The organism is Paenibacillus sp. F4, from assembly GCF_002894905.1.
Classification (GTDB): domain Bacteria; phylum Bacillota; class Bacilli; order Paenibacillales; family Paenibacillaceae; genus Paenibacillus; species Paenibacillus polymyxa_B.
In genome coordinates this window covers 115,603-170,443 of sequence record NZ_POVS01000007.1, presented here as the reverse complement: position 1 = coordinate 170,443, position 54,841 = coordinate 115,603, and the positions used below count along the sequence as shown (strand labels likewise).

42 protein-coding genes and 2 pseudogenes (1 of these 44 cut by a window edge) are annotated in these 54,841 nt (G+C 42.7%); 17 read left to right on the top strand and 27 right to left on the bottom strand.

From position 1 onward, the window contains the following. From C1T21_RS05810 to C1T21_RS05790, 5 genes and pseudogenes are all read right to left on the bottom strand, one after another. Positions 1-8,693 (bottom strand): annotated as a pseudogene (locus C1T21_RS05810) (non-ribosomal peptide synthetase); the annotation flags it as partial. Between the two features lie 611 nt (positions 8,694-9,304). Beyond that, positions 9,305-10,025, bottom strand: a pseudogene (locus C1T21_RS05805) (LLM class flavin-dependent oxidoreductase). 56 nt (positions 10,026-10,081) lie between these two features. Continuing rightward, a complete protein-coding gene (locus C1T21_RS05800) occupies positions 10,082-10,630 on the bottom strand; it encodes a GNAT family N-acetyltransferase (protein WP_103047573.1) in 549 nt (182 codons plus the stop codon). A 288-nt stretch (positions 10,631-10,918) separates the two neighbouring features. Then, entirely contained in the window at positions 10,919-11,422 is a 504-nt protein-coding gene (locus tag C1T21_RS05795) for a ferritin (RefSeq protein WP_013310291.1), read from the bottom strand. A gap of 123 nt (positions 11,423-11,545) precedes the next feature. Beyond that, entirely contained in the window at positions 11,546-14,494 is a 2,949-nt protein-coding gene (locus C1T21_RS05790) for a glycoside hydrolase family 48 protein (RefSeq protein WP_374703716.1), read from the bottom strand. A 317-nt stretch (positions 14,495-14,811) separates the two neighbouring features. Here C1T21_RS05790 and C1T21_RS05785 point away from each other — a divergent pair, with 317 nt between their 5' ends. Then, a complete protein-coding gene (locus tag C1T21_RS05785) occupies positions 14,812-15,180 on the top strand; it encodes a DUF423 domain-containing protein (protein WP_103047571.1) in 369 nt (122 codons plus the stop codon). A gap of 91 nt (positions 15,181-15,271) precedes the next feature. On the opposite strand, the gene C1T21_RS05780 is transcribed toward C1T21_RS05785, so the two are convergent. Then, positions 15,272-16,126 (bottom strand): sugar phosphate isomerase/epimerase family protein, encoded by an 855-nt coding sequence (locus C1T21_RS05780; protein WP_103047570.1) that lies wholly within the window; start codon positions 16,124-16,126, stop codon positions 15,272-15,274. A gap of 18 nt (positions 16,127-16,144) precedes the next feature. Beyond that, a complete protein-coding gene (locus tag C1T21_RS05775; RefSeq protein WP_103047569.1) occupies positions 16,145-16,879 on the bottom strand; it encodes a thioesterase II family protein in 735 nt (244 codons plus the stop codon). A gap of 224 nt (positions 16,880-17,103) precedes the next feature. Between C1T21_RS05775 and C1T21_RS05765 the strand changes: the two genes are divergently transcribed. The 3 genes from C1T21_RS05765 to C1T21_RS05755 all read left to right on the top strand — a co-directional run bounded on the left by C1T21_RS05765 (position 17,104) and on the right by C1T21_RS05755 (position 21,447). Beyond that, positions 17,104-19,539 carry a glycoside hydrolase family 94 protein gene (locus C1T21_RS05765; protein ID WP_103047568.1) on the top strand — a complete coding sequence of 812 codons (2,436 nt, stop codon included), beginning with the start codon at positions 17,104-17,106 and terminating at the stop codon, positions 19,537-19,539. A 95-nt stretch (positions 19,540-19,634) separates the two neighbouring features. Then, positions 19,635-20,759, top strand: a complete 1,125-nt coding sequence (locus C1T21_RS05760; RefSeq protein WP_103047567.1) for a GGDEF domain-containing protein — start codon at positions 19,635-19,637, stop codon at positions 20,757-20,759. A gap of 169 nt (positions 20,760-20,928) precedes the next feature. After that, complete coding sequence (locus C1T21_RS05755; RefSeq protein ID WP_013310283.1) at positions 20,929-21,447, top strand: NAD(P)H-dependent oxidoreductase; 519 nt, start codon at positions 20,929-20,931, stop codon at positions 21,445-21,447. Positions 21,448-21,535: 88 nt separating this feature from the next. On the opposite strand, the gene ectB is transcribed toward C1T21_RS05755, so the two are convergent. Next, entirely contained in the window at positions 21,536-22,798 is a 1,263-nt protein-coding gene (gene ectB / locus C1T21_RS05750) for a diaminobutyrate--2-oxoglutarate transaminase (protein ID WP_103047566.1), read from the bottom strand. A 591-nt stretch (positions 22,799-23,389) separates the two neighbouring features. Between ectB and C1T21_RS05745 the strand changes: the two genes are divergently transcribed. Continuing rightward, a complete protein-coding gene (locus tag C1T21_RS05745) occupies positions 23,390-24,076 on the top strand; it encodes a response regulator transcription factor (RefSeq protein ID WP_103047565.1) in 687 nt (228 codons plus the stop codon). Between the two features lie 5 nt (positions 24,077-24,081). Here the strand turns inward: C1T21_RS05745 and C1T21_RS05740 are convergent, their stop codons facing one another. From C1T21_RS05740 to C1T21_RS05720, 5 genes are all read right to left on the bottom strand, one after another. Further along, positions 24,082-26,643, bottom strand: coding sequence for a response regulator (locus C1T21_RS05740; protein WP_103047564.1), 2,562 nt, complete (start codon positions 26,641-26,643; stop codon positions 24,082-24,084). A gap of 145 nt (positions 26,644-26,788) precedes the next feature. Beyond that, positions 26,789-28,789 carry a methyl-accepting chemotaxis protein gene (locus tag C1T21_RS05735; RefSeq protein WP_103047563.1) on the bottom strand — a complete coding sequence of 667 codons (2,001 nt, stop codon included), beginning with the start codon at positions 28,787-28,789 and terminating at the stop codon, positions 26,789-26,791. Between the two features lie 399 nt (positions 28,790-29,188). Further along, positions 29,189-31,255: a thioredoxin domain-containing protein gene (locus C1T21_RS05730; protein ID WP_103047562.1), complete on the bottom strand. Its 2,067-nt coding sequence runs from the start codon at positions 31,253-31,255 to the stop codon at positions 29,189-29,191. 210 nt (positions 31,256-31,465) lie between these two features. Further along, positions 31,466-32,470 carry an alpha/beta hydrolase fold domain-containing protein gene (locus tag C1T21_RS05725; protein WP_103047561.1) on the bottom strand — a complete coding sequence of 335 codons (1,005 nt, stop codon included), beginning with the start codon at positions 32,468-32,470 and terminating at the stop codon, positions 31,466-31,468. A 434-nt stretch (positions 32,471-32,904) separates the two neighbouring features. Next, on the bottom strand, positions 32,905-33,177 hold the full coding sequence (locus C1T21_RS05720) for a CD3324 family protein (RefSeq protein WP_076161227.1): 273 nt from the start codon (positions 33,175-33,177) through the stop codon (positions 32,905-32,907). A 400-nt stretch (positions 33,178-33,577) separates the two neighbouring features. Here C1T21_RS05720 and C1T21_RS05715 point away from each other — a divergent pair, with 400 nt between their 5' ends. Together C1T21_RS05715 and map are read left to right on the top strand one after the other, a co-directional pair. Further along, on the top strand, positions 33,578-34,273 hold the full coding sequence (locus C1T21_RS05715; RefSeq protein WP_103047560.1) for a TetR/AcrR family transcriptional regulator: 696 nt from the start codon (positions 33,578-33,580) through the stop codon (positions 34,271-34,273). A gap of 26 nt (positions 34,274-34,299) precedes the next feature. After that, positions 34,300-35,046, top strand: a complete 747-nt coding sequence (gene map / locus C1T21_RS05710; protein ID WP_023988527.1) for a type I methionyl aminopeptidase — start codon at positions 34,300-34,302, stop codon at positions 35,044-35,046. Positions 35,047-35,262: 216 nt separating this feature from the next. Here the strand turns inward: map and C1T21_RS05705 are convergent, their stop codons facing one another. Beyond that, the gene (locus tag C1T21_RS05705; RefSeq protein ID WP_103047559.1) at positions 35,263-35,544 is read right to left on the bottom strand and encodes a hypothetical protein; all 282 of its coding nucleotides are present in this window, start codon (positions 35,542-35,544) and stop codon (positions 35,263-35,265) included. Between the two features lie 250 nt (positions 35,545-35,794). Between C1T21_RS05705 and C1T21_RS05700 the strand changes: the two genes are divergently transcribed. Beyond that, positions 35,795-36,325 (top strand): DUF4303 domain-containing protein, encoded by a 531-nt coding sequence (locus tag C1T21_RS05700; RefSeq protein ID WP_103047558.1) that lies wholly within the window; start codon positions 35,795-35,797, stop codon positions 36,323-36,325. A gap of 251 nt (positions 36,326-36,576) precedes the next feature. On the opposite strand, the gene C1T21_RS05695 is transcribed toward C1T21_RS05700, so the two are convergent. Continuing rightward, positions 36,577-37,302, bottom strand: coding sequence for an RNA polymerase sigma factor (locus tag C1T21_RS05695; protein ID WP_103047557.1), 726 nt, complete (start codon positions 37,300-37,302; stop codon positions 36,577-36,579). Between the two features lie 200 nt (positions 37,303-37,502). On the opposite strand from C1T21_RS05695, the gene clpP reads away from it, so the two are divergent. From clpP to C1T21_RS05680, 3 genes are read left to right on the top strand one after another with little or no spacing between them, the layout of a single operon-like run. Continuing rightward, a complete protein-coding gene (clpP, locus tag C1T21_RS05690; protein ID WP_013310269.1) occupies positions 37,503-38,087 on the top strand; it encodes an ATP-dependent Clp endopeptidase proteolytic subunit ClpP in 585 nt (194 codons plus the stop codon). Positions 38,088-38,146: 59 nt separating this feature from the next. Then, the gene (locus tag C1T21_RS05685; RefSeq protein ID WP_103047576.1) at positions 38,147-38,353 is read left to right on the top strand and encodes a hypothetical protein; all 207 of its coding nucleotides are present in this window, start codon (positions 38,147-38,149) and stop codon (positions 38,351-38,353) included. A gap of 48 nt (positions 38,354-38,401) precedes the next feature. Then, positions 38,402-39,067 (top strand): MBL fold metallo-hydrolase, encoded by a 666-nt coding sequence (locus tag C1T21_RS05680; RefSeq protein WP_103047556.1) that lies wholly within the window; start codon positions 38,402-38,404, stop codon positions 39,065-39,067. Between the two features lie 166 nt (positions 39,068-39,233). Here C1T21_RS05680 and C1T21_RS05675 read toward each other — a convergent pair whose 3' ends face one another. After that, on the bottom strand, positions 39,234-39,809 hold the full coding sequence (locus C1T21_RS05675; protein ID WP_103047555.1) for a TetR/AcrR family transcriptional regulator: 576 nt from the start codon (positions 39,807-39,809) through the stop codon (positions 39,234-39,236). Positions 39,810-39,955: 146 nt separating this feature from the next. On the opposite strand from C1T21_RS05675, the gene C1T21_RS05670 reads away from it, so the two are divergent. Then, positions 39,956-41,068 carry an alpha/beta fold hydrolase gene (locus C1T21_RS05670; RefSeq protein WP_103047554.1) on the top strand — a complete coding sequence of 371 codons (1,113 nt, stop codon included), beginning with the start codon at positions 39,956-39,958 and terminating at the stop codon, positions 41,066-41,068. 488 nt (positions 41,069-41,556) lie between these two features. Here C1T21_RS05670 and C1T21_RS05665 read toward each other — a convergent pair whose 3' ends face one another. Next, positions 41,557-44,724 (bottom strand): tetratricopeptide repeat protein, encoded by a 3,168-nt coding sequence (locus C1T21_RS05665; protein ID WP_103047553.1) that lies wholly within the window; start codon positions 44,722-44,724, stop codon positions 41,557-41,559. Between the two features lie 710 nt (positions 44,725-45,434). On the opposite strand from C1T21_RS05665, the gene C1T21_RS05660 reads away from it, so the two are divergent. Next, on the top strand, positions 45,435-45,653 hold the full coding sequence (locus C1T21_RS05660) for a helix-turn-helix domain-containing protein (protein ID WP_025718957.1): 219 nt from the start codon (positions 45,435-45,437) through the stop codon (positions 45,651-45,653). 88 nt (positions 45,654-45,741) lie between these two features. Here C1T21_RS05660 and C1T21_RS05655 read toward each other — a convergent pair whose 3' ends face one another. Further along, the gene (locus tag C1T21_RS05655; RefSeq protein WP_025718958.1) at positions 45,742-46,020 is read right to left on the bottom strand and encodes a DUF6809 family protein; all 279 of its coding nucleotides are present in this window, start codon (positions 46,018-46,020) and stop codon (positions 45,742-45,744) included. Between the two features lie 114 nt (positions 46,021-46,134). Between C1T21_RS05655 and C1T21_RS05650 the strand changes: the two genes are divergently transcribed. Further along, complete coding sequence (locus C1T21_RS05650; protein ID WP_025718959.1) at positions 46,135-46,353, top strand: helix-turn-helix domain-containing protein; 219 nt, start codon at positions 46,135-46,137, stop codon at positions 46,351-46,353. A gap of 183 nt (positions 46,354-46,536) precedes the next feature. Here C1T21_RS05650 and C1T21_RS05645 read toward each other — a convergent pair whose 3' ends face one another. The 3 genes from C1T21_RS05645 to C1T21_RS05635 form a co-directional block, all read right to left on the bottom strand. Continuing rightward, on the bottom strand, positions 46,537-47,658 hold the full coding sequence (locus tag C1T21_RS05645; protein WP_103047552.1) for an alpha/beta hydrolase: 1,122 nt from the start codon (positions 47,656-47,658) through the stop codon (positions 46,537-46,539). Between the two features lie 63 nt (positions 47,659-47,721). Continuing rightward, entirely contained in the window at positions 47,722-48,174 is a 453-nt protein-coding gene (locus C1T21_RS05640; RefSeq protein ID WP_025718962.1) for a MarR family winged helix-turn-helix transcriptional regulator, read from the bottom strand. Positions 48,175-48,503: 329 nt separating this feature from the next. Next, positions 48,504-49,196 (bottom strand): MerR family transcriptional regulator, encoded by a 693-nt coding sequence (locus tag C1T21_RS05635; protein WP_258012372.1) that lies wholly within the window; start codon positions 49,194-49,196, stop codon positions 48,504-48,506. A 169-nt stretch (positions 49,197-49,365) separates the two neighbouring features. Here C1T21_RS05635 and C1T21_RS27760 point away from each other — a divergent pair, with 169 nt between their 5' ends. Together C1T21_RS27760 and C1T21_RS27755 are read left to right on the top strand one after the other, a co-directional pair. Continuing rightward, positions 49,366-49,812 carry an SDR family oxidoreductase gene (locus C1T21_RS27760; protein ID WP_258012371.1) on the top strand — a complete coding sequence of 149 codons (447 nt, stop codon included), beginning with the start codon at positions 49,366-49,368 and terminating at the stop codon, positions 49,810-49,812. Beyond that, entirely contained in the window at positions 49,727-50,182 is a 456-nt protein-coding gene (locus C1T21_RS27755; protein WP_258012370.1) for a Rossmann-fold NAD(P)-binding domain-containing protein, read from the top strand. Before C1T21_RS27760 ends, C1T21_RS27755 begins: the two co-directional genes overlap by 86 nt. 219 nt (positions 50,183-50,401) lie before the next feature. Here the strand turns inward: C1T21_RS27755 and mle are convergent, their stop codons facing one another. The 4 genes from mle to C1T21_RS05610 all read right to left on the bottom strand — a co-directional run bounded on the left by mle (position 50,402) and on the right by C1T21_RS05610 (position 53,579). Further along, a complete protein-coding gene (mle, locus tag C1T21_RS05625) occupies positions 50,402-51,244 on the bottom strand; it encodes an alpha/beta fold macrolide esterase (RefSeq protein ID WP_103047551.1) in 843 nt (280 codons plus the stop codon). A gap of 109 nt (positions 51,245-51,353) precedes the next feature. Then, a complete protein-coding gene (panB, locus tag C1T21_RS05620) occupies positions 51,354-52,187 on the bottom strand; it encodes a 3-methyl-2-oxobutanoate hydroxymethyltransferase (RefSeq protein ID WP_103047550.1) in 834 nt (277 codons plus the stop codon). A gap of 15 nt (positions 52,188-52,202) precedes the next feature. Then, positions 52,203-52,979 carry an AraC family transcriptional regulator gene (locus tag C1T21_RS05615; RefSeq protein WP_103047549.1) on the bottom strand — a complete coding sequence of 259 codons (777 nt, stop codon included), beginning with the start codon at positions 52,977-52,979 and terminating at the stop codon, positions 52,203-52,205. A 24-nt stretch (positions 52,980-53,003) separates the two neighbouring features. Continuing rightward, positions 53,004-53,579, bottom strand: coding sequence for a LysE family translocator (locus C1T21_RS05610; RefSeq protein ID WP_025718970.1), 576 nt, complete (start codon positions 53,577-53,579; stop codon positions 53,004-53,006). A gap of 235 nt (positions 53,580-53,814) precedes the next feature. Here C1T21_RS05610 and C1T21_RS27245 point away from each other — a divergent pair, with 235 nt between their 5' ends. After that, positions 53,815-53,961, top strand: a complete 147-nt coding sequence (locus C1T21_RS27245) for a hypothetical protein (RefSeq protein WP_180984557.1) — start codon at positions 53,815-53,817, stop codon at positions 53,959-53,961. A gap of 71 nt (positions 53,962-54,032) precedes the next feature. Here the strand turns inward: C1T21_RS27245 and C1T21_RS05605 are convergent, their stop codons facing one another. Both C1T21_RS05605 and C1T21_RS05600 read right to left on the bottom strand, forming a co-directional pair. Next, entirely contained in the window at positions 54,033-54,419 is a 387-nt protein-coding gene (locus tag C1T21_RS05605) for a VOC family protein (RefSeq protein WP_103047548.1), read from the bottom strand. A 201-nt stretch (positions 54,420-54,620) separates the two neighbouring features. Beyond that, positions 54,621-54,841 carry the 3' portion of a histidine phosphatase family protein gene (locus C1T21_RS05600; RefSeq protein WP_258012373.1) on the bottom strand. The gene runs 178 nt beyond the window's last position, so only the last 221 of its 399 coding nucleotides appear in the window; the start codon falls outside the window, past its right edge — the gene reads right to left on this strand; it ends in the stop codon at positions 54,621-54,623.

Genomic DNA, 54,841 nt, shown 5'->3' with positions numbered 1-54,841 from the left:
TTGCGGCTCATATCCCGTTTCACGTTCAGCTTTTCCACCAGTTCCTCAAACGGATAGTCCTGATGCTCATATGCTTGCAAGGCCCGTTTTTTCACGTCCTCCACGTACTGACGGAATGTTTGCGTTGAGGTTGGATGATTACGCATGGCCAGCGTACCGACGAACATCCCGATGATCGGCTCCAGATCCACATGTGGTCGTCCTGCAATCGGAGTGCCGACAATAATGTCTTCCTGTCCGGTGTACTGATGTAGCAGCGCTGTATAGGCTGCCAGCAGCACCATGTACAGCGTCGAACCTGTCTGGGCTGCCAGTTCCTTCAAGCGCTCGCTGACTTCGCGTTCCAGACCGAATACCACCGTAGCCCCTGCCGTGCTTCGTACCGCTGGACGTGTAAAGTCGGTTGGCAAGTTCAGTACAGGCAGATCACCTCTAAAGGTATTCAGCCAGTATGCTTCCTGACGTTTAATCCAATCTTGCCGTGCTTTACTTTGTTGCCAAACGGCATAATCCTTGTATTGAATCCGCAATGGGGGTAGTTCTTCGCCGCTATATAAGCGAGCAAATTCGCGGGTCAGCACACCCGTCGACACACCGTCCGAGATAATATGATGCAAATCGAGCATTAACAGATACTGCGGTGCTTCTTCTATTCCCTGTACGCTCAAATCCATCAAGGCTACCCGCAGCAGCGGAGCGGCTTGCAGATCAAATGGACGCACAAAGCGTTGAACACATTCTTGTACTTTCCTGCTTACAAGCAGCTCAGACACCGATGCATATTGCTCCTGTGCCGTATCACGATTTAAAACTTCCACGTAGGTTTGTCGTTCAACTGCTGGATATGTTACGTCATACCCTGCCTGCGCCTTCACGTACTCCACCTCGAACGATACGTTATCTTGGATTTGCTGCATTGGCTCGCTGTTCACCATTTCAAAGCGGGTGCGAAGGGTTGCATGGCGTAAGATCAACTGACGGAATACTTCTTCCATTCGATTTACATCCAGCGGGCCGCTTACCTGGAACACGGCAGGCATGTTGTAGTTCACATCATGGGGATCCAGCTGTTGCAGAACATACATCCTTTTTTGCGCGGAGGACAGCGGATAGAAGCTGCTTTCTACCGTTACTGAAATGGACGCATACGTCACTTGATCCAGATTTTCAATAACCGCTGCTAGCTGTTCAATCGTCGGCGCTTCAAAAATGATGCGCAGCGGAAGTGATTTGTTCAGTTCTTTGTGAATCTTGGAGACCAGTGTGGTCGCACGTAATGAGTGTCCGCCAATTTCGAAAAAGTTTTCTTTCACGCCGACTTGCTCCAGACCCAGTACATCCTGCCAAATTTGCGTCAGCTTCGATTCCACCCACGTACGCGGCGCGATATAATCGGCTCCCGTTTGCAAACTTCCGTCCGGTACAGGCAACGCCTTGCGGTCAATTTTACCGTTTGGAGTCAGCGGCATGTGCTCCAGCTGCACGAAGTATGAAGGCACCATGTAATTCGGAAGCTCTTTGCCCAGTAAGCCACGCAATTCACTGGCACTTACTTCCCGTTCCGCTACATAGTAGGCAACGAGCAGATGTTGTCCCTGTTCGTCGGGATGAGCCAGCACAATGACCTCTTGCACAGCCTCTACCTTCAGCAAATGCGCCTCCACCTCACCCAGCTCAATCCGATAGCCTCGAATCTTCACTTGATGATCAATCCGACCCAAGTACTCAATCGTGCCATCCGGCAGCCATTTCGCAAGGTCACCCGTCCGGTACATTCTGTTGGCGCGAGTTGTTAGTAATCCTGTAGCTCGTTGATTCTCTTCTTCGATGAACGGATTGGGAATAAACTTCTCTGCCGTCAGGACCGGCAAGTTCAGATAACCACGTCCTACACCAGCCCCGCCGATATACAGCTCACCGGCAACACCCATCGGAACCAGCTTGTGCCGGGCATCCAGAATATACACCGAGTTGTTGGTCAACGGAGTTCCGATGGAAAGTGTGTGCACTCCTTTATCTAGAAGTACATTCAGGTCCTCTGAATCTTCAATTGTATAAGCGGTTGCATCCACCGTCGTTTCAGTCGGGCCATACACATTCGTGATTACAGGCTGATACCAGGACCATTTATGCAAAAATCCGTTCACTAACTGTACGGGCAGCGCTTCGCCGCCGATCAGGTAATGCTTCACTCCAGGCGCTTCTGTTGCCGTGGCTATTTCGTTCAAAATGTACAAATGCGCTGGCGTACCATCTGACAGGTCGATCTGATGTTCACGATAGTATGCGATAAGCTGTTCACCATTCAGACTGATATCACGCGCAACAATGTGCAGGGCATGACCCAACAGCAGACTTGCAAAAATTTGCTGTACCGAGGCGTCAAACACATACGCTGACAGCCACGCCACGTGTAAAGGGTGATCATAGCGGCTGTACACACGCTCAGACAAAGCATGGATCAAATTGATTACATTGCTTTGTTCAATCATAACCCCTTTCGGTTGCCCGGTCGTTCCTGAGGTATAAATCATGTAGGCCAGATCGTTCGGCCCGGATATCGGTTCCAGGTTCGAGCCGTCCTCATGATACACGGAGGTATAAATCCGGTGCTCCTGAATCGTCTCATTCTGCGTATCCGGCTGTGATTTTGTATATGCAGCCTGCTCCGCGTTCAACACCAGCACCTTGCCGTCGAAGCCTACATTTTCCACCAAGTGACTTTGCGTTAACAGCAGCTCTGCTCCCGAGTCGTCCAGCATGTAGCGGATACGCTCTTCCGGGTACAGCGGATCAATTGGCACATACGCGCCCCCGGCCTTTAAAATACCGAATATTCCAACGATCATATCCACCGAGCGCTCCGTCATCAAACCAACCAAATGGTCTCTCGTTACACCGTGACTACGTAACATGCGAGCCAATTGATTGGCCCGTTCATTCAGCTCCCGATAGGTCAGTTGTTCATCCCCAAATACCAATGCCAACCGCTCTGGCGCTTTCGCAACCTGTTTTTCAAACTGCTCATGCAGCGTTTCACCCTGCGGGAAAGGTACGGCTGTATCATTGAACCCGGACACAAGTAAATGCTTCTCCTCATCCGATACGATATCAATATCAGCCAAAGTGACACCAACATCCTGCGTCACCGTCTCCAAAATTCGCACAAAATGCTTCGCCATCTGTTGGATCGTCTCCAGCTTAAACAGCTTCGTGCCATACTCCCAAGTGAGAGATAACCGATCTTTTCCCTCAGTCACATGTAATGAAAAATCAACTTTGGATATGCCAGCGTTCAATTCTTCCGGTATAAAACGGATGCCTCCGGCCTCCAAAACATCTGTGCCGACATTTTGCAAACTGAACATCGTATCGAACACCGGATTTCGGCTTAAATCCCGAACCAGCTCCAGCTTGTCTACCAGCTTGTCAAACGGATAGTCTTGATGCTCCAGTGCCGATAGCGAACTTTGTTTGACCTCCTGCAAAAAGGATTGAAACGATAATGTCGACTGCGGCTGGTTACGGAAAACGAGTGTATTTACGAACAGGCCAATCATCGCTTGTGTGTCTGCATGCCGTCTTCCGGCAACAGGAGAACCAACGATAATATCCTCTTGACCCGAATATTTTCCTAACAGAACGTTATACGCCGCCAAAAGTACCATGAAGATCGTCGATTCGGTATCTTGAGCTAGCTTGTAGAGCGCATGCGTCATTTCAAGTTCCAACGTGAAAGTGAAGCTATCTCCTTCAAAGCTTTGGGCTTGCGGACGCGGGAAGTCCGTAGGCATGTTCAGTACAGGAAGTTCCCCATTCAAGGATTCGAGCCAGAACGTTTCATCCGTTTGTGATAAGCTACCCGTGATTTGCTCGTTATGCCAAGCGACAAAGTCCTTGTAATGAAGCCGAATCTGGGCAAGCTGTCTACCCTGATAACGCTGAATGATCTCCTCCATCAGCACAGCCATAGAGAAACCGTCTGCAATAATATGATGCATATCCACTAGCAGAACGAAGCCGCTCTGAATAACTTCGAACAGCTCGGCGCGGAACAAAGGCGCTGTCCCCAAGTCAAAAGGCTGAACAAACAAAGCTTGCGCCTGTACTACTTCTTCCTTGGTGATTCGGGAGAACGGGATATTAAACGGTATCGTGTCCTGAATTTTTTGTACGACTTCTCCGTCTTCCAGCTCAAAATACGTCCGAAAGGAATCATGACGTAAAACAACTTCCTGAACAGCCTCAATAAATCGGGTAACCTCCAGATTACCTACGATGTGAAGCTGACCGGATACATGATAGGCCGTTCCGCCTCCGAATTGATCCAGTACGTACATCCTTTTTTGGGATGAAGAGACCGGATAAAAAGGTTGGGATGCTACGGGTACAATCGGTTCATACGTCTGTTTGGTTCCTCCAGCCACATAGGTAGCCAGCTCCGCAATTGTTTGCAGCTCAAAAATATGGCCAAGTGGAATATGTACACCCAATTCCTTGCTCACTCTGGAGAGAATGACCGTCGCTTTTAACGAATCCCCACCCTGTTGGAAAAAGTTATCGTGACGGCGGACTTCATGTACATTCAAAACATCCTTCCAAATAGTAACGAGCTGATCCTCTACGGCACGCACCTTAGAGTCAGCATCTTTTGTCGTAAAAAGACTGGACTGTCCCGGCTCCGGCAGAGCCTGCAGATCCGGATGTCCATCGGACAGGAGAGGAATCCGATCCATTAGAATCCAATAACGGGGCTGCGTATAATCTGGAAATACTTCATTCACAGCCTGCTTCAATTCGACTTCTTCGTAAGGAGTTGATGCACTTGCCACCACATAAGCCTTTACATAAGAAACTTCTCCAGCTTCATCCATTTGTGGCGTAATGATGCAGTCCTCCAATTGGAATGTTTGCAGCAAGTATTTCTCCAGTTGCTCCAGATTGACCTGGTGCCCGCGAATGTGGATCATCCGGTTCAAATGACCCATATGCTGTAACTTGCCTCCAGTTTTGACATAAGCCCATTCCCGAGTTGCGCCCAACAAACCTTCGTCTGCCGAGACTTGATACACTTCCCCCTCTGTTCCGGCAGGAGCTGGCTGCTTGTACGCATCGAGAACGCAAGGATAATTACCATGGATGTCTGCGTTCGCAGCCCAAGTAGCTAGAAGCTGTTCTTTTTCCGAGCCACGAAGTAAAGATAGTGAGGAAACACGGCTTCTCTCGTCCGCCACGATGGAATGCAGCAGATGGAGGAAATATTCAGCCCATTCTTTAATCGTGACTACCTCAAAAAGATCCGTATTAAATTCAAAATCCAGACGTAATTGCTTCTGTACCTCCGTGACGTTCAAAAACAACTCATATTTGCTAAAAGCTACTGCGTTTTCAAGCACTTCGACATCCAGTTGATGGAATTGAAAACGCGGAATCGGCCGATCCATATTAAATACAACATTCATCACAGGCAGATGCTTTAGCCCCAGTTGAGCCAATCCGGCAAAGCTGTATTTTTGGTAAGCCTCCAGTTCATACATTCGCTTTTTGATCACTTCAGTATATTCACTAAAAGTAATCTCAGGACGCACCTTGCCAATGACTGGAAGCAAGTTGACGCAATTGCCGATCAGAGAGAAGGTGTCCATGTGTGATTGTCCCGCCGTAGGCACGTTAACAGTTATTTCTTGCTGTCCTGTCAGCCGATGCAGAAAAATTTGAAATGCCGATAGCAAGGTGACGAACAGACTGCTGCCGAGCTTGATGCTGGTTGTTCTCAATTGTTTGACGAGTGGCGCTTCAAGAATAACGGTATGTCGGCTTCCGTTGGAGGATGGAGCCTGTATTCCACGTACTGGGGAAGGCAGATCTAGAACAGGCAAAGACTTCTCCAGTACGGTCGACCAAAAAGCGACGGCTTCCTCTCCCCCCGTCCTCAGCTCATCTTGCTGCCAAGCGGCATAATCCCGAAAAGGTACTGGAGCGGGTAAAGTAACCGCTTCATGACGAACCTGTGCGGAGTAGATCTGTTCCAGCTCCTGCATGAATACACCCATCGACCAGCCATCAGCAATCAAATGATGGAAGGTAAACACACCAAGGTGTTCCTGCTCCGATGTTTTCAGTAATTGAACACGGAATAGCGGCTCATCCGGTGTGAAAGGGAACGGCATGGTGCTGTCCTCAATCATCCATGTTTGGATGTGCTGTTCCTGTTGATCCGAAGGGAAGCCCGTGAAATCATGCAGCGGTACCTCGATGTTCATCACAGAAGCAACTACCTGTGTCTCCCCATCGGGGCTTATGAAGGTGCGTAGAGCTTCATGGCGGCTCATAATGGTACGGATTGCCCCGGTGAAAATCTCCGGTTGAAATGGGCCGCGAAACCGTAGCAAGGCCGTTTCGTGTAAGGCTTGAGAGTCGCTTCGTTCCGAGACGGAGGCGAACCAAAGCTGCTTTTGGTCTGGAGTCAGCGCAATCACACTTTCTGGAACACCTACTGCTTCGGACCCAAGAGATACGGATACAGATTGCTTATCTGGGTCCGGGCCGTTTCCATTCGGGGGCGGGTCCGGTAAAAATCCCCCTTTACGCAACTCATTCACGCTATCCTTGACCGCTTGTACGATTCGCACAATATCTTCCTCGGTATGGGCCGTGGACAAGAAGCAGTTTCGTCCTTCCCAGATATAGATGCCTTTGTCCAGCATGTGATAAAAGAACAATTCTAGATCACCTTTGAGCACGAAGCGGAATAGGGAACCATAGTGAACGACCTTCATAGGTACGTGTTCGTCAATGAAATAGCTGTTCAGTTCCGCTGCTAACGCCGAGGTGCGGCTGTTCAAGCGATTTTGCAGTTGCTCGCCATTTTTCTCCAAATGGTCCAGCACCGCTAAGGATGCAGCCATTGCCAGCGGATGATGGCAGAAGGTTCCTGCGACAAAGGTTCGCTGCTGCTCATGCTGCGGATAGGAATCGTCCCCGAAGCTCCATGTGCCTCCGTCGATCCCGTTCATAAAGGCGGCTTTTCCGGCTACGATGCCGATGGGCAGCCCGCCGCCAATGATTTTACCGTAGGTCACGAGGTCGGCTTGCACCCCAAACCACGCTTGGGCCCCTCCGGGCTGAATCCGGAAGCCTGTGATGACTTCATCAAAAATGAAGGCAGTACTCGACTGCTCCGTTATTTGGCGAATTTCCTGCAAAAAGGCTTTAGGCTGAAAATCTGGTCGACGGCTTTGCACCGGCTCCACTATAACCGCGGCCAGTTCATGTGCATGGGTGCGGATATAATCCAGGGAATCGTCCGCCCCATAATGAAGCACGACGACATCGTCCACCATATGCTGTAAGATACCGGGAGCTAGAGGTGTCGAATGTTCCTTGTTATCCCCCGCGCTCCCCAGTGCCAGCACCCCGTCGAATGTACCGTGATACGAGCCAGCAAAAATGACGACTTTAGCTCGTCCTGTGGCAGCACGTGCCAAACGGAGCGCGACCATAACGGCCTCGGTGCCGGAATTATACAGAGCAATCCGTTCCACGCCGGTCATCTTGCATATTCGCTCGGCGACCTGTCCGGCCATGTTGGACATGGGGCCGACACACATGCCGTTCTTCAGCTCTTCCTCAATTTTTTCACGAATAAAGGCTGGATTGTGTCCGAACAGATTCACACCAAAGCCCATCGTTAAGTCGACATATTCATTGCCGTCCAGATCCCAAATTTTTGAACCATCGGCGCGTTGGGATACAATTTGATACACCATTTCCTTCAAAACAGGACGGAAACCAGCCACATTGCGGTTATTGGCGTATACGGAGCGATATTGCTGGGTGTACTGTTTGGTGCTACGCGTACGGGCTGTGTAGCGCTCAATCAGCTCTTGCAGATGTTGTTCCTGACGGTTCGTAAGCAATTCGCGCGTTTTAACATCCAGATTTTTGTATGGTGTGAACGACTTGGGTTGGGAATCAGTCTGTTTTGAGTCAATTGGGGTAAATAAAGCGGGTACCTGGGAGGCGGCGATCTCTTGCTTAACTTCTGCTCGAACCAGCCCGCTCTTTTCTCCGTCGACCGACACCGAAGGTGATATTAGCGTTCTCGTCTGGAATGTAGCGGAATCTGCCACAGGAGCAGAGTTACTGTACTGCAGGACATCAAGCTGCTGTGACATCAGGTGAAGCTGTTGCTCTAAAATCCGTTCTAGACCCATAGAAGAAGCAGCCCCCTGGAAGCTTTGAACTTCTGTCGGCTCTGCTGCATGTATTGACGTGGATGCCGGAATATCCGCTTGACGATATGTTTGAAATACATCAGGTACCGTCTGCTCGTTCAAATGCTGCTTATTTAAGATGAATGGAGCTTCCAAATGGTTTTCCAACACAATTTCATTTGGAGAATCTGTAGAGATAACCACCCGTTCAGCGACATAACTCGTTAACAGCTCCAAGTTGGTTAGTGTTTCAAAAAACTCATTCATTGGAATGTCCAATCCAAATGTATCCTTGATGCTATGACGGACTTGGGACAAATTAATGGAATCCAATCCAAGCTCCAAAAAATGTACTTGCGGCTCCAATTCTCCCAGACTAAGCTGGGACACATTTCCGATCATTTTCGCTAACTTTTGGCGAATAGATGATTGATGCTGATCCATTACCGATCCCGCCGCCGGATATTCATTCTCCATATTTATATCCCCTTTACCACTGAGTTTTCATAAGCCAGTCCAGCATACGTCTGCGACAAATGACAGAATGGTTCCAACCTCGTACATATAGACACGGAGTGAATGACAAAAAATTGCAAAGAAGTAAGGGCTAAATGCAGCCTCAAGCACAAATAATGCCTCAAGGCATATATTTTGACATATATATGTATCGAGACAGCCATAGCAACAAGAACAGAAGATTGTTGAACGTTCATAGGATTACAAATTGCATTTCGCGGTGTGAGCGAAAGGAAACAAATTAAGTGTATAATCTTAGGGGGGTTGTGAATTTGAGTGGACTGAAATATGTAATTAAAAACTTAATATTTCAGCATCATAGATGAACTTAATCATTAAATATGGGAGTCATACAAGGTGGTTATTCTAAACAAAAAAAGCGTCAAATATATAACACTTCACTAACATCATAAAGTGAGTATTCCATAAATGTCAATGTTTTTCTTTTTTTAAAACAAGTAATTATATGGAAATTATTCATACATATTTACACTACAAAAACCCTATCTCTTGGTCGGCACAGACCTGAAAGCCCCATGCACGGGAGACTTTTCTGAGATAAGGCTTTTGCATCATACGATAATCGACCTGCTTCCGTCATCTAGGTTCGGTCCCTGCTGCCAAATCGTACTGGGAATCTCTCGCCGCAATACCGGTATGATATCCTCGGCAAACTGATGCAGCTGTTCAAGCTGCTCCTTCTCTCCCAACCCATCTACCCTTATGCTGAGCCGCCGCCGTCGAGTGGTAAGCATCATAATACGGGCGATAGCGTCTGATCGCTTCCTCATCTGTATCCGCCAGATACAAACTCCCGGCTCCGGCACCAATTACAGCCTGAACCGGGTCATGACCGTAGTAAGCCAGCCGTTCACGGTAATGATCAATTAACGCTTTATACTTTGCCTGAGGATGGAAAGAATTTGAGAAAAATAACTATTTTCTGTATTGAGCAGCCAGCTCTGTCGATAATGTGCTGGAGGCACTACCATGCCATATTGGAATTTGCAGTTGGTAGGGGCGAGGCTGTGTCGTGACCTGATGCAACGGGGACCGATAGTTGCCCTCCCACGTGACCTCTTCCTCACTTCAGAGCCGTTCAGAACCAGCGGAGGCGAAGACGACAAGAAAAGGCGCACCATGCCGCTCCCCCACACCATACGCATCAAAACCAAGCTCCTCTGCGAGCACAGCCTGCTTAATTACATTTTGGAATTTTTGTTGCGAACTCCATGCTTCTCCGGTTATCGCATTAGGCAGATTAGCCATTAAGCTGAACAATACAAACTTCATTCGCTCCTGCCCCCCTTCTGCGAACGAATCGGCTTCGCCGTTCCCTATGATCGCGTCTAATTTCGATTAGCTGTCTCGGCTTCATTTTTTTCACGAATGTAGGTGGAGAATAATTCAGGATTCACCACTTTACGCAGTAAATGCATCGTCCCGTCCCCTGTTCCATGGTCAAAAGCATGGATACGTTCATATCCCCAACGCTCGTACATGGATAGCAAATAGGGATGCTTTTCCGCAGTCGCCAGCGTCACAGCAGGAGCACCGACCTTGTCACGAATAACCGTTTGCTCTACCCAGTTCAACAGTTTTTTCCCATATCCTTTGCCTTGGGCAGCCGGGTCTACAGCAAACCACATCACAAACGGTAGATCGGTTATAAAATTAAGGGCTCTATTTTTGAGATGGCTAACGGTAGCCTGAATGACACCGTCTACTTCCAGCACGTAGCAATCATTATTTTTAATGTTTTCTTGAATGAGAGCAACGTCTGCCTGAGCGGCAGGCCATCGAAGCTCCAACTGCCGAATTGTTTCATACGCCTCATACGTCACATACTGCAATCTTTCTGCGTCCTCTTGGAGAGCCAGACGATAGATTTCACTCATACTAACCCGCCTCCTTATAATGTTTTTGTAAAACGAGTGAACCACTATATAACTATTCCCATCTATTTAATAAGATATAAAAGTTAATATAACTGTAGCATGCTCACCATTCAGCGACAAATTAATTTTTTCTATAACTCCATTTAAAATAACAATAGCCCCTCGAAAGATGGGAATTCATTAATTAAAGTCAACGCAAAAAAGCCCGAAAATCGGGCTCCTCTACTTTCTAGACGAATAAAATGCTGGTCTTATCTCCGGCATTCAAAACAAACCATGTATGCTGTATTACTCCGCAGGGGCAGTAAAGCTGCGTTTGGCAAACTCGCTGTCCAGCATATAAAAGGCGTTGCTGTCTCTTTCAATGCGCTTAAGCTTCTGGATAACACTGTCGAACAGAGCTTCCTCTTCGACTTGCTCATCAATAAACCATTTCAGGAAATGGATCGTTGCATGCTCGCGTCCATCGAGGGCCAAGTCAGCCAGATGATAAAATTTTTGCGTGTTTTGCTGCTCATGCTTGTAGCCATGCTCAAATACGTCCAGCATGGAATCGTAGCTATTTTTCGGCTCCGGCAATGCAGCCAATGTGGCGCGTCCTCTACGATCATTAATGTATTTATACAGTTTCATCGCATGAAACCGTTCCTCCTCAGCTTGTACTAGGAAGAAGTTTGCAAACCCATCCAGACTTTCACTGGAGCAATAAGCAGCCATCGCCAGATATACGTGAGCGGAGTAAAATTCAAAGTTCATTTGCTCATTCAGAGCCTGTGCCAAATTGTCATTCATGTCTCAGGTCACCTCGGTCATGTATGTAGTGATGTAACGATCATAGTGTACCACGAATCCGATCACAAAAAAATGGACGGAAGTGAATTCAGTGCTCTCACGTTCCGTCCGCAATTTCCACAATCAAGGCTCCAGACCCCAGACACGTTTGTCGTTTATATACAAAGGTGCTTTGTCCCAATCCGTATAAGATGTCTTGGTTGGATCATAGGAAAAATCATCACTTTCGTTATAGTTGCTCCAATCCGCCTTGTTCATGCGAATCTGAATATCCCCTGTGTTTTCCCCTGCTGCCAGACTTCCCGCACCAGCTCCAAAGGAGATTTCCAGATAATAATCTGCGCCTGTAACGGCCTTATCCAGTTTCACAAAACGTCCCTGAACGTTACTACTGCCCAACTGTGCATAGTCACAATGGAATTCCTGTGACTTGTCGCCATCTACAGTGTAGTAGTATCGCAGCTTGACATTTTTCAGATCAACTGCCTCTTTACCCTTATTTACTACACGGAACAGTGGCCGAATCTGGTTATCTCCCGGGTTGGTGTCGCCCACGCGGTATTGTGCAATCACATCTCCCGTTGCTGGAATGGGTGCTGCGGTAGGCTTGGCACTGACCTCGGCAGAATCCGGGCTGGTTCCTAAAGAATTTGTTGCACTTGCCACATAATAATAAGTGGTTTCATTCACTACTCCTGTATCCTTGTAAGTGCTGTCTGTTACCGTTGCTACTGTGGTATAAGGGCCACCACTGGTTGTCGAGCGCTTGACTGTATAGCTATCGGCACCCGTCGCTTTGCTCCAGGTAAGTGTAACCTGAGCATCCCCTGCATTTGCCTTCACATTTGCCGGAGCTTTGGGAGCTGTCGGCTCGGTTGGTCCACTACCGTTAATGAGACGGTCATACTCGGCATAAGCCGTTGCCATATCCACTTGGGACCAGAAACGATGATACGTAAATTCTGGAGCGCCTTTATCCCATTTTTTGGTCTGCTTGTTCCATGAAGTCGTGTATTTATCTTTAAGATAAGACCATTGCGGATCTTTAGTGATATTAGGGCGGATATCGCTGTAGCTGGAATACGTACCATTACCGCCTTTGGACGGATCAGACGGCGTAGCGTCGGTGCCAGGGATCGTGTTGCCTTGCCCAGTCTTACCACTCCAGCCGCTCGGGATATACACTTCTTTGGTAAAATAACGATAATAATCCTCCCGCGCTTCCTTCGTTGTAATGCCTATACCATCGTTATACCCCCATGCAGCATCAAGCAAAGCTTTAGACAAATCCTTAGCTTCCTTGCCTAACTCGGAATAGTCTCCTATTTCAGCTTTCGTTCCAGCAGCAAAGAAAGTAAGTGCTTTAACATAGCTGCCGAGCACTCCGGCATCCTGTCCCGGATTCTTTGTTACTACATGAAGATTGGCATTCCCTTTATGATTGGCAAATCCGCTCCAGGTTTCAGGCTTTCCACTCCATTCCAGATTGCTCGGCAGCCAGAACTCACCTTTAGCCGCTGTAGTAGCCACTTTCGGATTCTTGCCACCCAGAATACGCTTACCTTGAGCGTCCAAATAGTATCCCTGTGCATCAGTCACAGGCCGTTCGTTGGCAAATACATAGCTCTTGGACCATGCGATCCAGTTTTCTGTCACTTGTTTAGCCATTTTAAACTGCTCGGACGAAGTGTCACCTTTCTTGGCTAAAATGTAGTACAGCTCTGCAACCCGCTCGACAGGCCAAGCCTGCATCCCAAACCAGTTGTTGGACGGTGGATCGTTATATACAGGAGCCCCTGTATAAGCCATGCCATAAAAGGTGCTCGTGCCAGATGGATACGCCTTGTAGGCGCCACCCCAGCTATTCGTTGCTCCACCCGCAATGGCCCCCTCATCGGATTGCAGCCAAGTATAAAACTCCAGTTGGCGCTTCAGCGAGGTCGCCCAGTCCTGTCCTGCCGTTGGTGAATTCGGTATTAATCCACCATCTTGATCGGACAACGCATAAGCTGCGACGACGTTCTGGTAGCCCTGATGTGCATGGCTGGCACCAATCCGCCAAGCCCAGTTGCCGCTTTGACCGAGTCCCCCGCCCCAAGCCGTATACCATGCCATCAGATAAAGACTGGCATCCTTGCCCGTACCAGCAATCGGACTTCCATTGGAAGCGCTTCCGGTTTTCTGGAAGTATTTATCGTACATACCGTAACGCAAGAAGTCTCCCATCTTTTTCGCTTTATCCAAATATACCGGATTGTCATATCCCAGTTCTTTAGCCCAGTACATCGCTTGAACTGCCCGTGCATCCGCATCGGTGGCATTCGTGTAGCGCCATTGCTGTGCAGGAGCATTGTTTTCCTTGGTGAACAGGCTCATGAAGCCTTCATTAGTTTTACCAAATTTTTGATTATCCTGCGATGGATGCGGGACGGCCTCCCAGACCGATTCCTGTTCCCCGCGTTGGAAGGTGTTCACATAGGTCGCCGTATGCGACGGATTCAGCAGATTTCCAAAGCCATACCAATTATCCACGTCTAGCAGCCAATGCATCAGATAAGTCTGATTGTTGCCATAGGTCGCCTTCAGCTCTGCATCCAGCGGGTCCTTTCCACCACTATACTGACCGCTCAGACGGCTTGGATATTGATCAGGCTGCGGATACTCTGCTGCATAGGTGGCGGGGCTATTGGGGTTGTAGTTGCTCATCGTAGGCTGTTCTTCCTTGCCATCCCCTTCATTAACGGGAATAATGTATTTCTCCATGTTGTCCCAAGCGGATTCCAAATGTTCCCAATCCCCGGTATAATGACCATACAAAACTTCCAGCCACATCCAGTAGCTATAGGCTTCCGAGGTCGTTAAGTGTCCGTAGTCCGGGGCCTCACTCATGAGTGTTTCAACGGAGTGATAAGGAATGCCTTCCTTTGAAAAATATCCACTGGCCGGGTCCTTCAGTTGTTTATACAATTGAAGAAAGCGTGTCGATTCCGGTGTTGCAGCCGATGCATGATCAGGTTCAGCCTGAAATATGCCCAAGGTTAGCGGAAGTATCAAAACAGCTGACATGACCATAGAGACAGATTTCCTGAACACAGATTTTCTTCTGATCACTTTTGCATTCATCCTCTCCATTATCAATTTTGGCCCTGCACAAGATTTTGTTCCGAAAAACGATAGCACAAAAAGACAGCACCATCACCTCACTTTCCCATAAAAAAAGGTGGAGGACGCGCTGTCCATAGCTCCAAATTCTTCACATTGGCCCTGGGGAAAATATAACATATTAGCTGACAAATGGGAGTCGAAAAATTCAATATGTTTGGAGTTTAACTTGGAAGTTTGACGAAATCGCTTCAAATCGGTACTATTTCACAAGGAGGCGTTAAAACATGAAAATTTTGCTATTGCTTGGTTGTATCGTGATGTTTTTAGCCGTAGCTTTGGGAGCGTTCGGCGCACACGCATTGAAAAAGAGACTTTCCGTAGACATGATGAGCATATTCCAGACAGGAATTCAATATCAAATCACTCACGGACTGGGTTTGCTGCTGCTTGGAGTTCTTGCTGACAGCCTTGTCCATTCTTCTCTCATCGTTACCGCAGGCTGGGTTATGCTGGTGGGTATTCTCCTGTTTTCCGGCAGTCTGTATGCCCTTAGTATATCCGGTGTGAAAAAGCTTGGGGCAATCACCCCCATTGGCGGGTTGGCTTTTTTGGCAAGCTGGGTCATTGTGATCGTGGCGGTTGTGCAAGGTTAAACAAGGATAAAGGAACAGAGACTTGGAAAAGGAGGCGCTTCCAAGTCTCTCAATTATTAACGTAGCATTCCTGATTATATGAAAGAATACATTATCTCGTCTGCACTTGTTGCGCTTTCTGAGCGGCTATCCGATGACCTTCGATATAACGTCTGGATTCAGCCATCTCATGCTCCTGAGCAGCTTCCATAATAATATGAACCCCCGGCTTGTACTGCTCCAACAGTTCCATGTAGAGGCCATAGTTCATGTCTCCAAAACCCGGCGGCACCGTCTCAATTTCACCTGACGATGACAACCGTCGGTCTTTGGCATGCGCTGCGATAATCCGGGGGCCCAGCAGTTGGAAAGCTTCGCGGATGATCTCATCCTGCTGCGCCAGATTTTCCGTCTTCAGCAGATTACCCGGATCAATCACAACACCGATGTGTGAAGAAGGTACTTCCTCCAGAAAGGTAGCCAACTCTACGGCGGTTCCGACCAAGTGATCGTTTGCAGCTTCCAATCCTACGAATACGCCCCACTTCTCCGCTTCATCTGCTAATTCACGCACTACTTTCCTTACAACTCTCCAGTCACGTTCCGTATAGGCGGTACCATCCTCATTACGTCCGACTTCAGCTGCAACCATTGGTGCTCCTAACAGACCCGCATATCGGATCAGCTCTTTGAAACGCTCTACATTTTCACGCAGCAATTCCTTATCCTGTATAAAAAAATGTAAATAGCACCCGAGCACCGATATGGATACACCATGCTTACGAAATTCTTCTGCGATAGACAGTGCCAATCCCGGATTGAACTTACCCGGTTTATTAAAATCCACATCACTGATCGCTCTCCACGGAGCCAGCTGAACATGAGTAAAGCCCGCTGCGCCTACCTTTGCAGCCAATTCACGATAAGGCAACTTGCCAAACAAATGTGCCAATACACCTACTGTCACTAAAAACACCTCTTATTTTTATTGTTGTATGCTACTTGTTACCGTACTCTGCTCTAAGGTCTCATTGATGATGTGCGTAATCCGTTCTACTTCATCATGAATAAAAAAGTGTCCTCCCTCAAAGGTAAACATACGAAATTGCTGATCCGTATGGTGTGCCCATGCCTCCGCATCTTGTAAGGTCACCGTGTTATCGGTCATTCCCGTCAAAGCGGTGATAGGACAATGTAAAGGTGCGGCTTTAGCCATGTACTTATACAACTCGACAGCTTTGAAATCCGCTCTTAACACCGGCATAAAATAGTCGTATAATTCCCGATTGTCAAAAATCGCTTCCGAAAGCTGACCGTACCGCTGCAAATGCGTCCTGAACTGATCTGCGGGCAGATCGTGTAACCACGGGGAATTTCTTGGGACATGCGGTGCCCGTCCACCCGAAACGAACAGATGAGCAGGCTTGCCATATCCACCGGCCACCAGCTTGTAGTACAGCTCGAATGAGATCATCGTCCCCATACTGTGTCCGTATATGGCATAAGGATCGCCGGGGACTATCTCTTCGCTGATCTTGTGCAACAGATCCTCGCTCATCTCCTCAATGCTTTCCTTTAGCGGTTCTCCAGAACGAATACCTCTGCCCGCTAATTCCAGTGGAACAAGCTTGATCTGCGGAAGCAGCGACTTTTTCCATTTGAAGCTGACCGACGCCGATCCGCCTGCATACGGGATAAAAAATAATGTGATAGGTGCCATTCTTGCAACCTCCTGCCTTGCTAAGTTCTAACTTTTTCATTTTAGCATAAAAAGGTATATTTACCCATTTCAAATATTTTGCAAATTCCAGAAGAAGGGTTGCGAAAATCAAGCACATTTTGTATAAGGCAGGAAATGTTTTTCTAAAGAAAGAACGGCTTTATGTTTGAATATAATCATGTGTTGGGTCTTTTATTTTTTCAAATCGAGAGGAGTACTGTGCCATGAAGTACGGTTTTTTCGATGATGTCAATCAAGAATATGTCATCCACACCCCCCAAACCCCTTATCCCTGGATTAATTATTTAGGTAATGAACGATTTTTTGGACTAATCTCTAATACAAGTGGTGGCTATGCATTTTACCGGGATGCTCGCTTACGTCGCTTAACACGTTACCGGTACAACAATATTCCTGTCGATAACGGGGGGCGTTATTTTTATATTTATGATGATGGGGATTATTGGACTCCGGGATGGATGCCGGTCAAACGGGAGCTGGAGCAGTATGAATGCCGCCATGGACTTGGCTATACCTCAATTATGGGGGAACGCAGCGGTATTCGGGCCACGCAGCTGGCTTTTGTGCCCCTATCCTTTGACGGCGAGGTCCATCAGGTTAAGCTTCAGAACACATCGTTACAAACCAAAAAGATCAAACTCTTTTCGTTCGTGGAATTTTGTCTGTGGAACGCCTATGACGATATGACCAACTACCAGCGCAACTTGAACACGGGTGAGGTTGAAATACAAGACTCTGTCATTTATCACAAAACGGAATACCGTGAACGTCGCAATCACTATGCTTTTTTCTCTGCTAATCGTCCGCTAGCCGGTTATGATACAGACCGTGAAGCTTTTCTAGGGCTCTACAACGGATTAGATCAGCCTCAAACGGTCGCCGCTGGGCAAGCCTCGAACTCTATTGCCAGCGGATGGTCCCCTGTCGGATCACATTGCATTGAGATAACGCTGGAGCCAGGCGAAGAAACTAGCTGTAACTTTATACTCGGTTATGTGGAAAACCCCGAGGAAGAAAAATGGGAGTCGCCCGGTGTTATTAATAAAAAACAGGCACATGCCATGATTGCGCAGTTTGCGGATGAAGCTGATGTAGAACGAGCGTTGAGTGAGCTGCGAACCTATTGGAACAATTTGCTGTCCAAGTATACCCTTCAAAGCCACGACGACAAGCTGAACCGAATGGTAAACATATGGAACCCTTATCAGTGTATGGTTACGTTCAATATGTCGCGTTCCGCTTCGTATTTTGAATCTGGTATCGGGCGTGGAATGGGCTTCCGGGATTCGAATCAGGACTTGCTCGGCTTCGTCCACCAAATACCGGAGCGGGCACGGGAACGGATTATCGACATTGCCTCTACTCAATTTGAAAACGGGGGAGCTTATCATCAGTACCAACCGTTAACCAAAAAAGGAAATCACGAGGTTGGCGGTGGCTTTAACGACGATCCGTTGTGGCTTATTGTCGGTACCGCAGCGTATATCAAAGAAACGGGAGACTTTTCCATCCTGGACGAACAAGTGCCCTTTGACGGTAATGTAGAGCGTACGGCTACGCTGTTTGAACATTTGAAGCGTTCTTTTTACCACGTTGTGGATAATCTAGGCCCGCATGGTCTTCCACTCATTGGCCGGGCTGACTGGAACGACTGTCTGAATCTCAACTGTTTTTCTGCTACACCAGATGAGTCCTATCAGACAACTCAGAATCTGGAGGGTCGAATAGCCGAATCCGTGTTCATCGCCGGATTATTTGTTTATACGGGACCGGATTTTATTGAGCTTTGCAAGCGCAGAGGATTGGATGTGGAAGCGGCAACCGCTCAAGCATATGTGGATCGTATGCGAACAGCCACATTGGAGCATGGTTTTGACGGCGAATGGTTCTTACGTGCTTATGACCATTATGGAGACAAAATAGGGAGCAAGGATTGTGAGGAAGGTCAAATTTTCATTGAACCTCAAGGTTTCTGTGTCATGGCAGGAATTGGTGTTGAAGAAGGTCTAGCTCAAAAAGCTCTCGATTCTACACGTGATCGGTTAGAAACTCCCTACGGCATCATGCTGCAAAATCCACCGTATTCTCGCTATTACATCAACCTGGGCGAAATCTCATCTTATCCTCCCGGGTATAAGGAAAATGCCGGTATTTTCTGTCACAATAACCCGTGGATTATGATGGCGGAAGCCGTAATAGGACGTGGGGATCGCGCTTTCGAGCTGTATAGCAAAATCGCACCCGCCTACCTGGAAGACATCAGCGACATTCACCGCACCGAGCCGTATGTGTACGCTCAAATGATTGCGGGCAAGGATGCTGTTCGTGAAGGCGAAGCCAAGAATTCCTGGCTGACGGGTACAGCGGCATGGAACTTTATAGCTATTACTCAATCCATCCTCGGTATCCAGCCGGAATGGGAGGGTCTGCGTATTGATCCGTGTATTCCTACAGCCTGGGACGAATTCACAGTCACCCGTGTCTTCCGCGGTGATACCTACGTGATTCATATCACGAATCCACAGCATGTCTCCAAAGGTGTAGTTACAGTTACCTTAGATGGCACCGTCCTTACGAATAATATCCTGCCGGTTGCAGGGGACGGGGCTATCCACCAAGTAAAAGTGTTGCTAGGCTAACAAGTTCATGCCCTTCAAAAAAATTAGCTTCAACTTCATCACATAGTATCTTATAATACGAGAATGGCTAAAGATACATTAAGTGTGGTGACATCATGAACAAGACAAAACGGCTTACTCAAACCATGGATTACAAAACAAAGCAAGCCCGCTGGGTACGCAAAATGTTATTACTGTATTGGATGATTATAGCTGTACATTTTATCGTCCAGCTGGGCAGCTACTTATTTCTTGATTACCACGCTTCGCCTTATGAATTTTACGTCGGAACCCTCATTGTTCCCACGCTAATCATGAGTGGTTCCAACTTACTGGCAGAGTTGGCTCATTTTAAATTCAACAGGTATTCTTTTGCGATCCTGTTTATGGCAAGCACCGTCATTTGCTGGATGATTATTCGCCTAAATTATGATATCCGGATTATTCCTGCGCTATGTTTGTTGCCTATTTTCTCTTCTATTCTGTTCTTCAATCGTCGCTTAATATGGCTTTCCTTTGTATTGCAAGTGGTCGTCTTTTTTCTGTTGCTGGCAGCAGATGGATCATTCCGCAGCTATTTGTCAGACTTTGATATTGTGGCGATTCCAACCTTTTTGATTATGTCCACCTTTATGGCTCTCATTATTCAGGCCAGCGGCGGCGATTTGTTAGTAGATTTGTACAAGACAAAGCGCGCCCAGCAGGAATTAATGATCAGTAACGCGATTATCAGCAAAATGTCCATGACTGATGGTTTGACAAAGCTGTACAATCATTTGTCCTTTCAAAACTTTTATGAAAAAGCACTCGAATATGCCGAACAAGGCGCGATCATCCATCTGGCGTTAGTGGATATTGATAATTTCAAGAAGATCAATGACACTTACGGACACCAGTTCGGAGATAAAATTTTGGAAGGCATCTCGCAAATCATTACAGAACAGATTACCGCAAATGACATTGCGGCTCGCTATGGCGGTGAGGAATTTGCTATTTTGATGTTCGAGCATACTTTCGAAGAAGCTTATCAGATCGTCGAAAACATCCGGCGTGAAGTGGAGAAAATGACCTTTCAGGAGAAATTGCAAATCGTTTCTGTAACCGTAAGCATTGGACTGAAAAGCTATACAGAGGAAATGAACAAAGATAAAGATGTATTTTTTCAGCAAGCAGATGACTATCTGTATCAAGCTAAGCGCTCCGGGAAAAACAAAATTGTTGCTCTTAATCATATCGCTTAATGTAAAAACACTTCATTTGATGAGACTCCGGCATGAGCTTGCCGGAGTCTTTTGAATATAGAGCTTAAAATGTAATAGAGTTGACAATTCCATAAGTTGAAACTAAAATCGTTACATATGTATTGGTTATTTACTTACAATAAATAAGTTCGAAGGAGATGATTTTTAAATGTCAACCCTCGTTATTGTCGTTCACCCTGATCTTGCGGAATCTCGCATTAACAAAAGATGGGTGCAAGAACTCAAGAAACAATCCGACGTGACCGTTCACAACCTGTATGAAGTATATCCAGATGAGCAAATCAATGTCGCCCAGGAGCAGGAACTGCTAGAGCAGCATGACCGTATCGTTCTGCAATTCCCTTTTTACTGGTACAGCACTCCTTCCCTGCTGAAAAAATGGCTGGATAAGGTTCTAACCTACGGCTGGGCTTATGGAAGCGAAGGTGGCAAGCTACAGGGCAAAGAGTTGTTGATCGCCTTGTCTGCTGCCAGCGTTGAGGAAAATTATCAACATGACGGACGGAACAGGTATACGATCGAAGAGCTGTTGAGACCTCTGGAAGCTACAGGCCATATGATTGGTGTCAAATTGCTCCCTTATTTCGTACAATATGGTGCTGCAGTATTGACCGATGAGCAACTAGAGCAATCCGCACAAAAATACGCGCAAACGGTTATTTCTTAATTTTTTACTAGAAAGCCCCTTGGACGGCGCCCGCCATACCTGCTTTACAGCAGACGGCAGCTCCAGCCAAGGGGCTTTACTGATCGATTTACATCGTAACCAAGGCACTGGTTACCTGTGCCATACTTTCTTTAATAATTTCGCAGCCCTTACGCAAGTTTTCCAAGCTTATCGTTAACGCTGGCATAATTTTAATTACCGTATCGTTACGCCCAGCACGTTCAATAATGAGTCCCCTACTAAAGCAGAGAGACGCTACCTCCTTGGCGAACGCTTCTCCCAGATGAGACACATCAATTCCCCAGATCAGTCCCATGCCACGAATTTCAATAAGAGGATCTATCGATTGGATATGTTCACGCAAGAACTGCTGAACAAAAGCCTCTTTTTCCTTCACTTGTGCTTCCAGCTCTACCGTATCTCTGAACTCCAGCGCAGCCTTTGCCCCGACGAAAGCAAGCTGATTTCCACGGAAGGTGCCGTTATGCTCACCCGGACTCCATATATCCAATTCTGGCTTGAGTAGCAACAGAGACATTGGCAATCCGTATCCACTGATCGATTTGGACAAAACAACCATATCAGGAACGATTCCCGCCCGCTCGAATGAGAAGAATGAACCAACCCGGCCGCAACCGACTTGAATATCGTCAACAATGAGCAAAATATCATGATCATCGCACAGCTGTCGCAAATCACGCAGCCATTCTGTATCTGCAATATGAATACCACCTTCAGCCTGTACCGTTTCCAAAATGATCGCTGCAGGCTTTTCCACACCAGAATGGGTGTCTGTTAAAAGCTGCTCCATATACAAAATGGTATCCATTCCGTTAAATGTGCTGTTATAAGGTATGAAGGTAACATTGTTCAGGGGAACCCCTGCGCTCTCTCGCATGGAGTTGTTGCTGGTAATAGATAAACTACCCAGCGACATCCCGTGGAACGCGCCCATAAAAGCGAAAATACCATTTCTGTTTTTCACCTTGCGTGCAAGTTTCAGTGCTGCTTCCACTGCATTGGTTCCGGTCGGTCCGCAAAATTGCAGCTTATAATTCAAGCCCTTGGGCTGGAGAATACGCTCTGAAAAAGACTCCATAAACTCTTGCTTGGCCGTCGTGTACATATCCAGACCATGCATAATCCGATCGGAAGTTAAGTAGTCCAATATCCGGTTTTTCATAAAATCATTATTGTGCCCATAGTTCAAAGCCCCTGCCCCGGCAAAAAAGTCAATGTAACCCTTGCCTTCCTCCGTGTACAGTACATCGTTTTTAGCTTTGTTGAAAACAACTGGAAAACTTCTGCAATAGGATCTTACATTGGACTCCAGCACTTCGAATGTGTTCATGATCTCTCGTCCTCCCGCTGACCTGATTTTAAAAAATACAAGCATGGAAAGCAAAAAAATGTAAATATGTAATCTAAAAGAGTAGACAGTCTGAATTCACAATGGGATATCCACACCAAAGAATCATAAGTATGATCGCAAGAACAATTAAAGTACGAAAATTAAATACAGAGATAGCAAATTGAGAGTAGGTTAGTAGAAGATTAAATAGTGGGTTTTTCTAAGAGGCCTATCAGAGGATGTCAACTCCTATGTAATAAAATACCATAATTTTCATTTAAGTCAATGCATGTTTCTGAGGTGTTTTGTTAAATTTTTGTAATTTATCATCAACGGCTTGTAGTATATTGTTAAAAGAAAACGAAAAATGTCGTATTATAGAAATAAATCTCAAAAATAGTACATTTCCATATCAAATAGATATACATCTGGACTATTTGTCCACAGGATTGCCACAACAAACCTGATCTTTTGACAGACTGTCCAAAGGAGTTTACTCTATCAACAGGACCTGCCAAAAACTTGTTGTAAACATTGCAGCTATCCTAACTATTTGGCTCGAATTTGATAGAAAGATAAGGAAATATGATCATGTCTAATGTTTTAATTATTGAAGATGACAATATGCTGGGAGATACCCTTTCCTTGTATTTAACAGGAGAAGACTACAACGTTACTCGAGTGGAACAAGCGTCTGAGGGTATTGCTAGGCTTGAGATCGTACAGCCCGATATTATTTTGCTGGATCTGTTGCTTCCAGATTTGGATGGAATGAATCCCTGCCCACTGATACGCAAGCATACGGATGTGCCCATCATCGTAATTTCTACAGAAAACAACATATCAGAGCGCATTCGTACACTTACGTTGGGAGCAGATGATTATATTTGCAAGCCTTTTAGTATGCAAGAGCTAAAAGCACGTATGGAGGCTCTTTTCCGTCGTATTGAAATCACGCGCTTGCAAGGAAGAGGCAGAGCACCTGAACCTGAAACGGGCATTACTTTGGATCTAGCGAGAAGAATGATTACCGTTAACGGACAGAATGTGGAGACAACATATTCAGAATTTGAGCTCATGAAGCTTTTTTATTTGAACCGGGGAATTGTATTCAGCAGGTATGCTTTGATTCAGGCTCTCCGTGGCACAGACTCCTTTATTAATGAGAGGGCCGTGGACGTACATATTAACCATTTACGCAGAAAAATCGAAAAAGACCCTAAGAAACCGCAATTGATCAAGACCATCTGGGGAATCGGCTACAAATTTATGCAATAACACGGTCAGCTCCAGGGAAGTGATGACTTGATTTGGTTAATATCCTTCTGAACCGTGCTCAGATGCTCTTTCCAGTCTGGATATAGTTCTCCTGTTGAGGTTTCATTGCTGCGCTTCAATGCCTTTTCCAGCTCTATTACCTTTGCCAGCAACTCAGGCGCGCACAGGTTCCCCGTTCCTCCCTTAAGCGAGTGGATTAAACGAAGAGCAGAAGATAACTGCCCATTGTCCATTTTTCTCACAACTCTTTTATCGAGATACTGGTATTCCTGTATCCATTTGTAAAGGGCAAATTGAAAAATATACACCTTGCCATCCATACCTGCTATCGACTGCTCAGCGTGAATACCATGTAAATCTTGCAGCCACGCTAAATTAATCCAGCTAGTTAACACTCTAGCAGCGGTCAGTTCATGGACAGGCTTGAGCAACACGGCATTAATACCGGCACGAAGACAAACTTCCTGTTCATGCTGCACAGCATCAGCGGTAAAAGCGATAATGGGAAGCCTGTTAAAAGCTTTGTTTCTCCGAATATGTCTCGCCGTCTCAAAACCATCCATCTCTGGCATATGCAAATCAAGCAGCACCATATCCCAGTAACGCAGTTCCAGTAACGCTATTAGTTCTCTTCCGTTCGTGACCATCGTTACCTCAAAGTTACGCTCTGCTAAAAACTCGGTAATCACCACCTGGTTAATTTCGTTATCCTCTGCTATGAGAATTTGATACTTCTGTGTTGTATCCCCTATCTCATTGCGGGAACTCATTGTCGCATGAGTCTCCAGAGTATTACCATCTGCAGGCACTGACTGTTCCTTCTTCCAGCAGAGAACCTCCAGCAGAGCGTTCCGGGTAACGGGCTTGGACAAAAAGGCATCCACACTATGATCCATGTCCCCAGCAGCTATGGTTTCCATCTGAAACACGGTTGTAAGTCCAATGATCTGAGTTATCTGCCTATCCAGCATTTGAAGCCACTGCCTTCGGGAGTCCAGTTCTCTCAAACCTTCCATCCCCATATCAATGATAACATAGTCAAAATGCTCACCCTTTTGAAAAGCGTCCACACTTTCTTGGAAGGATGAAATAGTGAATGTTTTTAATCCCAAGTCTTGCAGTAGTTCGTTCAAGCTGTATCTCACCAGTTCATGCTGCGCAACAATTAAGGCTTTGCCTTTGATTTGTTTTTCTATTCGTGTGCTTCCTTCATTCAATTCCCCAGTTTCCAACTCGACATTAAAGTAAAATTGACTGTACTCTCCTAATCGGCTTTTCACCTCTACTTTCCCGCCCATAGCTTCAGCCAAATGCTTGCTAATGGCCAAACCCAGCCCAGAGCCCCCATATCTGCGGCTGGTTGATGTACTCGCCTGGATAAAAGGGACGAATAGCTTGTCCATACACGTCTCGGAAATTCCTATGCCCGTATCTTCTACCATAAAAGAAACGCCTACTCGCCCTTCCTGCTGACTTAGCATTTTTACCTGTAACAATACATGTCCCTGATCCGTAAACTTGATGGCGTTGGTCAGAAGATTTGAAAGCACCTGCTCCATTCGTAGCGGATCTCCCTTAAAGCTTTTCGGTAACGCCGGGTCCGTTATAAATACAACCTCTATTTCCTTACCTTCAAGTAAAGTTCCAACGGTATCTGCGAGATGCCGAAGCATTTTTTCCGGCTCAAATTCTACCTTTTCCAGTTCCAGACTGCCGGCTTCCATTTTGGAAAAGTCCAATACGTTACTGAGCATAGATGAAAGGGTACGAGAGGAAGCGAGAAGCTTGTGGAGGTAATCTCTTTGAACGGCAGTCAGTTCAGTCTTATTTAACAGCTTTGACAGACCGATGATTCCATTCAGCGGGGTGCGGATTTCGTGACTCATATGAGCCAAAAAAATGCTTTTCGCACGGTTAGCCTCGTCCATCTCCTTTCTTTTCTGCTCTGAGGCTTTATACTCCGTAATGTCCAACACGTGACCGATAACATGCCTAGTAATCCCGTCCTCCATAACCGGATGTAAGGTAATGAGAGCCGAGTATTCCCAAAACTCCAATTCAAATACGGTCCGATCACCGAACCAGGCCTGTTTGTAGTATTGGTTAAGCTGCTCCATCGTTTCAGAGGAAAGCTCCAAAATGTCCCCGAGGCGCTTCACATGCTCCCTTTTATTGTAGTTGACTTGCAGATTCAGACCCATACGCTCCAGCAATTCACCTTCAAGCAGCCTATAATAAAATTCATTACCGCTTTTCTCCAGTCTGAAGGTAAAGCCAGGTTGAACCCGTAGTAAATTCAGCAGATCACGGTCTTTGTTTAACAAACGTTGTCCATATGTATACTTAGCGGTGGTTAAAGTGTGCACAAGCAGAATCATGAACAATAGACCAATCCCAATCTCCAGCACGCAGGTCAGCAGTGTTTTATCGCTTATGCCAAAACATAAGAACAACATTCCCGCCACTCCATAAAATACACCTGTGATCGTCTGACGAACAAGTTGACGCTGAAAAACCAAAACAAACAATAATATCACGATAGCACATAGCATTAAATCTCGAACCAAGTGTTCGCCCCCTTATAATTTCCCATTTTTTGTATGATGTATCGAAAATATAAAAAAACTCAGGACAGATTCCTTATGCCATAAGGCTTAAAGAACTGTCCCGAGCATTCATTGTACTATAGATTCCATAGGGTTCAAGCTCGTTTTAATATTTGAAACGACTGATCATCACCTTCAAATCAGTAGCCATGGTTGAAAGCAACTGTGCAGAAGCTGATATTTCCTCCATGGAAGCCAGCTGCTCTTGTGAGGAGGCGGCAACTTCCTCAGATGTGGCGGCATTACCGGTTGCAATCGTCGCCAGCTCGTTGGCTGTCGCTGCAATCTCTTGTACACTGGCTGATATTTGCTGTGCAATCGCAGCGACCTCCTCTACCTGAGGTGTTGTCTCTCGAATGCCTTCCATCGCATGACCCAGCTTGACAATGGTTGCTTTGGAAATCTGCAGTCCATCCTGCACCTCAGTCGTAACCCTGTCCATCGTCTTCACTGTTGTTTCGGTTTCATGCTGAATTTCGGCAATCAAGGTGGCAATCTGTGTGGCGGATGTCTGAGACTGCTCTGCTAGCTTGCGCACCTCATCAGCAACGACGGCAAAGCCTTTTCCATGATCACCCGCTCTAGCTGCCTCAATAGCTGCATTCAAGGCCAGCAGGTTTGTCTGATTGGAGATATCGCCGATAACCTTCGTAATTTCACCGATTTCATGAGAGCGGGCTTGCAAGGTTTGAATCATCTGGTTGGAACGCTCTACTGATTGATGAATGGAATTCATTTGCTCACCTGTCTGCTCAACAGACTTTCGTCCTTCCTCGGCTTGCAAGGCAGATCGTTTGGCCAAATCGGCTACCGAAATCGAGCGTTCAGCGATTTGGGTAATCCCCTGTGCAATTTCATCGAGGGCCACCGAATTATTTTCCAGCCCTGTAGTCTGCTTCTCTGCACCACTGGCTATTTCTTGCACAGCCTGGGACACCTGCTCACTTGCAGCACTGGTTTGTTCCGCACTTATCGTCAGTTCATTCGAAGAAAGGGCGACATGATCTGCACTGTTCCCTACGTTCTGAATGACAGATCGCAAGTTATTCTGCATATTTTGAAAAGCCACTCCTAATTCTCCGATCTCGTCCTCGCTCTTTACTTGAATGTCCTGTGTCAGATCTCCGGCGCTCACATTTACCGCTTGTTCTTTTAACTTTAAAATCGGTTTGATGATGGAACGGATCAGGAAATAAACGATGATAATACCAATCACAAGACAACCGACGATGGTTAGTAAAGTGCTGATCAAAATCGGTCCTGCTGCTTCATCGACTTCAGACAAATACAGCGTTCCGCCTATCTTCCAGCCAGTCAGCTTGTTAGTCGCATAGTTCATATATTTGGGCTGGCCTTCATACTCATACTCGTATTCACCAGTATCGCTCTGAAACATGCGTGATTCAATATCTGTAATTTTGGTGCCTGCTTCCTTCGTCGGATGAACAATGTAAGTATGGTTGCTGTCCAGCAATATGGCATAACCCTCATGACCTACTTTAATATTGTTCAGCGTCTCTTTAATACCACTAATTTTCAGGTCAATGCCAATAACACCCGATCCATCTGACGTTGCCCTAGACACCGTAACCGTCATTTGCTTCGAGCTTGCCGAAAGATAGGGAGAACTAATCGCTGTCTTTGTTTGCTCCTTTATCGCTTTATCGTACCAAGGTCTGACTCGTGGATCATAATTATCCGGTAGTTGCTTCTGTGGATAGGTTGTAAATTTACCGTCCTTCGTACCATAAGAGATGGATTCTGCTTCAGGATGGAGTGCAGCATATTGCTTAAAAAACTCTTCCAGTTTTGCCGCTTGTTCCTCCGTCTCTACCCGATTGCCTTTTAGTCTTTCCGCAAAATATTCTGCGTCATGCACTTTGGGTTCAATGGTACTATCAATAATAAAATTAGTACGGATGATGGCCTGCTCGGCACTTTCTTCAATCTGGTTTCGAATCTGCTGACTGGCGCTCACAAACGACAAAGCCCCCACGATCATGGACGGTATAATCAGAAATGCAATAAAGGCGACCATTAGCTTCGTTTTAAAATTCTTGCTGAGCATCCTTGCGACTAGCCACTTTTTTTCCGAAAACTTCTTCATTAATGAACATCTCCATTTCCTAATCTGGATTTCCTACCCTATGTTGAACCTCTTCGTCTTGCCGATGATGACAATTACCCGACAGACTCTCTTTCACATTTTTCACATCTGCTGCTAAAACGCTTAGACATAAAAGATATAAACACGCTAGTTAAATAGGTATATGTACTTATTTTCGAAAACAGCAAGGCTGATCGGAACCGGTTCTTTGATATAATATACCTAAAAAATATTAAAAAAAATGCGTAGCACATGTTAAGAAAATATTAGTTTCATCTCACTATACCTACCTCTTAACATGAAAATAATCCCCTTGAAGGTAGCAAACATAGGGTCATTTTCGAAAATCACCATATGCTTACTACCCCCAAGGGGATTAGGTTGATCGCTTTATTCAGTTCAATCCAATAACACCTTCAGATCTTCAAGCCTGGTAACAGGTGCCTGACAGGTAAAATGCTCACACACATATACGGCTGGTTTGCCTTCCACAAGATCGTAATCACGGATATAAGAAACCGTCTCTGCAATCTCCGACTGTCCTTCATCCTTCAAAATAACGACCGTATTCGGCCTGAACCCAGCTCGAACCGCCTGAATGAACTGTACGGTCTGCGGATCGTCCCTATGACCTACAATCACAATCTCCTTCGTCGTTCCTGTCGCATACAACAACGCGCTGAGCAACGCGGAGTGGCCTGACGGGTAATGAGCAACTATACCGCCAAAAGCCTTAAACTGCTTGGCTGCATAGTTCTCTAATCGAGATTCACCCGTTAGCCGCGCAAGCCTCACAAAATTATAGGCCGCGATGCTGTTACCCGACGGAATCGCACCGTCATAGATTTCTTTAGGCTTGGCAATTAGCTGCTCACTATCTGACCCATAAAAGAATAATCCGTCCCGTTCCTCATCCCAGAACAAGTCGATCATATTTTGATTGAGCGTCAACGCCCGTTGCAGATACTCTATGTCGAAGGTCGCCTGGTATAACTCGATCAAGCCCCACACATAAAAAGCATAATCATCTACATAACCGGGATAAGCTGCTTCTCCGTCCCGATAACGTGCCAACAGCCGTCCGTTCTCCTGTCTCAAATGGTTCCACAAAAACGTCTCAGCTTTCTGAGCTTGCTCTGTATATCTCGTGTCTCCAAAAGCTTGTCCCGCCTTCGCCAGTGCAGCAATCATCAACCCGTTCCACGAGGTCAAAATCTTGTCATCCTTATGAGGATGAACCCGCTGCTCTCTGGCAGCAAACAGCTTGGCGCGTAGCTCACTAACCCGCTGTTCCAGTTCCTGCTCAGTCAAGTCATGTTTGATCCCATAGGCTTCCAGATTGATATCAATCAGGTTTGGAATGTTGTGGCCTTCAAAATTGCCATAAGGTGTAATCCCATACAAATCGTTGAAAAAGGCGGCACTCTCATCGCCTAGTACAGCCCTTACCTCAGAGTCGTCCCAGACGTAAAATCTCCCCTCTTCTCCTTCGGAATCCGCATCCTCCGCCGAATAAAAGGCACCACCTGCATCCGTCATGTCTCTAGCGATATATGTAAAGATTTGTTCTGTAATTCGTCGGTACAGTTCCTTGCCTGTCACCTGCCAAGCCTCTGTATACGCGATGGCCAACAGAGCATTGTCATACAGCATTTTTTCAAAATGCGGCACCAACCATTTCTCGTCCACGGAGTATCGTGAGAACCCCATGCCTATATGGTCGTAGATTCCGCCCCGGGACATCGCATCCAGCGTCTTCTCTGCCATTTCCAGTGCCTGTTGATTCCCCGTATGCTGTGCATATCGCAGCAAAAAAGACAGGTTATGCGGAGACGGAAACTTAGGAGCTTCCCCGAAGCCGCCATATTCCTTATCGAAGGTGTGGCTGTATTCATGGAAAGCTTTATTCAAGCTCTGTTCATCCAGCTCACCGCGATAACCTGCAAGCAAGTCCTGCCGCTCATGCTCGGTAAGCACCTGCTCACTCAGCTCCACCAGCTCTTCAGGCTGTTCTTTCCACCGGGTACCCACCTTGTCCAACAGCTCCAACAGTCCGACACGGCCAAACTTCTGCTCCTTGGGCAAATACGTCCCCGCAAAAAAAGGCTTCTGATCCGGCGTCATCAATATCGTCAGTGGCCAGCCTCCATGCCCCGTCATCGTCTGACAGATGGACATATAGATATGATCCACATCCGGACGTTCTTCACGATCCACCTTAATGGATACGTAATCCCGGTTTAATACCTCAGCCACTTCTTCATCCTCGAAAGATTCTCTCCCCATTACATGGCACCAATGGCAAGTGGAATAGCCGACAGATAGGAAAATAGGCTTGTTATTACGCTTAGCAGTTTCAAAAGCCTCATCTGACCAAGGGAACCAATTTACTGGATTGTGAGCATGCTGTAGCAAATAAGGTGATTTTTCCTTGGCTAGTCTATTCGGTTTGCTGCTCGTTGTCATGGGACATCACCACTTCCGTAGTTGGATTTTATGCTTGGTACTATTTTACCCTAAATGAATGGTAAAAGTCGGAAGGGATAAAAAAAGATAATGACTCTCAACCGTATCTATCAATAAATTGTTTATTCAGATCATAAGTAGGTATGAAAAAGCACTGAACCACTGATGGATGTTCTCTATCAGTGCTTTATTTATTGCAGCCGGACCTTATTAGCGTTTAGCATTATACTCATTAGAATTTATATCAAAGATCTCCAGAGCTTTCAGTAAGGCGTATTCACTTGTTCTGGCCCCTTCTTTTGAAAAATGTGCATCCGGAAACGCAGGAGACATATGATGGTACCCGGGATAGGCATGTAATTCCACTAAGACTCCATCAAAAGCCAGTTGTTTTGCAAAAACCAAGGCTTCATCAATGAATAAATCAATGGTGCCTATATTTATATAAGTCGGTGGTAACCCGGCCAATGACTTAGCACGGGCCGGCGCATAATACTCATTTACCTCCTCTTGAACCTGTTCTTCCCCCAATACAGATTTCCAGCCAAAATAATTACTTTGTTTTGTCCAAATAAACTCTCCTGCGTATGGATGCTCTGGTGCGGTACTTGTGCGATCATCTAGCATTGGCCTCATCAATCTTAGATGATGGATTTCGAATTCCTTCTGATCACGAATGTACAAGGCTAGGCCAGCCGCCAAACCGCCGCCAGCGCTGCTGCCCCCTACGGCAACTTTCTGAGTATCTATCCCTAACTCTTCCGCATGTTCAATACACCATTTTAGGCCCGAATAACAATCCTGTAACTGACTTGGCTGCACATGCTCTGGTGCTAGGCGATAGTACACAGATACACAACAGAAACCATGTTGTGCAGCAAGAGATGCATTAGCAGGACGATCCACGACTGGACTTCCTAAGACCATCCCGCCTCCGTGTATCGAATAATATAGAGGCATCTTAAGATGCTTTGATTGTGAGGGCTTAATGAGTTCTATTTGAATATCTGGACCACTAAAATAACTTGGCACAACCTTTTTTTCTAATGTAATAGGGAACATCTGCGTTACATCTATTTGTTGCATCATTTGAGATTGATTTTTACGTGCTTCCATTAGTGTAGATTCAGTAAGATCGGTTGTTGGTATTAAATCAACTGCACTGATAATTTCCGGATCAATCAGATGTCTACTTTTACTTTTTTGCTCTCCCATAGCAATCGTTTCCTCACTTTCTTGTTTTAAGACAATGAATCAATACATTTTTCCCTTTAATTGTTGCTGTTGTTTATATTCATATTTTAAAGATTAAAATAAGCTTAATAAATGAAAACAACGATTTAGAATCATTTTTGGCATAAAAACAATAATGAAAAAATGAAGTACAGCCTTTGAAATAGAAAATGAAATGCCAAAAAAGTATTTGGGAATTCGGATGTGGGAGGTAATACGAGACTTGAAACGATAACCACCGATAGAGTGAACGATGGCTGTACCTATCAGCGGTGGAATCAAATCTTTTGCCAAACAAAAAGACGTGACCGGATTGATTTTTCACCACGATCATCCGGTCACGCCCTAAGCTCATCATGTCATGAGGCCAAAATTAAATTTATTGACGCGAGTATAGCACCACGCCACTTTGCAAACTAGGTATTTTTATGTGAATACACAATTTTCTTAATGGTTTCGGTAGAGAGGAAAAACTCCTTAGCTAATTGCTCGATACTGCTGCTATTTTGAAAAGCATTTCTGATTGCAGCATTTCGCTGTTCAAGCAACCTTCTCCCGCCACTCAAACTTCCCCAATCCATATATTCCGTTTTTGGCTTAGGAATATACAGAGTCTCTCCTTGAACATATTTTTGGATTTCCATAATTAGTTTTTGAGGTAAAACTTTTGTAGCATTCGTATATCTCAATTTTGCTCGCCCCTTATTTTGATTCTTTAAAATAAGGTGCAAAGCCAAAAATATTAAAAAAGCTTGTTCAGCGTTAAAAATTGTTTCGCCCCATACAAAGTAACGCTTTCCTAATAATTGGCTTTGTATGAGTGTAAGAAGTCACAGACAATCCCAATAGATTCTCCATCAGTAGGCACCCCCTTTTACTTCGCAAGTATAGCATAACTTCTGCTCACCTGGGACCAGCTAAATGATATCAGTACAATCAAACCATTAAAATTGAGCTGATATATAACTGATCTTCATTCGTTTATGAGGTGTTGCCGGAACTTTTGTTTGCCCGACTCTTGTTATTCGCAAGCCAATGTTTTATATTGACATAAGAGTAGGTCAAAAATAAAAGAGGTGAACGGACGAGATGTCTCCACGTACGAAAGAACAAAACGAAGAGATCCGGCTGCGGCGTCTGGCGCAAATCCGGAAAGCCGCTGCCGATGTGTTTTTGAATAAAGGGCCTTTACTGGAAATCCGCGATGTGGCCGTGCAGGCGGGACTCGGCTATGGCACGGTATACCACTATTACAGCAATAAGGGCAATTTGCTCCACGATCTGCTATGGGACGCGTTGGAACGGGCCGGGGGATGGCTGGAGGCGCCGGCGGGCGGGCATTTCGGCTTGGCTGCTGCTGCGGACACCGGGAACTCGGCTGCCGCGGATTCCCAAAGCGGAAGCCGCGAAACGGCCGCCGCCGCAGAGCTTGGCCCCGTCGTCGCCGCCGGCATTCGGCTGCTGCAGCTTTGGGCGGAGGACCACGCCTTGTACCTTCTGCATAAGCTGGCCGGTGAGGCCTTTGCCTCGCTGCCTGAAGCACGCTCGGCCCCGCTCTCGGCCGCCTTTCGCCGGGAGGTGCTCGCGCCGCTTGCCGCGCTGCTGGAAACCGGTCGTGCGGCAGACGGGGCTGCCGCTTCCGGCGGAAACGCGGCAGAGCCACCGTATCGGCTACAGCGCGCGGAAATGCTGCTGGCCGCCTTGGTCGGCTGCGCCTCGCTTTCGCTTCGCCGCGGAAAGCTGCACGAGGAGGCCATGGATATCGTCCGGTTTTTAAAATTATAGAATTGATAAGGAGCGAATACACAAAGATGATCATTCTAAAATCACCTAGGGAAATCGAAGAGATGAAGCCGGCGAGCCAAATCGTTGCGGACTGCTACCGCGAGGTGGCCAAACTGATCGAGCCTGGGATCACCACCCGGGAAATCAATGACTTTGTTGCCAGACACATCACCAAGCTGGGCGGCAAGCAGTTTACGAAAGGGTACAACGGTTTCCCCGCCGAAACCTGCATTTCGGTCAACGATGTGGTGGCCCACGGCATTCCTTCGAACCAGGCGCTTATGGACGGCGACTTGCTGAAGCTCGACATCGTCGTGGAATACGGCGGATGGTTCGGCGATTCGTGCTGGTGCTATGCGGTGGGCAATATCCGGCCGGAAGCGCAAAAATTAATGAAGGTGACAAAGGAATGCTTGGATCTGGGGATCGCCCGGGCACTCCCGGGGGGCCGGCTCGGCGACATAACGTCGGCGATTCAACAGCATGCGGAATCAAACGGGTTTTCGGTCGTACGCGATCTGCTGGCGCACGGGATCGGGCGGAGCCTGCACGAGGAGCCGAGCTACGAGCATATCGGCGTAGCCGGCAAAGGCATTCGGTTAAAGGAAGGCATGGTGTTTACGATTGAACCGATGATCAACCAAGGTACGTTCCGTATCACGATCGACGACGATCAGTGGACGGCGAGAACGGCCGACGGCAAGTTGTCGGCGCAATATGAGCATACGATCGCAGTTACGTCGGACGGACCACTGATTTTAACGGCCCAGTAAGCATAGAGGCGAACGGACGGCAATGCGCCATTTTAGGAAATAAGTCGCCACCCCGGCCTGCTTGGCCTGACGAAAGTTCGTAATCCGAAACGCGAAAAAGCACTGGTTCCAGCCTGGGACCAGCGCTTTTTTTACATGATTTGTAACTTTACCGATTTACGAAAAACCACGTTGTTATGCGTTTTTTTATTATGACTTTGGTATCGTGTTACGGATTTACACACTCTCTTGGCTAGCCTGTCTTGCGTGTATTTTTTTCATTGCAAATCTTGCTATTGGCTGAGCGACCAATAGCTCAATCCAAAATCTTACTAACAAAACAACGATAATCCACATAAACGGAATAATCTTTAGCGTTTCTAAATAATTTTCTTTACTAAAGCCGCGTTCCAATCCCATAATAATTGGGGCGATCGTGTTTACTGAAATAATTGAAATAATCAATAAAAATAATATACCTTCTTTTGCGTTTTGAGGCAGTCTTTCTTCCTTATACATATTCTTTCCCTCCGAAATAAAAATATTTCAGATGGTAGACGTATCATGCGACATATATTTTTGGTCATTAAAACTAGTACCAATATCTCTACACACTGATCTAACAATTATAACAACTTTTTTTAAACAAATAAAAGGGTTTCTAAGACATTTTTTTGCCAGTTAGTTGAACAGACTCCAGCTAACTTTAATTAGAGAAATCTGATAATCTAAGTTTATCAAAAGAGACATTAAGGAGTACATGAATCAGATGAGCAATTTTCTGAATGAATTTGAGGAAAGATTTAAGACAGGATTTTTGGATGATCTTAAAAGCATACTGGAAGAAGTGAAGAATGAGAAGGTTTACAGTTGTGCTTTTGGGACAGACAGCGATTTTATCACCTTGTTTCTTGCTGTTAATACGGAGGAATCACTTGCTAAACATATCATAAACATGAAAGCCCAAGGCCTGTGCAACAGCAAGGAAGATGAAAATTATTATAGATGGGGATTAAGCGAATATCAATATGGCGATACAACACATCTCAATCATATTAGCAAATTTCTGTATGCAACCGACAATGTGTTTGACTATAAAGATGAAATGATAAAAATTATGGCCAAGGTAGTTAAGGAAACAGACGATGTACTTTTTAATCAATTCGGTCAATCCAAAGAAGATATTATTTTTTTCGTGTCCATGACGGATAATGATATGGCCGAGGAACTGGAAAATCAGTCCGTAATTCAGATGACAAACGCCAAATTAGTTGATGACTTCTTGCATCGTTATCAATAGAAGTGCATTTGGAATATTACACTCATTTCGTTCAGGTAGATTGCTTTACCAGACAAATTCGCAGTGTGCTTGTCCAATGCACCGATAGTATCCTCTTGATCTACACGGGGGAGTACCAGCGAAGCTGACACTACCCCCGGGTTCCTAACTTCTAGCAAATTTTCTAATTCACCTACTTGAACATTCCTCTTCCGCTATCTTGTTTCATCAGAAACAACTACTATGATCAGCCCCGCAATTCTCTTCGCAAACTACGCCGCCATCATCCTCATGATATGGGAATCCGTTTGTTTTACTGAAGCGAGACTCCGGTGCAGCTTATGATTGACGATTCCGATCACCACGTCCGGCTCCATTTCATCCTGATGGGAGAGCATAACCATTGCTGCAATATCTCCCATCTGATATGCTGCCGTCAACGCTCTTAGAAAGGTCTTCGAGTTTTCACTTTCCGGTAAGGATAACTCTCCTTTGAGGAGATCCTCCCTGACGGCTCCAAGCGATTTTCGTGCCCGGTGGAGTGCAACTTTTATCGCTCCCTCCGTTGTTTCAAGCATGTCGGATGTCTCACGAATCGAATATCCAAACACATCTCGCAGCAAAAAAACAGTTCTCTGAAGCGGAGATAAATGATTCATTAAGGATTGCAACGCTATCTCGATTTCAAAAGATTCATGATCGGGTACAGTTACTTTCGCTTGTTCCCTATTCAATATCCGAGTGTAGACTGCTTTTCTCCGTATATCATCAATCCAGGTGTTCTTAGCAATCCGTAGCAAAAGCGCTTCGGGATTTGTATGCTCGAAGCTATTTAACTTACCTAATGCTTTTATCCATGTGTCCTGAGCCAGTTCTTCCGCATCCCAATTTGATTTCGTAAGCGACAGACAGTAACGTTTCAGGACCGCCTGTAATTCCTCCAAGTTCTCGATGTTTATTATATTATCTGTCATTTGTATAGAATCATCTATGCGCATAGGTCCTCTCCTCCACGGTTTTATTCTGCCCTTTCCTAGAGCAAAGCCATTTGCTGCCTCCAATGTAAACGAACAAGTGGTTGTAAAAGTTACACCATTTACGCAAATCGTTTTTCCATTGAAACCTCCGTATCTTTTTACGGCCTCGGTTCGTTTACAAGGAGAAATCAACTGGAAACAGGAAATTGGGGGTATCAAAAATGAGTGTTTATGTGCCTTATGTTGTCGAGCAAACTGCTCAAGGTGAAAGATCGTACGATATCTATTCCAGACTATTAAAGGATCGTATTGTGTTTGTCGGGGCAGCCATCGATGATCATTTGGCTAACAGTATTATTGCTCAATTATTGTTCTTGGCGGCAGAAGATCCGGAAAAAGAAATTTACATGTATATCAACAGCCCGGGTGGCTCTACTTCCGCAGGATTTGCCATTTATGATACGATGCAGTACATCAAACCCGATGTACACACGATATGTACGGGATTCGCTGCTTCGTTTGGCGCGATCCTGTTGCTAGCGGGCGCCAAAGGGAAACGTTCGGCGTTGCCGAACAGTGAAATCATGATCCATCAGCCGCACGGCGGAGCACAAGGTCAGGCCAGCGATATTGCGATCAGCGCAAAACGAATTTTATGGACTCGTGAAAAGGCAACCCGTATCACAGCTGAACGGACCGGGCAATCTTTTGAAAAAGTCGAAAAAGATATGGACCGGGATTTTTACATGTCCGCTCAGGAGGCACTGGAATATGGTGTTATTGATCAAGTGATAACTTCTTTGTAGAGTATGCTCAAAACCTAATGATCTGCAAGAAACTTCAAGAAATAATACGAGGTGATATCATGTTAGCAAGCTTACAAGGTAAGGAAGTAACTATTCATTTTATAGATGGGACAAATGTATGCGACGGGATATTGGATCAGATTGACGACAAGTTCGTTAAATACGTTACGCAATATCAGACGCTTGTTATTCCTATTACATCCATTCGCACCGTATCCATTGACATTAAGGAACGGCAACGCCACAGAGTTGGATTCGCCCCATGAACCTATTTTAGCATGGGTGGCAATTACATTGTACGGAGGCCCGATATTATGGAAATTTCACAGGGAGTAGAAATGCTTCAGCTAGATTTTCATGGGAATAGGATTCACCCCATTCTTTTGTGGGATCGAGAAATGGCTGTATTAATAGATACAGGATTTCCCGGGCAAATTGAAGATTTACGCGTGGCTATGGAAAAGGTAGGCGTGTCGTTCGACAAACTAAAAGTTGTGATTTTGACGCATCAGGATGTGGATCATATAGGAAGTCTTCCTGAGATTTTGCAGGAGTGTGGCAGTCATATTAAAGTCTATGCACACGAACTGGATAAGCCGTATATTCAGGGGGAGATCCCTCTTTTAAAAGATGGTCACCTTGAGAACCCCCCGAAGGGCAAAGTGGACGCTACCTTAATAGATGGTCAGGAACTGGCGTTTTGCGGCAGAATTCGCGTCATCCACACGCCTGGGCATACCCCTGGTCATATCAGCCTTTATTTAAGGCAAAGTAAGACTCTTATTGCCGGGGATTCGATGTACAGTGTAAATGGGATTCTCGCGGGAATTCATGTCCCAACCACACCCGATATAAAAGCAGCTCATCTCTCAATGAAAAAGTATTTGGATCTCGACATTGCATCCGTAGTTTGTTATCACGGGGGATTAAGTAATGTACATGTTAATGATCAGATATTAGAACTTACCCAAGGATTATAAAGTTAAAGTTCCAGCAAGCTACCTTTTGGTGAAACGATGTTGTGAACGAGAAGATTATTTTAAATAACACTTTGTTAAAGTTCAATCACAAATTAACAAAGTGTTATTTTGCATTTCACAAAATAGATCTTCATTGTTTATTCCTGCAACCCATAATCCACGCGTGCTAACTTGTATATGGATCAGACTTTAACTGATTAAAAATATATTCTTGCATTTGATCTAAAAGAAGAATGATATTAGCATCTTTGCCATTTTTCAAAACCCACTGAATAGACATCATTGAGTTAGCAGCATATAGTTCTGCTAAATACTCCAATGCGATCGAAGTTGAAGAATTCTGTTGCTTTAAATAATCTAAGCAAATCCTAAACAAAATTTGTTCAAATTCTTTACGTAAATCTGCGGATACTTCATGAACGGTTAACAATGTTGAAATCTCGAGCTTATTTTTAATCATATTATCGGTTACAAGTTCTATGGCATTTGCCACCTTGCCATCTTCGATGGGATCAAAACGCTGCTCAATTTCAACTTTAAAATCAGAAGCATACTGTTTAACTATTTTTTCTAGCAAGTCGTACTTATCCAAATAATGACTATAAAAAGTAGAACGTCCGATAAGAGATTGATCACAAATTTTTTTGATCGTAATATCTTTAAAATCATGTTGTTGGAGTAATTCTATTAAAGCTCGCTCAATAGCTATTTTTGTTTTATAAATTCTGATATCTTCATTCATTTAACCACTTGCTCCTTATGTGTAAGTTTTCGAACACTTCATATATAACATATAAGATATCTTACAGATTATGCGATACTAATTATTTTTTATGTAGTAACTATACTCTATAGTAAGCACATACCCAAATTGAAGGAGGAAAATATATGTTTAAATCATATGTCAATAATGAACAATTCAATCTTCAAATTAATCGTTTTATCAATGATTATTATCAAGAAGATGATCGAGCACAAGCTGACTTGGAAAAAATGATTCCGAAATTAAAAGACACCCATAGCTGGTATGAAGCTTGGCTCAATTTTGCAAAGAAACGCGAAGACAGCAAGGACTTTGACTTAGCCTCAGTCTACTATCAAGCTGCAGAATTTTATCTTGCAACTACAGACCCCAATAAAGAAAAAATGTATCAAAAATATAGAGAAACATTCTATAAAGGCTTTCATGATTTTGATTATGAATCCTACAAGATTCCCTATGAAGATTCCTATCTTCCTGCTGTAAAATTGTTGGCGCCTGGAGCTACGAAAACATTACTTGTCTTTGGTGGCTATGATTCTTACATGGAAGAGATGCTTAAAATGATGAAATTCATGAAGGGAATTCATTACAATATTATTGTATTTGATGGTCCAGGCCAAGGAACTGCATTAAAAAACGGTCTAAAATTCATTCATAACTGGGAAAAGCCCATATCAACGGTGATTGATTATTTCAAATTAGATCGTGTAAGTCTCGTAGGTGCTTCTTGGGGAGGGTATTTAGCTATGCGTGCGGCAGCCTTCGAAAAGAGAATCGATAAAGTAGTTGCTTTTAACATTTTCTATTGTGGCTTAGATGCCTTAAAAATGGGAATGCCAGAAGAAACTTACCAGAGCATAATGCAGCTAGTCGATCGTAATGAAGTAGATCAAGTGAATTCATTATTCGAACAGATGATGACTCACAATATTGATTTGCATTGGAAGATTACCAAAGGGATGGAAAACACCGGTGAAGCAACGCCTTTTGATCTCATTAAAAATTTCGAAAAGCACACGATGCAAGGCATAGGGGCATTCATTAATCAAGATGTTCTTTTATTAGCTGGAGAAGATGATCAATACGTACCTATTAGCCGACTCGCACAAATCCAACAAGAATTAATCAATACTGCGTCCATTACAACCAAAGTATTTACTAAAGAAACAGGTGGTGAACAACACTGCCAAGCAGGTCACAGGGAATTAGCCTTTAATGAAATGAAGAAATTCCTATAACAGCTACAAAATATAGTGTTCATCCGCAACATGTTCATCAATAGTAGTAGTTTCATAGTTTAAGCGTTATTTTTCCAAGCAAGTAAAAACCGACTCCAATTATGGGGTCGGTTAAGTTCAATTAATTTTTCCCGTTACTCAAGGAAAAGGTCCATAATTTTGTTAAAACAGTTGATCCATATTTCTTTTGAAAAGTCTCTAAAATCATGTGGCCCGCATTGCTTTAGATAATTTAGTACTTTTATGGACATTTTACTTTATCGCGCTTGTCGATCTCAAAAAACTTCATCCGATAATGGAGTCGGTCTACGCGAGTTAGAGCTGGTGTGATCACTTTCCCTTAACTAATTGATTCGTTGTCATGAGCTCACCTCTTTCATTTTGAGATATGACAACTTTTATTTTTTGTATTCAACTGATGGAAATATTTATTATTTAATGCATTGAAAAATAAATATTTATATAAATTAAATCACGTTTTTATAATCTTACATCAATTTATTCAAAATCAATACTGCATTTTGGTGAATTTTAAATAAATTTTCATTGTCTAAATAATTCTCCAAAACAACAACTGCACTTTCGAGATTTACTTTTGTTTGTTTATATTCTTTAAGAGTAAAATAAGTACTGCCTATATAAAAAAATATTTCACCAACACGGGGATGAGTTTCACCGAACTTTTTCTGACATATTCTCAATGCTTTCGAATAATATTTTATTGCTGTATTCTTTTCATTAACACGCGTTAGTAATCCAGCATAGTTAATACAATCAATTGCTACTTCTACACTCAACTCTCCGTATATTATTGTATCTATCCTAAGCCCTTTCTCATAATACAACCTAGCTTCTTTATAATAAATTGGATTTACCAAACCTTTTTCAAAAAACACTTTACCCAAGTTAATATAGGTAGTAGCAAAGTCCGGATACTCTTCAGAATCATATATATGAAGTTTGATTTCGATTGATTTTCGTAGCGAATCCTCTGCTTCTTCTAACTCATTTAGCTCTAAATGGGCCCATCCTAAATTATTTAGAAATTTTGCCATTTCTGGGTGAGGTTCCAGATAAACTATTTCTCCAATAATGACGGATTTTATAAAGAAATCTTTTGCAATCTCAAAATCATTAATCTCCATGTAGGCTAATCCAATATTACTGTATGTCTTAGCGATACTAAGATGGTTTTCGCCATAGATACTAAGTATAGTTTCTAAAGCTTCATTAAAAAATGTCATTGCTTCGTCTATTTTAAACATTTTAATTAAAATTAATCCTATGTTATTCAGAACAGTTTCTTTGTGAGGATTTCTATCTAAATATCTATGTTCAGAAATTCTTAAAGATTCCTTGTAATATTTAATGGCGTTATCATAATGATCAAATTTCTGTAAAATGTCTGCATAATTATTATACAAATTTGAAAGCCCATAATAATTATCTCCATAAATTTCCTTTGTTCTTTCAATAGTCCAAGTAATTACTTTACTTGCTTCGTCATATTTACCTAATGCCGTTAAAGTAGATCCGATATTATTATATATAGTTAATATAATTTTCTCATCAACATTATTTGCATTATATATTTCTATGCATTTTCGAAAGTATTTATAAGCCTCATAGTTTTTTCCCAAATGGTTATAGTTAACCGCTAAATTATTATAGCTGTTTACTAAGTCAAGCGCGTTATGTCCATAAATATCTTGACCTAAATATAAGGATTTTTGATAGAGCTCAATAGACTTATTTAAATGACCTTGTTGTTCATATGCATAAGCAAGCTCGTTATAAATAATTGATAAAAAAATAGAAAATCTAACATCATACTTTTGAATAACTTTCATTTCATTTATCATCTGCTCCATTAAATATACTGATTTATTTAATGTATCTATAGCTTCCTTAAACATTACATTCTCTCGAGAAAGGAATTTCCCGCATATAAATAATAATTCTATATAAGTGTTGATAAAAGCCTCCTCGTTTTCTAGGAAACCAGCAACTTTATAATAATGTGGTATTAATAAATTAGTTTCTTCTAGATATTTTTTATTATCATTGTGTGTATATCGACAGCAGAAAAGCAATCCCCTTGAAAGCTCTCCTAATATGTAATGTTTATCATTAATTTCCAATTCATCGCGAGTTACCAACTGAACAAGCGTATGAATAGTTATCCCCTCACCATGTAAAGTTATTAATGAAAAATTTGTTAGCCAACCTATAACTGTATCTGCACTATCCTCATATTGTGAATCTTTTCCTATAAAGTCAATTAACAATCTTAGTTGTTCAATAGGAAACATGGATGTTGATATAAAAGCGAGCCATTGTATAACTTTTCCTGCAAGTGGAGCACATTCTTGTATAGTATTAAAAGTCTTTTTCCAAACCGTAGATATTACAAAATCATAGTCTATTGACATACTTTTCTTTCCGATAGGGCTAGAAGTAGATAGTAGATACTTTCTATTTTTTTCAATTTTAAAGTTTTCCAAATATCTCTTAACTGTTGACTTAGCCATTCTTATATAAGAACCCGCTTGAACTAAAGCAAGTGGTAAGTGACCTAGCTCATGAGAGAGTTCTTGTAGGGCCTCATCTTCATCATTAACTAAGGTATAACATCTCAATAAATCGAATGATTCATCTTCAGATAACTCATCTAATACTATGGATAAGTCGATATTGAACCAATGATCACTTTGAGAGGTGATAATAACATCTCCGTTACCATTTATCGGAATATATTCACAAGTAATATCCTCATCTGTAGCATTATCAAAAACTAGCAACCATCTATATTTATATGAATTACTTTTCTCTAAAAAAAGTTTAATTTTATTGACTTTATCTTCTATTTGTACCTCATCTGATGGGAATCCTAGCCTATAGTAGATTTCTGAGAAATCGGCATCAATTGTTTCCTTACTTTCTGCATTAATCCACAAAATAATAGAATAATTATGTTGATATTGAAATGTATACTCTAAGGCAATTTGTGTCTTTCCTTTTCCAGCTAAACCTTTAATTACGATTGTATTTACTCCATTTTTATTTAATAAAAAATCACTAATGGCATTTATATAATCAACTCTACCAATAAAGTTTTTATTTTTATGTAGCCTAATATATTTAAATTCAGATTCGTATACAACCGAGTAATCGTTAGAATAGTCCCCAATTATCATTTTAATTTGATCTTCTTCTAAATTAATAAAAATTTCCTCTAGGTCCTTAGCAAGGAATGGTTTGCATTCTACTTGGTATGTAGCCTCAATATCTTTTAACGCAAGTTCAATATCTGGATATGTTGCTTTATATTTATCATTCAATACATAATAAAATCTTTTTAAATTTTCCCAATTTTTATATAGTCCTTCGAAATCTTGGTAGAGTTTTTTTATACTAAATTTTATTTTAGATTCAAGATTCTCAGGGGCATATACTTGATAATAAAATCCCTTCACGTCATCATAACCATCGTTTTTTTTATCTCCTTTCGAACCTTGCGGTCTTACAGGTCTAAAATTTTTATTTGAATAAATCATAATTTTTGAAAACAAATCTTCATAACTTTGTCCATCCGATAAGTAAACTTTATTTTGAAATAATTTTCTGATTATCATTTTATCCGTACTACTTTTCATTTTTAACCCACCTTCAAATTCAATATAATTATCTTCATATTGTACACTACCTATTGCATCAACAATAACACTTAGATGTGAACCTTTAATGTTAGGCTATTCCCCATGGTTTAGAGAATAGACTTGTTCTTTTCTTACTGTATTAACCGCTTCCTCACTCCTAGTAGAGTAGTTCATTAGATTATGTACATGTTGAAGCAAACACGCTGAGTTTTTCTTGGCTTTTCTATTGAACACATTCTTCGTTGTAATGGGGCAATGCTACTTTCCGTTTTAAGATTTATTTAATATATACAAAGATAGTATGAGTTTATAAAATTGAAAAAACGTTCTGAATATCTTAATTATAGTACATAAAAATCCTCCAAGTTTTAGAACTTTTCTAAGAATTACTCCCCAAAATGTTTAATATGCAAATAATTAAGTAACACAAACATATATCCGAACTGATATATGTCAGCACATTCGAAACTCATAATATTCTGGCATATACTTCGTATTATTTTCAAGATCATACTCGTTAAAAGTGCTTTACCCCATCACCACATAGTTTCATTCATAAATTGCTCACCAAACGAAGCACGTAATCATCTCGTTCACGTCTTTCATACTCTAAACCTAAATGAAATCCTTCGACTAAATAGCGAAATATTCGCTAATAATAAATAACGATTATTTCGCTGGGATATTCTTGGTTTGGAGGTGAGAAAATGTACCAAAGAATCCGAGATTTGCGTGAAGATAGAGATTTGACTCAAACTCAAATAGCTGAATATTTGAATTGTAGTCAGCGAATATATAGCAATTACGAACGCGGTGATGTTGATATTCCTACGAGGATTTTAATCAAACTAGCTGATTTCCATAACACAAGCACAGATTACTTGTTAAACAGAACGAAACAAAAAAAGCCTTACCCAGCAAGTTAGCTCCTTTTAGAAATAAAAAAGGTAACTCCGCATGAAGGAGCTACCTTTCAAAATTTTTTATAATCGACTACTCATTCTTCTGAACCGCCTATATTAAACCTTCTTTCCCGTCAAATACTTCGATCATCATTAATGCTCCCATTTTATAACCCTCAATATAAGCTGAAGCGGACAATAAGGAAATTAAAACATCATGTAAATCCGAAAGTTCTTCAATTAATTTGTAATCCTGTTCTGGCAATTTTGTTTTGAGGACTTCCTCAGCATCGGCTATTCTCTGAGAGACCAGTTCGAACTCAGTGTCTTTCGATTTAATTCGTTCACTTGGGTTACATTTTCCGTAATAAAAGTTCTCCAAGATACTCATGATCTACTCCTTCTTGATATGTATTATTAACCCTCTGACTAATTTTAGCGAAATATTCGCTAAAAATCAATAGCGATTATTTCGCTAAGATATTCTTGTTTAGAGGTGAACAAGATGTATCAACGGATTCGAGATTTGCGCGAAGATAAAGATTTAACTCAAACTCAAATGGCCGAGTATCTGAATTGTAGCCAGCGGATATACAGCAACTATGAACGCGGTGATATAGACATTCCAACGGAGATTTTAATTAGACTGGCCAATTTCCACCAAACAAGCACAGACTATTTATTAAATAGAACAAACCAAAAAAAGCCCTACCCCTCAGGATAGAGTTCTAAAATCATCATGACATCTCACATATGAGCATTTTCCGCTACAAAATTATCTGATCCTATTGTTCGGTCGGCATCTTCCGTTCAAGCAACAATTTCATCTTGATATCCAATGGGTAAGGGAACCGCCATAAATGGGGCTCCCTTTTTTTAATAAAATAACATGAATATTTAGAATAGCTCATTTATTAAGCAATTTTTTTGTTACCCAAGTTATAGCTGCATTATTGACATCTTCACCCTGGCCTCCGTGAGGTGCTTTAGAGTTAGACATAAAAATATTTTCTACTCCAGTATGGTTAAGAGCATCTCTAAGTCTCCAACTTTGTTGAATAGATACTAAACTGTCACGTCCTCCATGTGCAATAAACATTGGTGGATCATCTGAAGATACATAATTTATAGGACTTGCCAATTCTGCCAACTTTACTTTTTCCCAATAAGGAGAATTGGTTTGTTTTTTATCCCGAATATCTCTCAGGACTGCCACACCTTGTCCTTCTTTATCAAATCCAAGAAGTTTGGCTTCAGCTGCTCGTGGAGAGTCATGTGTTTCGGCTGCCTCCTCAGGAGATTGCAGGGTTGGGTCCATCTCAGGTCCCATGGTAAACATATCTGTTGGACCGTAAAAATCAACTGCAGCCATTACTTTGCTTGAATACTCAAGATTGCCCCCAACATCACCTTCAAGCTCTTTTATATCACTGGTAACAGCGAGTTCGGTAGCCAGATGTCCACCTGCAGAATTTCCTGCAACTGCAATTTTTTCTGGATCAATACCGTATTCCTTGGCATGTGCACGCAGATATCTGATACTGCCCTTAACATCATACATTGGAGCCGGGAAAATAGCTTCGCCACTTAGCCGATAATCTATGGAAACGAAAGTGATTTTATCCTCTAATACTTTTTTAAAAACTTGGTATGCTGAATCTGTAGCCACTTGATCTGTGGCTCTACCTGTCATTTGTGATGGTCGATTTGGTGGTGCGGCTGTTTTCTTTTTTGCATCTTTAGGAGCATCATCGCCCTGATAGTCCCCTATAAGCCATCCTCCTCCATGAACATACACCAAGACAGGAGTTGCTTCGGTTACACCCTCCGGCTTGAAGATGTTCATTTTTAACTCTTTTTTCTTTCCATCGTCATTAGTTACGGTTGCATACACCACATCTTTATAGCTAGGACCCATACGAATAACATCTGTAGGAGGACTTTCAGCTGCTGCGAAACTTTCCTTTTGTGTGGCAAAAACCAATGTTGCTAAAAGTGCGAAGGATACAATTCTTAGTTTTTTATTCATACTCTCTCTCCTTGAATATATTATTGATACTGGTCTGGAATCATTTGATTTGAATTAGGATTCTCACTTTTTTTCATTCTCGCATTCTATCAGGTTATCTAAAGTTCTTATTAAGAAACTTTGATACAATGCTATTTCATCCTCGCTAAATCCCTTGTAAAAAATCTCTCCGACTTCATCAATAATTTTTTTGTTCAATTCCACTAGATTTTCATTTCTATTCACTACTTTAACTATTGTTTTCCGTTTGTCTGTTTGGCAAGGCATAAAACTGATATGTCCTGCTTTTTCCAACTTAGTTAATATACTCGTTAAAGTTGACTTTTGAAGATTGGTAATCCTTGAGATTTCATGTATAGGTATTTCGTCTTTTGTCCAAAGATAAAACAAAATTCTTGCTTGTGTTGCTGTTAAAGTATCAACCTCAGATTCCCTGTGTTTTCTTGAAACTATTCTAGCCAGCAATGCATCTATTGATGCTGATAAAAAAACAGATCTTCCTTTTATAATTCTCATTTGCCTCCATTTTTTCAAAAAAAGTACCATGTCGTACTAAAATTATAGTTCGATATGGTACTATTTTCAACATGTTTTTTTGAATGCTTGCATTTATTATCTCTTGCGACCTGTAGATCACCCCAATTAATAGTAGTAAGTACGGCTCAACAGACATTAGGCATTCACTACAGCGAGGAAGCTGTTTTATTGGGATGCATGGATGGTTAAAATTTGAACAGAGATCTTAATTAAATACTCTTCATAACCTCTAACTGAAAGATCATCTAACAAGACATCCTCATAAAAAAATCCCTGTAGTTCTATGCTCTTATCATTAGCATAATTTATTATTCGATCATAAGTGTCACATACACTTGAGTATCCTCTGTATGGTACGCGATTAAATATGTTCCTTTTTCTCGCTTGAAATTTGAATAATTTGATTTTTTACTAACTCTAGTAAAAAGATAATCATAATTGAATGTTTCATTTGCTAAGACTCTTTTAGTATCTCTCATCCAGCCTACTGTATGGGAAGCATCAATACTATAAATGTTCAAGTACTTTTCGTGTTTTATCATAGAATCGTAAATGCTTTTATCATTTGTGTAAGGATCAGCCTCTGTTACTACCAAAAACTCCTCCTTTTTTTCCTCAATAATAATATCAGTTGAAATGATCTCAGTTGCTGCTTGGGTAATTCGTTTCTTCTCTGATATTATACTTTTCATTTTTTGCAGTTGTTTAATTTTTGAATTCAGCATTGCCTCTTCTTTCCCAAGTAGGGCAATGAGCTCCTGAGGTGACCTTTTATTTAAATACTCTTTTATCTCTTTTAATGGCATTTCTAATTCTTTAAGTATTGAAATCACTTTAAAAACATCAATTTGATTAATTGAATAATATCTATACCCATTTTCAGCTTTAAATTCAGGAGAAAGAATTCCAAGTCGATCATAGTGAAATAAAGTATCCTTGCTAATACCCATCACTTTTGCAAATTGTCCTGACGTTAAATGAGTTTGAACATTATTCTCCATGAAATCCCTCCTTGACTATGGTGTTACACCACACTTTATTATAACCAAGTAACCTTCAAATAGCAGTAGACCATGAGGATTATCTAATCGAATTGCAGCGGATATTACGAAGAAGGCTACTTGGCAATTTAGTAATACCTAAATAATTAATCTTGGGAGGATATAAGGAATGAAAGTTCTAGTTACAGGAGCAACAGGCAGTGTGGGAAGTCATATTGTTGAACAACTACTTGCAAAAGATATAGAAGTAAAGGCATTATCAAGGAAGGAAAGCAACTTGCCTAAAGGAGCACAAGTAGTTCTAGGTGATCTTGATATTCCCGAAACTATAAAAGCACATCTCCATACTATAGATAGCTTGTTTCTGATCACTCAGAGTGAACAAACGGACGAAAAATTTATAAAAAACAAAAGAATTATTCAGATGGCAAAACAAGCTAATGTTGCAAGAATTGTAGCCCTGATAGATTTTGAAGGGAACCCAATTGAGGACGTTATTAAAAATAGCGGAATGGACTTTATTAAAGCCAGTGGAATTTATGAAAAATGCACTTTACAGTGGTTGGACAGAATCAATCCAAAAAGAAGGACTTATTCGTACGGCTTTCCCCGATAGTTTAAGCGCTAGAATTCATGAAGCTGATATCGCTGATGTCGCAGTAAAGGCACTAACAGAAGAAGGCCATGATAAGCGGACATATGATTTGACAGGACCAGAAGCATTGTCTCCAAGAAGTATGGTTAAACAAATTTCTGTAGTTATAGATAAATACATTGATCTTGTTGAAATTACAGAAGAACAAGTAAAACAAGATTGGAAAAGCAAAGGCTATGACAATGAATTTATTGAATACTTTATTATAGAGATGGGGAAAAACCCTCCTAAAGGAGCCTATACAGTTCTACCGACAGTAGAACAAGTTACAGGCAAGCCAACCAGAACATTTACTCAATGGGTTATTGAAAACAAGCATTATTTTGTATAACCCCTTATGTGTTTGCTAATTACCTAACGGAAAACGTTAGTTGAACGGGGAAAAGCGAAGAAAAAAACGATAGGTCATGTTTCCTGCAAGATAGCCCATTTCCCTAAGCACAACACTACATTATACTGAGCCAAGTAATAGAAACAGCGGCAGCCATGGGCGAAAAATAAAGTCTTAGACTGCCACTGTTTTATTCAACTATCCTACACATCAGTTGACTTAATTGGGTATCGAAGTGTGATTGGAGATAGAATCGATTATTAAATCCCAATCGTCGAAGTGAAGCTCATGTCCAGTACCTTCCAATGTCAATAAAACTGCACCTGGAATTTCGTTAGCAAGATTTATTCCGTGTTCATAAGGGATAATCGGATCTTCAGTACCGTGTATAACCAGAGCAGGGACGGTTACTTCCCCTGTCCTAGCCAGATAGGATTCTCCACCTGACAGCATTGCGTGATTGTTCATGCTGGCTATATTGTTGCTTCTTTTCCATTCTTCTTTTGTTAATTTATAAACCTTATTCTCATCGAAAGCGTGTTTTGAACCTACTAGAATTCTTGATCTACCTATCACAAAATCGACCACCGATTGTTCGTTCGTCCAATCTATTGCTCCCATATTCGAGAAATAGTCCATAACCTTTTCCTCCATCGGTGGAAGATCGGGAGCAAAATTGGACGTTGCTAAAAGGGTAATGGTTAGAACTCTGCCTGGATGTCGCAGAGCTATCATTTGAGTCAGCATGCCGCCCATGGACATCCCTACGATATGCGCTTGCTCAATCTTATAAGCATCCAATACTCGAATAGCATCATCTGCCATGTCTTCGAAAGTATAGTCTGGCTGCCCAGGTTCATAGGTTGTAGAACGTCCAACATCTCGGTTATCATAGCGAATGACAAAACGACCTGTCTCAGCTAAACGCTGGCAGAATTCTTCCTCCCACCAGATCAGTGAGGATTGAGCCCCCATAATCAGTAATATTGCCGGGTTAACTCGCTTTCCGAAACTATCAGTACAAATTTCTATTCCATCGCTTTTTATGAGTTGTTCGTTCATTTTAAAATTCCTCCCCTCAATGATATATAAAACAAAAAAACACAGAATAATAGTCTGTGTTTACAGTATAATCGTAAAATAATTTAGAAATGAACGCAAATTACCTTTATCACTTACCTCCATAAAGTACTTTCAGTTCCTCTTCCCTCATCGTAAAAGTATGTTTTTCTTCAGGAAACCGTTTATTCTTCACATCAGCACTATAAGCTTGAATGGACTCCAATATAAACGGATTCAGCGAATGGTATCGTTTCACAAACTTAGGAACCCGTTCAACACCATAGCCTAAAATATCATGATATACGAGAACCTGGGCATCCACATCCAATCCAGCACCAATTCCAATCACCGGAATCGAAAGGGCTTTGCTTACTTCTCCTGCAAGTTGTCTTGGAACACATTCCAAAAGAAGAGCAAATGCTCCAGCTGCTTCACATTTCTTAGCATCTTCCAGCAATTTTTTAGCGGCTAATGCATCTTTTCCCTGTACCTTATATCCGCCTAAAACTCCAACAGTTTGCGGAGTCAGTCCCAGGTGGGAGCAGACAGGAATTCCTGCTCTTGTCAGGGCGGCGATATGTTCGACGACTTCATCGGCACCTTCCAGCTTCACCGCATGGGCACCGGCATCTTGAACTAATTCCCCAGCATTGATTAATGTATCTCTAACAGACAAATGATAGGTTAAAAACGGCATATCCGTAATGATAAATGTATCCTTCGCTCCTCGTTTAACAGCTTTCGTGTGGTGAATCATGTCTTCGATTGTAACTGGAATTGTTGAATCGTAACCCAGAACAACCATTCCAAGCGAATCACCAACCAATATGACGTCAACGCCCCCTTGTTCCGCAAGTTTTGCAGAAGGATAGTCATAGGCTGTTAACATGACAATCTTTTCATTGTTTTGCTTCATTTTCAACAAATCTGTAGTTTGTTTCAACGTATACCCTCCTCCTCAATTTAAAAGTGACATATATTCAAATGCTGTTGTTCCATATACACTTTTAAAATGTTTATTTAAATGGGTTAAATCAACAAAGCCACATTCAGCTACTGCTGAATAAATATCTCTATTTTTTTCTATTAACTGCTTTGCACGTTCGATCTTGCAGTTAAGAAAGTATTGGTATGGTGAAATTCCAGTATGAGCATTGAATAATCGGATAAACTGAAATTTCGATAAATTAAGCTCTTTACATATCTCGTCAAGTTTAAGTACATGTTCTAAGTTGGTATGAATCATATCCTTCGCTATTCGAATTAAAACGTTCTCTTTCTTATTGTCTGTAGAAAGATTGGTTTGAAAAAGGCTATCCGTCAAGGATAAAAGTAATTCGCTACACAAGGCCTCATCTTTTTCGCTTAATATAGCATAAGAAAGACTTAATATTTTTTGTTCAAGACTATAGTCATACACAATTGGCGTTGAAAACCGTACGATATCCTTGCGCTCAATAATCTCTAAAAGCAATTGTGGCTCAATATATAGCATGACATAATCAAGCCCCACCTCATTATGTGCCATTCCGTCATGCGCCTGTTCTGGATTAAAAAGCATCACACCATTTTGATAGGATAACTGTAAGCTGCCATCCAAGGTATACTCTTGAATTCCACGCAATGTTACGCCTATTGCATACTCCATGTGAGAGTGCTTCTTATACTTAAATTCAGAAAGACTTGCTGATAATGCAGTAATACCTGCTGATTTCTTATAGATAAATTTGTCCATTTCAATCACCCCTAACAAGCTTACCTACATCCATATCATTATGGCCGCATAAGCTAAAAATAAGGCCATCATTACATTAACAGTCTTTTTATGCTTCTGTAAAAACTCCTTGAAGATTGTACCGAAAAGAACCCATGTTATAAATGCTAAAAATCCAATAAGCGTTATAGCGACAATACTTATTGTCACCGCAGGTATCGCGATATAGTGGGGCATAATAAAACTAGGAATTACAGTCATTGTAAATAGTACTACCTTTGGATTTAGAAACTGCATAAGGAAGCCTGACATAAAGGTAGCTGATTGGTTTACGGTTGGATTGGATGTATCCATTTTGTAAACTTGATAGGCGAGATAGAACATATAACAGCTTCCGATTATCTGCATAACAATTAAAATTTTCGGTATGATCGTTATAAGCATCGTATTCAATATAGCAGAAATAACAAGTAATAAACCAAAAGCTAGAGTTGCTCCATACGTATATTTCATTGCTTTTTTTGCCCCAAAATTATGGACTGTAGATAATATAACGATATTGGTAGGACCTGGTGTAAAAGTGGCAATAAAGCAGTAAATTAAAACAGATGTAATATTCATGAGGAAAACTCCTTTAACGTATTCTCATGAAATAATACATCTTAAGATAAATGGCATATAGTATATTATTGCAGGATTATATAAAGCTTCTTCCGCCATTAATGGATAATACTTAAGGACGCTCCCGCGCCTTTGCTGAGGCGACGTCGCCTGCTAGTGTTCGGTAATGTACGTGAGCTAAGCTATTGGAGATCGACGGCGGGATCGTCAATCATGGGATGATATACGTTTACGGTTGTTTATACAAATGTGGGATCTGGGCTTTAGTGAGTGGAACTTGCAGTTTAGAAAGAGAATGACGACGAACATCCCTGGGGGCCTCGCCGCAGGCGACTTTTTAGCTTATGACAACAAGGTTGAACTGACCGGAGGCACCTTTTAACAGCGGTATTCTTGCTCTGAACACTGGGCCAAGCTATGGACCCGAAAGCGCCTATGGCTAGGGGACACTATTCAATAGTTCGAAATTTCGATCAGATTGCCATCAGGATCTCTTATATAAACAGATGTTATAGGAGCTAATGCGCCAGTTCTCTTTACAGGACCTTCTTCAATAGGTATTCCACAGCTATCCAAATGGAAAATCACATCTGATAGTTGGACGTCAGTTATAAAACATAGATCAGCACTACCAGGTATGGGCGTTTTTGCTTTTGGTTCAAACTCCTTACTTACTTCATGCAGGTTTATTTTTTGTTGTCCAAAATGAAGTGCCTTTCTTCCCTCTTCAAAAGTGATAACTTCCATCCCTAATACTCGGCTATAAAAATCACAGGTTGTATTCACATTTCTAACTGTCAAAACCAAATGATCCAATTGAGAAATATGGATAACGTTCATCTCCCTTTTTTCGCTTATGCTACTAAGTACATTATACGATATAAAGTATTATTAAAAGCTATCGTTGCTATACAATTCCATTACTATCCAGATAATGATAACCTTCGTCCATAAGAAATGAAGTAAGAGACAGGATATATATTCCTGTCTCTCCTTCTCGAACTGGACTTGTATCTCTCAGTGCATCTAGCTTGAAAATTCTTAAGCCATTATTAAATCTTGCAGATGCTGAACATCAGCCTCAAGCTCTACTACCGCCCCGTGTTCCTCAATACTAACAATGCTTAAGCTTCCGTTTGGAATACTACGACGTTTCCTATACTCACTCAAAGGTTTAGATTCGACAAAATCAAGAATCATTTTAATGACGCCAGAATGAGAAACGATCAGTATCGTTTCTTCAACGTGTTTAACCTGAATCG

What these genes read in the sequence shown, in the direction of transcription:
- C1T21_RS05635 (WP_258012372.1), bottom strand. Translation starts at nt 49,196, where the DNA reads ATGGAGAATAATGTTCAAACTCATTTAACGTCAGGACAATTTGCAAAA.
- C1T21_RS05665 (WP_103047553.1), bottom strand. Translation starts at nt 44,724, where the DNA reads ATGAAAAGTAGTACGGATAAAATGATAATCAGAAAATTATTTCAAAAT.
- C1T21_RS05790 (WP_374703716.1), bottom strand. Translation starts at nt 14,494, where the DNA reads ATGGTCATGTCAGCTGTTTTGATACTTCCGCTAACCTTGGGCATATTT.
- C1T21_RS05700 (WP_103047558.1), top strand. Translation starts at nt 35,795, where the DNA reads ATGAGCAATTTTCTGAATGAATTTGAGGAAAGATTTAAGACAGGATTT.
- C1T21_RS05615 (WP_103047549.1), bottom strand. Translation starts at nt 52,979, where the DNA reads ATGGACAAATTTATCTATAAGAAATCAGCAGGTATTACTGCATTATCA.
- C1T21_RS05765 (WP_103047568.1), top strand. Translation starts at nt 17,104, where the DNA reads ATGAAGTACGGTTTTTTCGATGATGTCAATCAAGAATATGTCATCCAC.
- map (WP_023988527.1), top strand. Translation starts at nt 34,300, where the DNA reads ATGATCATTCTAAAATCACCTAGGGAAATCGAAGAGATGAAGCCGGCG.
- C1T21_RS27760 (WP_258012371.1), top strand. Translation starts at nt 49,366, where the DNA reads ATGAAAGTTCTAGTTACAGGAGCAACAGGCAGTGTGGGAAGTCATATT.
- C1T21_RS05645 (WP_103047552.1), bottom strand. Translation starts at nt 47,658, where the DNA reads ATGAATAAAAAACTAAGAATTGTATCCTTCGCACTTTTAGCAACATTG.
- C1T21_RS05680 (WP_103047556.1), top strand. Translation starts at nt 38,402, where the DNA reads ATGGAAATTTCACAGGGAGTAGAAATGCTTCAGCTAGATTTTCATGGG.
- C1T21_RS05685 (WP_103047576.1), top strand. Translation starts at nt 38,147, where the DNA reads ATGTTAGCAAGCTTACAAGGTAAGGAAGTAACTATTCATTTTATAGAT.
- C1T21_RS05655 (WP_025718958.1), bottom strand. Translation starts at nt 46,020, where the DNA reads ATGAGTATCTTGGAGAACTTTTATTACGGAAAATGTAACCCAAGTGAA.
- C1T21_RS05695 (WP_103047557.1), bottom strand. Translation starts at nt 37,302, where the DNA reads ATGCGCATAGATGATTCTATACAAATGACAGATAATATAATAAACATC.
- C1T21_RS05610 (WP_025718970.1), bottom strand. Translation starts at nt 53,579, where the DNA reads ATGAATATTACATCTGTTTTAATTTACTGCTTTATTGCCACTTTTACA.
- C1T21_RS05800 (WP_103047573.1), bottom strand. Translation starts at nt 10,630, where the DNA reads ATGAGTGAAATCTATCGTCTGGCTCTCCAAGAGGACGCAGAAAGATTG.
- C1T21_RS05675 (WP_103047555.1), bottom strand. Translation starts at nt 39,809, where the DNA reads ATGAATGAAGATATCAGAATTTATAAAACAAAAATAGCTATTGAGCGA.
- C1T21_RS05775 (WP_103047569.1), bottom strand. Translation starts at nt 16,879, where the DNA reads ATGGCACCTATCACATTATTTTTTATCCCGTATGCAGGCGGATCGGCG.
- C1T21_RS05650 (WP_025718959.1), top strand. Translation starts at nt 46,135, where the DNA reads ATGTATCAACGGATTCGAGATTTGCGCGAAGATAAAGATTTAACTCAA.
- clpP (WP_013310269.1), top strand. Translation starts at nt 37,503, where the DNA reads ATGAGTGTTTATGTGCCTTATGTTGTCGAGCAAACTGCTCAAGGTGAA.
- C1T21_RS05725 (WP_103047561.1), bottom strand. Translation starts at nt 32,470, where the DNA reads ATGGGAGAGCAAAAAAGTAAAAGTAGACATCTGATTGATCCGGAAATT.
- C1T21_RS05640 (WP_025718962.1), bottom strand. Translation starts at nt 48,174, where the DNA reads ATGAGAATTATAAAAGGAAGATCTGTTTTTTTATCAGCATCAATAGAT.
- C1T21_RS05670 (WP_103047554.1), top strand. Translation starts at nt 39,956, where the DNA reads ATGTTTAAATCATATGTCAATAATGAACAATTCAATCTTCAAATTAAT.
- C1T21_RS05745 (WP_103047565.1), top strand. Translation starts at nt 23,390, where the DNA reads ATGTCTAATGTTTTAATTATTGAAGATGACAATATGCTGGGAGATACC.
- C1T21_RS05735 (WP_103047563.1), bottom strand. Translation starts at nt 28,789, where the DNA reads ATGAAGAAGTTTTCGGAAAAAAAGTGGCTAGTCGCAAGGATGCTCAGC.
- C1T21_RS05660 (WP_025718957.1), top strand. Translation starts at nt 45,435, where the DNA reads ATGTACCAAAGAATCCGAGATTTGCGTGAAGATAGAGATTTGACTCAA.
- C1T21_RS05755 (WP_013310283.1), top strand. Translation starts at nt 20,929, where the DNA reads ATGTCAACCCTCGTTATTGTCGTTCACCCTGATCTTGCGGAATCTCGC.
- C1T21_RS05785 (WP_103047571.1), top strand. Translation starts at nt 14,812, where the DNA reads ATGAAAATTTTGCTATTGCTTGGTTGTATCGTGATGTTTTTAGCCGTA.
- C1T21_RS05760 (WP_103047567.1), top strand. Translation starts at nt 19,635, where the DNA reads ATGAACAAGACAAAACGGCTTACTCAAACCATGGATTACAAAACAAAG.
- mle (WP_103047551.1), bottom strand. Translation starts at nt 51,244, where the DNA reads ATGAACGAACAACTCATAAAAAGCGATGGAATAGAAATTTGTACTGAT.
- C1T21_RS05705 (WP_103047559.1), bottom strand. Translation starts at nt 35,544, where the DNA reads ATGTATAAGGAAGAAAGACTGCCTCAAAACGCAAAAGAAGGTATATTA.
- ectB (WP_103047566.1), bottom strand. Translation starts at nt 22,798, where the DNA reads ATGAACACATTCGAAGTGCTGGAGTCCAATGTAAGATCCTATTGCAGA.
- C1T21_RS05795 (WP_013310291.1), bottom strand. Translation starts at nt 11,422, where the DNA reads ATGAATGACAATTTGGCACAGGCTCTGAATGAGCAAATGAACTTTGAA.
- C1T21_RS05730 (WP_103047562.1), bottom strand. Translation starts at nt 31,255, where the DNA reads ATGACAACGAGCAGCAAACCGAATAGACTAGCCAAGGAAAAATCACCT.
- C1T21_RS05605 (WP_103047548.1), bottom strand. Translation starts at nt 54,419, where the DNA reads ATGAACGTTATCCATATTTCTCAATTGGATCATTTGGTTTTGACAGTT.
- C1T21_RS05715 (WP_103047560.1), top strand. Translation starts at nt 33,578, where the DNA reads ATGTCTCCACGTACGAAAGAACAAAACGAAGAGATCCGGCTGCGGCGT.